This window comes from Enterobacter cloacae complex sp. SHL021 (assembly GCF_049237765.1).
Lineage (GTDB): Bacteria > Pseudomonadota > Gammaproteobacteria > Enterobacterales > Enterobacteriaceae > Enterobacter > Enterobacter cloacae.
In genome coordinates this window covers 1-56,627 of the sequence record NZ_JBMKJG010000007.1, presented here as the reverse complement: position 1 = coordinate 56,627, position 56,627 = coordinate 1, and the positions used below count along the sequence as shown (strand labels likewise).

The window sequence follows — 56,627 nt, the reverse complement described above, 5'->3', positions numbered from 1 at the left end:
AACAGGGGGCCGAGATCTTTCTCGTTACCACCGGCACGCTGGATCTCTACGGGCAGCGCCAGATAGAGCTGGTTGTAGCTCAACAGCCACGAGCTGTAGGCGATGATAAAGGCGACAAAGCGCGGCTGACGGAAGGTTGTCCACCAGGGAACAATATTGAGTGCCTGCTTGCTGTGTTGCGCAGCCGGAAGGCAGAAGTAGAGCACAATCAGCGCGACGACGAAGACCCCCGCCCCCGCCAGCGCCACCTGGCGAAACCCCAGCCCCGTGAGCAACGCCCCGACAACCGGGCCCAGCACCGCGCCGAGTTCACCGCAGACGGCAAACAGCGCAAACCACTCTGCACGGCTGCGTTGACCTTTAGTCTCGCTATGCGTACCCGCCCTGGCCAGCAGCGCTTCGATGGAGGGAGAGAACAACGCGCCGCCAATGCCGGTCAGACAGGCGCCAAGGATGATGGGCCAGAGCGCGTGTCCAAATGCCAGCAGCAGATAACCCGCAACGCGGATGACGCAGCCGCAGAGGATAATGATTTTGGCACCAAAGCGGTCTGAGAGCGCACCGCCGACGATGAACATCCCCTGCTGCGAAAAGGTACGCAGCCCCAGAATCAGCCCGATAAGGCCGCCGGAAAGCAGCATGTCGTCGCGCAAAAAGATCGCCAGGAAGGGGACGACCGCGTAAAAACCGATGTTAAACACAAACTGGCTGCCCAGTAAGACGGGCGGCCAGAGCGTTGTGGCAGGGCGCAGGGGCATCATGTTACGGGCGCTTAAACGATAAAGTGAATGTGCTTTTTGCCATGGAACGGCGAGATCTCGATTTTGGTTTTGACCCGAAAAACGTCCCAGAGCAACGCCTCAGAGAGGATCTCCTGCGGCGTTCCGGTGGCCACGATTTGCCCCTGCTGCATCACAATCAGCGAATCGCAGAACATCGATGCATGGTTGAGATCGTGAATAGCCACAATGCTGGTCACCGGCAGGTCGCTTATCAGGTGCATCAGCTGCATCTGATGGTGAATGTCCAGGTGGTTGGTCGGTTCATCCAGCAAAATTTCTGTAGGCGTCTGCGCCAGCGCCCTGGCGATATGCACGCGCTGGCGCTCCCCGCCGGAGAGGCTCAGCCAGCCCTGATCGCTTTTTTCCAGCATATCCACCCGCTGCAGGGCGGCGGTAACGGTCTCGTCATCCTGCTTGCTCCAGTTCGAGAACGGGGAGTGATGCGGGATGCGACCAAGTTTGACGACATCGCGAACGCGCATATTGGCATCGGTCATGCCGTGCTGTTCAACGAAGGCCACCCGGCGCGCAAGCTGCTTTTTGGCGATGCGGGAAATGTCCTGACCGTCCAGCGTCACACAGCCCGCATCCGGGCGGCGCAGGCCAGCCAGAATGCGCAGAAGCGATGATTTACCGCAACCATTAGGGCCAAGCAGTCCTACCGTTTCACCGCGCGCCACCTTGAGCGACACGTTATTGACGATGACCTTTTTGCCTACCTTCCAGGTAATATTTTCAGCGCAGATACTCATTACTTATTCCTTGAGCGGTAGATGATCACGGCAAAGAACGGCACGCCAACCAGGGCGGTTACCACCCCGACGGGCAGACTTTGCGGGGCAATCAGCATGCGCGAGGCGATATCTGCCAGCACCATCAGGATCGCCCCCGCCAGTGCGCTGGCAATCAGCAGGGTTCGATGCAGAGGACCGAACAAGAAACGCATGACGTGCGGAACCACCAGCCCGACAAAGCCGATTGAGCCCGCCATGCTGACGATGGTTGCGGTGATCAATGCGGTGGTGGTAAAGAGCGCCAGGCGCACCCAGGGGACGGCAATCCCCAGCGAGGCCGCGGCATCGTCACCAAAGGTAAAGGCATCCAGCGCCCGGGAATAGTAGAGGCAAATGGCTAACCCAATCAGCACCACAACCAGTGCCAGATGGAATTCAGGCCAGCGTACACCGCTAAAGCTGCCCAGCAGCCAGAACATCACATCACGCGCCTGCTGCGCGCTGGCAGAGGTGCTGATGGTATAGGCGGTGATGGCGTTGAAGAGCTGAGAGGCGGCTACGCCCGCCAGAATGGTGCGCTCGTTGCCGCCGCGCGCGCCGTTGGTCAGAAAGGCGACAAACGCAAAGGCGGCGAATGCGCCAGCAAACGCGCCCGCAGAGAGCGACACCGCGCCGGTCCCCATCCCCAGCACCACGACGGAAACCGCGCCGGTGGACGCCCCCGCAGAGACGCCGAGCACGTAAGGTTCAGCCAGCGCGTTTTTCAGCAGGCTCTGCAAAACCGCGCCGCAGATAGCCAGCCCCGCGCCGCAGCAGGCCGCCACCAGCGCGCGGCTCAGGCGGAAGTCCCAGATCACGCTCTCATAGATGCGGTTGAGCGGAACCGCGGTCAGCCCCAGCTTATTACCGATAGCATAAAAGACATTGGACAGCGGAATCGACAACTCTCCGACGCTTACACCTAGGGCGATCACCAGAAACAGCAGGACGATAGCCAGCAGGGCGGAAGTGGTCAGGAACAGGCCCTGTCGGGCCTGAAGTACGGCTGCCGTCATCAGTTCAGCCCCAGTTTTCTGAGCTGTTCGCCCACCTGTTCAGCGCCATAAATGGTACGGATTGTCGGGTTCATTGCCTGGCCGTCCATCACCACGATATGGCCTTTTTTGACGGCATCAAGCTGGCTGACGGCCGGATCGCTTTTCAGGAATTTGATTTTCTCTTCCGCGTTATCCAGCGCCCAGCGGTTACGGTCAAGGCTTGAGACCACAATCACGTCCGGGTTAGCGGCAATGATGCTTTCCCAGCCCACGGTTGGCCATTCGGCCTCGGCGGTGATGGCGTTATGGCCACCCAGTACGTCAGCGATAAAGCCTGAGGCGCTGTTTTTACCGCCCACGTAGGCATCTGCAGAAGGGGAGGCGCTTGAGAACCAGAACACAAAGGAGAGGTCTTTTTTGCTTTTGCCAAATTCTTTGCGCAGGTCTGCCTCACGTTTTTTGAAGCTGGCGATAACGGCCTGACCACGGTCTTCAACGTTGAAAATTTTGGCGAAATCTTCAATCTCTTTATAAAGGTATGTCATGTCCCACAGCTTCTGGCGGCTGCCGTACATATCGCCCGAGGCTTTTTTAGTGGCGCACATGCCCGGTGATAAATAGCTGTTCACGCCGACGGTAGCCAGATCCTCACGTTTTGCGACCTTACTTTCTGGCCCGAGCAGCAGCGGCAATTGTGCAGGAACAAAATCGGGGTTTTGCGCAAGGATAGATTCCAGCGTAGGAATTTCGACGGTGAGCGTTTTGATTTTGGCATTCTGTTCCGCCAGCTGCGGCAGCACTTTGGTCGGCCAGAAGGCGCTGGCCTTCACCTTATCTTCCAGGCCCAGCAGAAGCAAAATCTCAACGGTATTTTGACCAAGGGCCACGACGCGTTCCGGCGCTTTGGTGAAGGTCTCTTTATAACCGCAGTTTTCAATGGTCAGAGGATAAGTGGTTGCCAGAGCAGAACTGACCGACGCAACCGCCAGGCCTAACGCGCAGATGACCTTCTTCATTAAACGCTACCCTTCATTAAAGTTATTTTTGATGCAAATGAAACTCATTATTAAGGCGGAATTTTATACAGAGGAAAATATTGTGTGTCAATGAGGGACAATAACGCAGGGTGACAAAAGGCGGTGCCAGAAAGCACCGCCGGAATGCGCCTTAAATCAGGCTCTCTTTATCTATTCCAAGGCGCTTCATGCGCGACAGCAGGGTGGTGCGTTTTAACCCCAGACGCTGGGCTGCCCCTTTCGGCCCGGCCACTACGCCGTTGGTCTCTTTCAGCACGCGGACGATCAATTGATATTCATCTTCCCCGTCCTGGGCCACGTCGGTCGCGGCCGCGGGAGAGTCCGGCAGAGAAACCTCCGGCAGGGAGAGTTGCAGCACATTACCACGCGTCAGCAGCACCGCACGCTCAATGACGTTTTCCAGCTCGCGCACGTTGCCGGGCCACTCCATCGAGGAAAGGGTGCGTAACGTCTCGGCGGGAATGCTGTCGATGTTGCGTCCCATCCGGCGGGCAATTTTGGCGGTAAACGCTTTGACCAGCAGCGGGATATCTTCCGGGCGCTCGCGCAGGGGCGGCAGGCAAATCGGGAACACGTTCAGGCGATAGTAGAGGTCGCTGCGAAACTCGCGGTCGGCGACCATTTTTTTCAGATCGCGGTTGGTGGCGGCAATCAGCCGCACGTCGGTCTGAATCAGCTTATTGCTGCCAAGACGTTCGAACTCCTGTTCCTGCAGCACACGCAGCAGTTTAGGCTGTAGCTCCAGCGGCATATCGCCTACTTCGTCGAGGAACAGCGAGCTTTTATCCGCCAGTTCGAAACGGCCCAGGCGCTGGCTGCTGGCACCGGTAAACGCGCCGCGCTCATGGCCAAAGAGATCGCTTTCCAGCAGACCCGCAGGCATGGCGGCACAGTTCATTTTCACCATCCGGCGGCTGTTGCGGTTGCTGAGATTGTGGATCGCGCGGGCAATCAGCTCCTTACCCGTACCGGTTTCGCCCAGGATCAGCACTGTACTGTCGCTTTGCGCGACCATTTCGACCTGTTTGAGCACGCTGTACATGGCATCGCTGCGTCCGATGATTTCGCCAAACTCGCTGTCGACATTGTTAAGCTGTTCCGTCAGCGCCAGGTTTTCATCCACCAGCCGTTCTTTCAGACGGTGGATCTCCTGATACGCCAGCGCGTTATCCAGCGCGATGGAGATACGCTCGGCAATCTGACGCAGCAGCTTCAGGTTGGCGGTGGTGAACACCCCTTCCTCACACTGCGCCAGCTTCAGAACGCCCAGCATGGTGTTACCGGACATCAACGGCAGCAGGCACAGGGTCTGGATTTTGTTGCCCCAGATGTTAAACAGCATTCGCTCGTAAGGCGCCATCACATCCTGCTCGCTGAGATTGAGCAGCAGGATCTCCTTACTTTTAAACACCCGTTCAGAAAGGGTTCCCGCTTCATCCACCTCGCTCTGCTCATGGGCCGGGTTCGCTTCGTCGAGATAGTGCGTGGAGTAGATGTTGAGCTTGCCCTTGCGATGGCCGCGCAAGGCAATGCTGATGGCGTCAATTTTGAAGTAGTGATGGATCTCCTTCGACACTTCGCTGACCAGCTCATCCATGTCGAGACGGGAGAGCACGGCGTTGGTGATTGCCACCAGAATGCGGAAGTTGTCACGCTCACGGCTCAGCAGGTCGTAATCCACATTATTGCTGACGCGGCTTTGGATCTGCTCGGCGACGACGGCCACTATCTGGGTAAAGGTGTGCAGACGCTCATATTCCGCCTCGCTCCATGGCTGGTCGGTATTACGGATAAACTCGCAGCCACCAAAAATGTGGCCTTCCACCGCCAGCGGCAGCAGGCTGTAATGACCAAACGGCTGATATAAGGCGCTCCGGGCCAGCATCGGCCACGCCTGACGGAACTCCTCAAAATTGCAGTGCAGCGCTTCCGGCCGGGAAAGAATACGGCGTATCGGCCCGTGAGCGAGATACGTTTCGTCTTCGTATTCAAACGCTTTTCCGTTTTCTCGTGTGGAGAAGTAGCTCGCACGATGGCTCCCGCTATGCCAGAGCACAATGGCGGCGCTGTCTGCCAGTGCAGATTGCCTGACCAGGCGCGTCAGGGCATCGCTCAGCGCACCCAGGTCGGGCTGCTGTAAAAGTGTTCGCGTAATGTCGAACAGACCCTGCTGTCCGAGATCGCTCATCGGTGTATACGGCATAGTGCTTTCCAGTAGAAACGGGCAAAAAAATAAATTCCGTGCTGACCGTTTTTCGCGCGGTTCTAGCAAATGCGGGGTAACGGTTCCGCGTGCGGCAGATCCAGCGTGCGCTTCACGCCATACAGTCCGGCCAGGCGCACCCCTTTGCGCTCAACCACCTCACCAATTATCGCGGCCTCTTTTCCTGACGGATGCGCCCGCAACTGTTCAAGTACGGCTTCGGCCGCGGCGCGCTCAACGCCTATCACCAGCTTGCCTTCATTAGCAAAATTGAGCGGATCCAGTCCCAGCAGCTCGCACAGTCCGCGAACCGCAGACTTAACGGGCAGACTGCGCTCAGTAAGTTCAATACCGCAGCCGCAGCAGGCCGCGAACTCATGCACCACGGCATTGACGCCGCCACGGGTGGCATCCCGCAGGGCTTTCACGCCGGGGATCGCCCGCAGCGTCTGGATAAGCGGGGTGAGCACCGCGCAGTCGCTGCGCAGTTCCCCGTCCAGCCCCAGCCCTTCGCGCAGGTTAAGGATGGTCGCCCCGTGACAGCCCAGCGTGCCGCTGACCAGCAGCACGTCGCCCACGGCCAGTTGCTGCGCGCCCCAGTGAATATCGGCAGGGATCGCCCCCATCCCGGCGGTGTTGATAAAGAGCTTATCCGCCGCGCCGCGCTGCACCACCTTGGTATCGCCGGTGACGATAGCAATCCCTGCCTCTCGCGCGGTGTGCGCCATGCTGCTGACCACCGCCGCGAGCGTCTCCATCGGCAAACCTTCTTCAAGGATAAATCCGCAGGAGAGGTAGCGCGGAATGGCACCACTGACGGCGACATCGTTCGCGGTACCGCAGACGGCCAGCTTGCCGATATCGCCGCCGGGGAAGAACAGCGGGTCAATCACATAGCTGTCGGTGGAGAAGGCCAGCCTGTCGCCCTGGGCGGTGAGGGAAGCGAGGTCAATGCGGGCCTGGTCTTCCTGCTCGGCGAGCCAGGGGTTATCAAAGGCCTCCATAAACAGCCGGTTTATCAGCTGCTGCATCGCCAGACCGCCGCTGCCGTGTGCCATTTCAACCGTGTTCATGCTTCACTCTCCTGGTTGCGGTACTGATACCACGCGGCACATGCCCCTTCGGAAGAGACCATCAGCGCGCCAAATGCCGTTTGCGGGTTACAGGTGTTGCCAAATAACGGGCAGTGGTGGGGTTTACATCTTCCGGTAAGGACCTCGCCGCAGCGGGCCTGGGGATCGTCGCAAACCTGTTGTGGCTGTGGGCGGAAATGCGTTTCTGCATCAAACGACCGGTAGGCTGGGGTCAGGCGCACGCCGGATTCAGCAATCAACCCCAGCCCGCGCCACTCGCTGTCGCCCTCAACGCTAAATACGTCAGCTATCGCCTGCTGCGCCCGTTCATTTCCGGCATCCGGCACCACGCGGCGGTACTGATTTTCCACCGCGCTCAGGGCTGCTATTTTCTGCTCAACCAGCATGGTGACGCCTTGCAGTAGATCAAGAGGTTCGAAACCAGCGACGACTAACGGGCGATGGTAATCGTCAGCGATAAAGCCGTAGGCCCGGGTACCGATCACCATGCTGACATGGCCCGGTGCCAGGAACGCGTCAATGCCGTTGTCCGGGGCGTCCAGCAGGCTGCGCAGCGTCGGAATAAGCGTAATGTGCTGACAAAAAAAGAAAAAATTGGTGACGTTGCTGCGTTTTGCCTGCTGCAGCGTGATCGCCGTAGCGGGCATGGTGGTCTCAAAACCCAGCCCGAAAAATACCACCTTTCGGCCAGGGTTATCGGTTGCAAGCTTCAGGGCATCCATCGGCGAGTACACGATGCGCACATCCGCGCCGCACGCTTTGGCCTGCAGCAGCGAGCCCTTTTTCCCCGGCACGCGCATCGCGTCGCCAAAGGTACAGAAAATGACGTCAGGCTGGCTGGCGATCTCGATACAGCTGTCGATGCGCCCCATGGGCAGCACGCAAACCGGGCAGCCCGGGCCGTGGATAAACTCTATGTTGTCCGGCAGCAGCTGATCGAGGCCAAATTTGAAAATGGCATGGGTGTGCCCGCCGCAGACTTCCATGATCCGCAGCGGCTTTTCCGCCGTGTGTTTCAGCAGGGCGGCCCGCGTTTTCAGATGACCGATAAGCTGCATCACCTGCTCAGGTGCGCGGTATTCATCAACGTAACGCATAATTACCGTTCCTCGCCGTACAGCAGCGCGCCGACGTCCGGCTCCACATCGAACATGTTCTGCAGGGCATCCAGCGTGTCGCGCGCTTCCGCTTCATTAATCACGCTCATGGCAAACCCCACGTGTACCAGCACCCACTGACCAAGGCGCGAGACGCCCGTCTCATCGGTGCTGCCCACCAGCGTTAAATCGACGTCACGCAATATGCCGCAGACCTCCACTTTGGCCTGGTTTCCGTCAATGGAATGGATTTGTCCGGGGACGCCTATGCACATCGTTCACTCTCCAGCCAGTTTAGCCAGTGCGCCATGCCGTCGCCGCGTGTGGCGGAGACCAGCAGGATCGCAATGTCCGGGTTCACTTCACGGGCATAAGCCAGGCATTTATCCACGTCGAAATTCAGGTACGGCAGCAGGTCGACTTTGTTTAGCAGCATCAGCGACGCGGCGGCAAACATATGCGGATATTTGAGCGGCTTGTCTTCTCCTTCGGTCACCGAGAGGACCGCCACTTTATGCCGCTCCCCGAGATCGAAGCTGGCCGGGCAGACCAGATTGCCGACGTTTTCGATAAACAGAATGCCGTTATCCGCCAGCGGCAGACGCGGTGTGGCATCGGCAATCATCTGCGCATCCAGATGGCAGCCTTTACCGGTATTGACCTGAATCGCCGGGGTGCCGGTTTCACGAATACGGGCGGCATCGTTGACCGTTTGCTGATCGCCTTCTATCACCGCGCAGGAGACGCGTTCGTTCAGGCGTTTGAGCGTTTCCGTCAGCAGCGTGGTTTTGCCGGAGCCGGGGCTGGAGACGAGGTTGAGCACCAGTTGTTGACGTGCGGCAAACCGGGCGCGGTTGCGGGCGGCGATCTGGTTGTTTTTATCGAGTACGTTGATTTCCACGTTCAGCATCTGGCGCTGGCTCATGCCCGGCGCATGGGTACCCGCCTCGCCGTGGCCGTAATGAAGATCGCCCATATCGGAGCGTTGAGGCGCAAAGCGAATGCCGGTGAGTACCGCTGCCGGACGCGGTGCGGGGGTAAAAGGGGCGGTGCGAAACGCGGAGTGAGGACGGTGTTCATCCCCTTCGATATACAGGTTGCCTTCGGCGCAACCGCAGGTACTACACATACTTTACTCCTTCTCGATTTCAAGGCGTTGGATCTGCATCCCGTCATCCGCCACGATGCGAAGGCCGGTGTGCTGACACTGTGGGCAGCGCTGGACCTTCGACGACAGCAGGGTGACATACTGCTGACACTGCTCGCACCAGCACTCCGCCTGCTGCTCTTCAATATGAAGTTCGCAGCCTTCCGCCAGCGTGCCGCGGCACACCAGCTCAAAACAGAAGGTGAGGGCGCTGGTTTCGACGCAGGAAAAGGCCCCGACCTTCAGCCAGACGCCGGTCACGCGCGTCGCGTGGTTTTGCGCTGCCTGCTGTTCGATGAGTTCCAGTGCCCGCTGGCAGAGGGTGATTTCGTGCATGACGCCTCCTTAATGAATTGCCCCGTTAATGCAATAACAATGCCAGCCTGGTTTTGGTTAGGGGGTGACGATGTCAACGCTGTCGAAATGACACGTCGACACCCTCTTGTTGACAGCCTGTTTTGAATTAAATCCATTAAATATCAAAACATTAAAAACTGGCATGGAATCTGCTTAACAGCCGCTATCTCCATTAACCGGATACCTTCTATGACTATTTGGGAAATTAGCGAAAAAGCGGATTACATCGCGCAGCGTCACCAGCAGTTACAGGACCAGTGGCACCTTTACTGCAACTCACTGGTCCAGGGGATCACCCTCTCCAAAGCCCGTCTTCACCACGCCATGAGCTGTGCGGCGCAGGGGGATATGCGCTTTGTTTTGTTCGGCCATTTCACGATTTACGTCACCCTGGCCGACACCTTCAACAGCCACACCATTGAGTACTACGTCGAGACAAAAGAGGGTGAAAAACAGTGTATTGCGAAGGCGCAACTGATGGCCGACGGCATGGTTGACGGTCACGTCAGCAACCGCGATCGCCAGCAGGTGCTGGAGCACTATCTGGAAAAAATCGCGCCGGTTTATAACGGTCTGTACACCGCCGTTGAACACGATCTCCCGGTCAACCTGAAGCAGCTGATGGATGAACACGCCTCAGCGGACGTGGCCTGATCATCACGTGTCGAAAAGTGTCGACATGACAGTTTTTCGTCAAAAATGACTATCACCAGAGGATGACCCGGTGAACCGTTTTGTAATTGCTGACTCGACGGTCTGTATTGGCTGTCGAACCTGTGAGGCGGCCTGTTCGGAAACGCACCGCCTGCACGGGCTCCAGTCCATGCCGCGCCTGCGCGTCATGCGTAATGAAAAAGAGTCTGCCCCGCAGCTCTGCCACCACTGTGAAGATGCGCCGTGCGCAGGTGTCTGCCCGGTGAATGCCATCACCCGCGTTGACGGCGCGGTACAGCTGAACGAAAGCCTGTGCGTGAGCTGCAAGCTGTGCGGCATAGCCTGCCCGTTCGGTGCGATTGAATTTTCCGGCAGCCGTCCGCTGCATATTCCGGCGAATGCCAATACTCCAAAAGCGCCACCTGCTCCCCCGGCTCCGGCACGTGTCAGTACGCTGCTTGACTGGGTGCCCGGCGTGCGTGCGGTGGCGGTGAAGTGCGACCTGTGCAGCTTTGATGAGCAGGGCCCGGCCTGCGTGCGCACCTGCCCGACCAAAGCGCTGATTCTGGTCAACATTCGCGATATTGCCCGCACCAGCAAACGCAAGCGCGAGCTGACCATTAATACCGACGTCGGCGATCTTTCTCTGCTTCAGGCGCTTAACGAGGGGGCGAAATGAACGCGATATTCATGATTAACAGCGCCGTGGCGTACTTTGCCGCCGCTGCTGTGCTGGCGTGGCTCCTGTCATTCCATAAAACCCTGAGCGGCTGGATCGCCGGTATCGGCGGGGCGGTGGGCAGCCTGATGACGCTGGCAGCAGGTACGGCAGTGTTACTCAGCGGCCAGACCGCCGAAGCAATGATTCCGATCGTCCGTCATACCGTTCAGCTCACGCCGCTGAACGCCATCTGGCTGGTGACTTTTGGCCTGTGCGGGGTGTTTATCAGCCTGTTCAATATTGACTGGCACCGCCATCAGCACACCCGCGCGAATGGTCTGCTGGTTAACCTGCTGCTGGCGTCGGCGGTCTGCACCGTCATTGCCAGCAACCTCGGCGCGCTGGTGGTGATGGCGGAGATCATGGCGCTCTGCGGCGTATTCCTGACGGGATGTAGCGCCTCCGGCAAGCTGTGGTTTGCGCTCGGTCGCCTCGGCACGCTGCTGCTGGCGCTGGCCTGCTGGCTGGTGTGGCAACGTTTCGACACGCTCGACTTCGCAGCGCTTAACGGTCAGCCGCTGGGAAATGACGTCTGGCTGCTGGGCGTGGTGGGCTTTGGCCTGCTGGCCGGGATCATCCCTCTGCACGGCTGGGTGCCGCAGGCGCACGCGAATGCCTCTGCACCCGCCGCCGCGTTGTTTTCCACCGTGGTGATGAAAGTCGGTCTGTTCGGCATTCTGACGATCACCCTGACCGGCGGCCAGCCGCCGCTGTGGTGGGGTGTCGCGCTGCTTATCGCAGGTATGGTTACCGCCTTTGTCGGCGGGCTGTATGCGCTGATGGAGCACAACATTCAGCGTCTGCTGGCGTACCACACCCTGGAAAATATCGGCATTATCCTGCTCGGCATCGGCGCAGGCGTGACCGGCCTGGCACTTAATCAACCGGCGCTGATTGCCACCGGGTTTATCGGGGGGCTGTATCACCTCGTTAACCACAGCCTGTTTAAAAGCACCCTGTTCCTGGGCGCGGGCAGCGTCTGGTTCCGTACCGGTCATCGGGATATCGAAAAACTCGGCGGCATTGGCAAAAAGATGCCGGTGATTTCTCTCGCCATGCTGGTCGGGCTGATGGCGATGGCCGCGTTGCCGCCGCTGAACGGCTTTGCGGGCGAGTGGGTGATCTACCAGGCCTTCTTCGCGCTCGGTCAGAGCGACGCCTTTATCGCCCGACTGCTCGGCCCGCTGCTGGCGGTTGGGCTGGCGATAACCGGGGCGCTGGCGGTGATGTGTATGGCAAAAGTCTACGGCGTCACCTTCCTCGGCGCACCGCGCACGCGGGAAGCGGAAAACGCCTGCTGCGCCCCGGTACTGATGTGTGCCAGCGTGGTCGCGCTGGCGCTGTGCTGCATTGCGGGCGGGGTTGCCGCGCCTTGGCTGCTGCCGCTGCTGGGCCACGCCATTCCGCTGCCGCTGGCGACGGCGCATACCGGCGTCTCCCAGCCGATGATGGCGCTGCTGCTGGTTGCCGCACCGCTGCTGCCGTTTGTCCTGATGCTGTTCTTCAGGCGCGACCGACTCCCCTCCCGCTCGCGCGGCGCGGCCTGGGCCTGCGGCTACGAACACGAACAATCGATGGTCATCACCGCCCACGGTTTTGCCATGCCGGTGAAAGAGAACTTCGCTGCCGTGCTGAAGCTGCGCCACTGGCTGAACCCGGTGGGATGGATGCCGGGCTGGCAGAGCGCCGCTGTACCTGCGCTGTTCCGCCGTCTGGCGCTGATCGAGCTGGCGGTGCTGGTGGTCATTGTGATTTCACGAGGAGCCTGACATGAGTCTGTTACTGGCAATACTTCAGGCGCTGGTGCTGTTCGCCGTTGCGCCACTGCTGTCGGGCATCACGCGCGTGGCGCGCGCCCGGATGCACAACCGTCGCGGGCCTGGCTTGCTCCAGGAGTACCGCGATCTCTTCAAGCTGCTCTCCCGCCAGAGCGTGGCGCCGGATGCCGCAGGCTGGGTCTTCCGCCTGACGCCGTTCGTGATGGTCGGCGTGATGCTGACCATCGCCACCGCGCTGCCGGTGGTGACGGTGGGCTCGCCGCTGCCTGCACTTGGGGATCTGATTACGCTGATTTACCTCTTCGCCATTGCCCGCTTCTTCTTTGCTATTGCGGGCCTGGATACCGGCAGCCCGTTTACCGGTATCGGCGCCAGCCGCGAGGCGATGCTGGGCGTGCTGGTCGAACCGATCCTGCTGCTGGGGCTGTGGGTGGCCGCGCAGGTCGCGGGTTCCACCCATATCAGCTTTATCACCCACACCGTTTACCACTGGCCGGTGTCACGTACCCTCCCGCTGGTGCTGGCCCTTTGCGCCTGCGCGTTCGCCACCTTTATTGAGATGGGCAAATTGCCGTTTGACCTCGCAGAAGCCGAACAGGAGTTGCAGGAAGGGCCGCTCACCGAATACAGCGGCTACGGCTTTGCGGTGCTTAAGTGGGGCATCAGCCTTAAGCAGCTGGTGGTCCTGCAGATGTTTGTTGGCGTCTTCTTCCCGTGGGGGCAGATGACGCACTTCTCCGCTGGGGGGCTGGTATTGGCCGTGGTGGTTGCCGCGCTCAAGCTGCTGGTCGGCGTACTGGTGATTGCCCTGTTTGAAAACAGCATGGCGCGTCTGCGCTTTGTCGCGACCTCGCGCATCACCTGGGCCGGTTTTGGTTTTGCATTTTTAGCGTTCGTCTCCTTGCTGGTGGCGTGATTAAAGAGAGTATTTATGTCTGAAGAAAAGAAAGGTCAGCAGTATCTCGCCGCGTTGCATCAGGCTTTTCCGGGTGTTGTGCTGGATGAAGGATGGCAGACCAAAGACCAGGTAACCGTCACCATTAAGGTGAACTATCTGCCGGAAGTGGTGGAATTTCTTTACTACCAGCAGGGTGGCTGGCTGTCGGTGCTGTTCGGCAATGACGAGCGTCAGCTGTGCGGCAATTACGCGGTGTACTACGTGATGTCGATGGAGCAGGGCGAGAAGTGCTGGCTTACCGTACGCGTGGAAGTCGACCCGAACAAGCCGGAGTACCCGTCCGTCACGCCCCGCGTGCCTGCCGCCGTCTGGGGCGAGCGCGAAGTGCGTGACATGTATGGCCTGGTGCCGGTGGGGCTGCCGGATGAACGCCGCCTGGTGCTGCCGGACGACTGGCCGGACGAACTGTATCCGCTGCGCAAGGACAGCATGGATTACCGCCAGCGTCCGGCCCCAACCACCGACAGCGAAACCTACGAGTTCATTAACGAACTCGGCAACAAAAAGAACAACGTGGTGCCGATTGGCCCGCTGCACGTCACCTCTGATGAACCTGGCCACTTCCGCCTGTTTGTTGATGGCGAAAACATTATCGACGCCGACTACCGCCTGTTCTACGTCCATCGCGGCATGGAGAAGCTGGCGGAAACCCGGATGGGCTATAACGAGGTGACATTCCTCTCGGACCGCGTGTGCGGCATCTGTGGCTTCGCCCACAGCACCGCCTATACCACCTCGGTGGAGAACGGCATGGGGATCGTGGTGCCGGAGCGCGCGCAGATGATCCGCGCCATTTTGCTGGAAGTGGAACGTCTGCACTCGCACCTGCTGAATCTCGGTCTGGCCTGTCACTTTGTCGGTTTCGACTCCGGGTTTATGCAGTTCTTCCGCGTGCGCGAGGCGTCGATGAAGATGGCGGAGATCCTCACCGGGGCGCGTAAAACCTACGGTCTGAACCTGATCGGTGGGATCCGCCGTGACCTGCTTAAAAACGACATGATCCAGACCCGACAGCTGGCACAGCAGATGCGTCGCGACGTGCAGGAGCTGGTGGATATGCTGCTCAGCACGCCCAACATCGAGCAGCGTACCGTGGGGATCGGCCGTCTTGATCCGGAGATCGCCCGCGACTTCAGCAACGTTGGCCCGATGGTGCGCGCCAGCGGCCACGCCCGCGACACCCGCGCCGATCACCCGTTTGTCGGTTACGGCCTGCTGCCAATGACCGTACACAGCGAACAGGGCTGCGACGTCATCTCCCGCCTGAAGGTGCGTATCAACGAGGTCTTCACCGCGCTGAATATGATCGACTTTGGGCTCGATAACCTGCCGGGCGGCCCGCTGATGGTGGAGGGCTTCACCTACATCCCGAACCGCTTTGCCCTCGGCTTTGCCGAAGCGCCGCGCGGGGACGACATCCACTGGAGCATGACCGGCGATAACCAGAAGCTTTACCGCTGGCGCTGCCGTGCGGCCACCTACGCCAACTGGCCAACCCTGCGCTATATGCTGCGCGGCAATACGGTCTCCGACGCGCCGCTGATCATCGGCAGCCTCGACCCGTGCTACTCCTGCACCGACCGCATGACCGTGGTGGACGTGCGCAAGAAGAAAAGCCAGGTGGTGCCGTACAAAGAGCTTGAGCGCTACAGCATCGAGCGTAAGAACTCGCCGCTGAAATAAGGACTCGTCATGTTTACCTTTATCAAAAAAGTGATCAAAACCGGCACGCCCACCAGCCGCTACCCGCTGGAGCCGATGCCGGTGGATAAAAACTTTCGCGGCAAGCCGGAGCACAACCCGCAGCAGTGCATCGGCTGTGCGGCCTGCGTCAACGCCTGTCCGTCGAATGCCCTGACGGTGGAAACGGATCTGAAAACCGGCCAACTGGCCTGGCAGTTTAACCTCGGACGCTGCATCTTCTGCGGCCGCTGCGAAGAGGTTTGCCCGACGGTCGCCATTCGTCTGTCTCAGGAGTACGAGCTGGCGGTGTGGAAGAAAGAAGACTTTTTGCAGCAGTCGCGTTTTGCCCTGTGTAACTGCCGCGTCTGCAAACGTCCGTTCGCCGTACAAAAAGAGATCGACTACGCCATCGCGCTGCTGAAGCACAACGGCGACGCCCGCGCGGAGCATCATCGCGAAAGCTTTGAAACCTGCCCGGAATGCAAACGGCAGAAATGCCTGCTGCCGTCCGACCGCATCGATATCACCCGTCATATGAGAGAGACCAGCTGATGGAAAACTTACTCGGTCCGCGCGACGAGCGGGGCATTCCGGTGCCAATGACGGTGGAGGAGTCCATCGCCAGCATGAAGGCGTCGCTGTTGAAAAAAATCAAACGCTCGGCCTACGTTTACCGCGTGGACTGCGGCGGCTGCAACGGCTGCGAGATTGAGATCTTCGCCACGCTGTCACCGCTGTTTGACGCCGAACGCTTCGGCATCAAAGTGGTGCCGTCTCCGCGTCATGCCGACATTCTGCTGTTCACCGGGGCCGTCACCCGCGCCATGCGCTCGCCCGTGCTGCGCGCCTGGCAGTCTGCGCCCGATCCGAAAATCTGTATCTCCTATGGGGCGTGCGGTAACAGCGGCGGCATCTTCCATGACCTCTACTGCGTGTGGGGCGGCACCGACAAAATCGTGCCGGTGGACGTCTACATTCCGGGCTGTCCGCCGACGCCTGCCGCCACGCTGTACGGCTTTGCCATGGCGCTCGGCCTGCTGGAGCAGAAAATCCATGCCCGTGAACCGGGTGAACCCGACAATCAGCCTGCGATGATCCTGCACCCGGACATGGTGCAGCCGCTGCGGGTGAAGGTCGACCGCACGGCGCGCAGGCTGGCGGGCTATCGCTATGGCCGCCAGATTGCCGACGATTACCTGCGCTTGCTGAGCCAGGGCGAGCACCAGGTGGCGCGCTGGCTGGAGGCGGAAAACGACCCGCGTCTCAATGAGATTGTGGCGAACCTGAACAGCATTGTGGATGAGGCGCGTATCCGATGAGTGAGACGGTGGTGTTCAGTCAGCTGAGCCGTAAATTTATTGATGAGAACGATGCCACGCCGGACGCGGCGCAGCAGGTGGTCTATTACAGCCTGGCGATTGGGCATCACCTCGGGGTGATCGACTGCCTGGAGGCGGCGCTGAGCTGCCCGTGGTCCGACTATCTGGCGTGGATCGCCACGCTGGAAGAGGGCAGTACGGCGCGGCGCAAAATGGAAGGGGTACCGAAGTACGGTGAGATCGTTATCGACGCCAACCATATTGCGATGCTGGCGAACGCGTTTGACGCGGCGCTGAAACGGCAAACCCCCGAACAGCAGGCGTGGAGCAAAACGCTGCTCAGCATGCTGCATGATATTCATCAGGAAAGTGCCATCTACCTGATGGTGAGGAGATTACGTGACTGACGTTTTACTGTGTGTCGGCAACAGCATGATGGGCGACGACGGCGCAGGCCCGCTGCTGGCAGAGATGTGTGCCGCGAACCCGCAGGGCAACTGGGTGGTGATTGACGGCGGCAGCGCGCCGGAAAACGACGTGGTGGCCATCCGCGAGCTGCACCCTGATCGGCTGTTGATTGTCGATGCTACGGATATGGGGCTGAACCCGGGGGACATCCGCCTGATCGACCCGGACGACATTGCCGACATGTTCATGATGACCACGCATAATATGCCGCTTAACTATCTGGTGGATCAGATCAAAGAGGACGTGGGCGAGGTGCTGTTTCTGGGCATTCAGCCGGACATCGTCGGATTTTATTACCCGATGACACCGCCGGTGAAAGCCGCAGTGGAAGTGGTCTATTCACGGCTTGCGGGGTGGGTTGGAAAGGGTGGGTTCCAGCCCCTCACCCTAACCCTCTCCCCATAGGGGACAAAATACACCCTCTCCCCTGTGGGGAGAGGGCCGGGGTGAGGGGGAAGCAACAGGCTACGCCAGATCCCCCCCGTTACTCGCAATCACCTTCTTATACCACCAGAACGATTTCTTGCGTTTGCGCTCCAGCGTGCCGTTTCCGGCATCGTCGCGGTCAACGTAGACAAACCCGTAGCGCTTGCTCATTTCGCCCGTTGAGGCCGCCACCAGGTCAATGCAGCCCCAGGTGGTATAGCCCATCAGCGGCACGCCGTCCTCAATGGCATCGCCCATCGCGCGGATATGCTCGCGCAGATAGCTGATGCGGTAGTCATCGTTAATTTCGCCGTTTTCATCAATGACATCTTTTGCGCCGAGGCCGTTTTCCACCAGGAACAGCGGTTTCTGATAACGGTCGTACATCATGTTCATGGTGATGCGCAGGCCGAGCGGATCGATGCCCCAGCCCCATTCGCTCACCTGAATATGCGGGTTGCGCAGGGATTTGACGATGTTCGCCGCATTGGTATTGTTCGCGTTCATATCGGCCGACGCGCAGCGCGAGGCGTAATAGCTGAACGACACAAAATCGACGGTGTTTTTCAGCATTTCGTCGTCGCCCGGATCTTTCACAATCACCACCCCTTTTTCGCGGAACACGCGGGCGGAGTAGGCCGGATAGCTGCCGCGCGCCTGCACGTCGATAAAGAACAGGTTCTCGCGATCTTTCTCCAGCGCCATCCATACGTCTTCCGGCTTGCAGGAGTAAGGGTAGAAATTCCCGCCCGCCAGCATGCAGCCGACCTGGTTTTCCGGGTTTACCTCGTGGGCGATTTTGGTCGCCAGCGCGCTTGCGACCAGCTCGTGGTGCGCGGCCTGGTATTTCACCTGATCTTCGTTTTCACCTTCTTCGAACACCAGCCCCGCGCCGGAGAACGGGCTGTGCAGCATGATGTTGATCTCGTTGAAGGTGAGCCAGTATTTCACCAGACCGTTAAATTCTTCGAAACAGGTGCGGGCGTAGCGGGCGAAGAAATCCACCATCTTGCGGTTGCGCCAGGAGCCGTACTCCGTCACCAGATGCATCGGCACGTCGAAGTGGCACAGGGTGACCAGCGGCTCAATGTTGTACTTTTTGCACTCTTCAAACACCGCGCGATAGAAGGCAATGCCCTCTTTGTTCGGCAGCGGTTCGTCGCCGTTCGGGTAGAGGCGGCTCCAGGCAATCGAGGTGCGGAACACCGTAAAGCCCATCTCCGCCATCAGGGCGATGTCCTCTTTGTAGCGATGGTAAAAATCGATCGCCTCGTGGCTTGGGTAAAACTCGTCGTCACGCAGCGAAAAACGCTTTTCCTTACCAAGCTTCACCGCCAGGCGGTTTGCGCCGTGAGGGATCATGTCGACCGTGGTCAGCCCTTTGCCGCCTTCACGGTAAGCGCCTTCGCTCTGGTTGGCGGCAAGCGCGCCGCCCCATAAAAATCCTTGTGGAAAAACAGACATTTCTACCTCGTTATACGGTTAAACTTGTGCGGTTTTGGCCTGCACCGGCGCGCTCTGCAGGGCGCGGGCTTTTTCAGCCTCGTCTTCGACCGGGATATCTTCAAAGCCTAATATCAGGGTCAGCACGAAGGAGAGCACGACCGCCAGCGCCATGACGCCGAATACCCAGACAATGGTCATCGGGTTGGCCGGATCGAAGAACTGCACGCTGGTAAACAGCCCCGGCGCCGCCATTGAGTGGCTGGCAAGCCCCGCAATACCGGCCACCGCACCACAGATAAAGCCGCTAATCAGGCTGGCAATCAGCGGGCGTTTCAGGCGAACCGCCACGCCGTACAGCGCCGGTTCAGAGATGCCCGCCATGATGGCGGAAGCCGCCGCGGCCAGCGCCGTCTGACGCAGCTCCGGGTTTTTCGTTTTCCATGCCACCGCCAGGGATGAACCGCCGAGCGACAGGTTGGCACCGATTTCCGACGGCATCACCATCCCCTCTTTACCCGTTTCGGCAATGGTCTGAATGATAGTCGGGGTAAAGACGCGGTGCATCCCGGTCATGACCAGCAGCGGCCAGAGCGCGCCCATGATCGCCACGGAGAGCCAGCCCAGATAGCCGTGGATGGTGTAGACCAGCGCGGAGATGGCGCTGCCGATCCAGATCCCCAGCGGCCCAATCAGCACGATGGCGAGCGGGGCGGCAATCAGCACGATCAGCATCGGCTTGAGGAAGTTTTTCGTCACCGCAGGCGTAATGCGATCCACCCAGCGTTCGATATACGACAGGCACCAGGTCATCACCAGCGCCGGGATCACGGTGTAGGTGTATTTCACCGCCGTCACCGGGATAAACGCGAATTCGACGTGCTCACCCTGCGCGGCTTTCGCCATCAGCTCGATAAAGCTCGGATGCACCAGCACGCCTGCAATGGCGATCGCCAGCGACATGTTGGTTTTGAATTTCACGGCGGCAGATGCTGCCACCATCAGCGGCAGGAAGAAGAACGCCCCGTCGCCGATGACGGTCAAAATGGTGAGCGTCGGCGCGCCTTTCTCCAGCACGCCGGTCATCTCAAGGATCATCGCCAGCAGCTTGACCATCGAGCCGCCGATGATCGCCGGGATCAGCGGTGACATGGTGCCAATCAGCGCGTCGAGGATCCCGGCACCGATGCGGCGCAGGGTCAATTTCTGTGGGCCTTCCGGCACGGCAGGCTGGAGGTCGGTTGGCAGCAGGCTCACCACCTCACGGTACGCCTGAGAAACGGTATTGCCGATAATCACCTGGCACTGGTTGTCGTTACGTACCACGCCCAGTACGCCGCTGATATTTTTCAGGCGTGCGGTATCGGTAGCGGTTTCGTCTTTCAGGACGAAACGCAGTCGCGTCATGCAATGGGTGACGGCGACGATGTTGTCTTTGCCGCCAAGCGCGCTGACAACGTCTTGCGCCAGCGCGGCATAATTTTTGGCCATCGGATGTGATCCTGTTGTCGTTGTGAGAGTATGTAGGAAACCGGTTCCACATAATCATCATGAGTTTCTTTGAATGAAACAAGATCGCATTTTGACCATTTTTTCATTTCGTGATGGCGATCACCAGACGGTTCAAAAAGCGTGAGCGCGTCGTTGCGACAATTGTTTGGCAGTGCAGTACACTGCGTGCCATCAGTATGAAAGGGAATAACAACATGACCACGATGCTTGAAGTGGCGAAGCGGGCAGGCGTTTCGAAAGCGACGGTTTCCCGGGTGCTGTCGGGGAATGGCTATGTCAGCCAGGAGACCAAAGACCGGGTGTTTCAGGCCATCGAAGAGAGCGGCTATCGCCCCAATTTGCTGGCGCGCAACCTGGCGACCAAACGCACCCAGACGCTGGGACTGGTGGTGACCAACACCCTGTATCACGGCGTCTATTTTAGTGAGTTGCTGTTTCACGCCGCCCGCATGACGGAAGAGAAGGGGCGGCAGCTGATCCTGGCGGACGGCAAGCACAGCGCCGATGAAGAGCGCGAAGCCATCCAGTACCTGCTTGATATGCGCTGTGACGCGGTCATTATCTATCCGCGTTTTCTGAGCGTGGAAGAGATGGACGAGATCGTCGAGAAATACGAGCAGCCGATCATGGTACTGAACCGTCGCCTGCGTAAAAACAGCAGCCACAGCGTCTGGTCAGATCATAAAGCCTCCTGTCAGGAAGCGGTGTCACAGCTGATTGAGAAAGGGCACCGTGACATTGCGTTTATCACCGGCTCGCTGGATTCGCCCACGGGCGTGGAGCGTCTCTCCGGCTACAAAGATGCCCTGGCGCAGCACCAGATCCCGCTGCGTCCGACGCTGATCGCCCACGGCAAATGGAACCCGGCCAGCGGCGCGGCGGCCGTGTCTGAGCTGCTCTCGCGCGGCGAAACCTTTACCGCGCTGGTGGCGAGCAACGACGATATGGCGATTGGCGCCATGAAACAGCTTCACGACAGCGGCGTCGCCACGCCTGATGCGGTGTCGGTGGTAGGCTTCGACGATGTGGCGATTGCGCCCTACATCGTGCCCTCGCTCTCCAGCGTGCGTATTCCGGTCACGGAGATGATTAAAGAGACCATCAGCCGCCTGATTTTTATGCTCGACGGCGGCGAGTTTAAATATCAGCAAACCTTCTCGGGTGAGCTTATCCTGCGCGACTCTGTCATCGACGGCCCGCACCGCTGATGTCGACAGCTGTCATCGTCAGAAGTGACGATGACAGCCCCGGTGTCATTTACTAAATCACTATAAATCAACGAGTTAAAAACTGGCACGGTTTATGAATATCTCCGCGCATGACTGTAATGCTGGAGAAGCAGATGAACCGTTTTATTATGGCTGATGCCAGTAAATGCATTGGCTGCCGTACCTGTGAAGTGGCGTGCGTGGTGTCTCATCAGGCGGAGCAGGATTGCGCTTCGCTTACGCCAGAGACCTTTTTGCCGCGGATCCACGTCATCAAAGGCGTGAATATTTCCACCGCCGCTATCTGCCGTCAGTGCGAAGATGCGCCGTGCGCCAACGTCTGCCCTAACGGTGCAATCAAACGTGAAAAAGGCTTTGTGCATGTGATGCAGGCGCGCTGTATCGGCTGTAAAACCTGCGTGGTCGCCTGCCCGTATGGCGCGATGGAGGTGGTGGTTCGTCCGGTGGTCCGCAACAGCGGCATGGGGCTGAACGTGCGGGCGGAAAAAGCCGAAGCCAACAAATGCGATCTTTGCTATCACCGTGACGCCGGTCCGGCCTGTATGGAGGCCTGCCCGACACACGCGCTGGTTTGCGTGGATCGCGATAAGCTCGAGCAGATGAGCGCCGAAAAGCGCCGTCGCGCAGCGTTCGATACCACCTCATCTCTGCTGTTCTGATCCGTCATGGGCGGTAACGGCGTACAGTTGCGGGTGCGTGGCAAGGTGCAGGGCGTGGGCTTTCGGCCCTTCGTCTGGCAACTGGCTCAGGCGCTGCAGTTGACCGGCGATGTCTGCAACGACGGAGAGGGCGTGCTGGTGCGCCTCGCGGGTAATGGGGGGCATTTCACCGCGAGGCTGCGCCAGGACTGCCCGCCGCTGGCGCGCATCGAGAGTATCGACACGCAGCCGTTCCACTGGTCAACGCTGCCGGAGACATTCACCATTCGCCACAGCGCGGGCGGAGCAATGGACACCCAGATTGTACCGGATGCCGCCACCTGTCCCGCGTGCCTTGCGGAGATGAACGACCCGCACGAGCGCCGCTATCGTTACCCGTTTATTAACTGCACCCACTGCGGCCCGCGTTTTACCATTATCCGCGCCATGCCGTATGACCGCCCGGCCACGGCCATGGCGCCATTCCCGCTCTGCTCGCCGTGCGAAACGGAATACCGCAACCCTGCGGACCGACGTTTTCACGCCCAGCCCGTGGCTTGCCCGGACTGCGGGCCTGAGCTTGAGTGGCGTGCGGCCGATCGGGTTGTCACCCGCGAGCTGGCGCTGAACGCGGCGGTGCAGATGCTGAAAAACGGTGGCATCGTGGCTATCAAAGGGCTGGGCGGATTTCATCTGGCCTGCGACGCGCTTAACCCGCAGGCGGTGGCAATGCTGCGGGCACGTAAGCAGCGTCCGGGGAAACCGCTGGCGGTGATGATCCCGAACGCCGACGGCCTTCCGCAGCCGGTGCAAACACGGCTGCGCTCGCCTGCCGCGCCCATCGTGCTGATCCCCAAAGCCTGGCTGCCGACCTTCCCGGACGACATCGCGCCGGGCCTGGATAGCCTCGGTGTGATGCTCCCGGCCAATCCGCTGCACCATTTGCTGATGCAGGAGACGCAACGCCCGCTGGTGATGACCTCCGGCAACCTCAGCGGCAGACCGCCTGCCATCAAAAATCCCCAGGCGCTGGAACAGCTCGCAGAGATTGCTGACGGTTTTCTGCTCCATAACCGCGACATCCTGCAGCGGATGGACGATTCCGTACTGGATCAGGACGGGGCCATGCTGCGTCGGGCGCGCGGTTTCGTGCCGGATGCCATCACGTTACCCGCCGGTTTTAGCTCTGTTCCCTCTATTCTGGCGACCGGTGCCGACATGAAGAATACCTTCTGTCTGGTGCGCGGTAACCAGGCGGTGCTGAGCCAGCATTTTGGCGATCTCAGTGACGACGGTGTCGAGGCCCAGTGGCGTTCAGCACTGTCGTTGATGCAGCAGATCTACGCCTTTCAGCCAGAGCGGCTGGTGTGCGATGCCCATCCTGGCTATCACGCCCGGCACTGGGCACAGGAGCAGGCGCTGCCGGTCGATACCGTACTGCATCATCACGCGCATGCCGCGGCCTGCCTTGCCGAAAACGGCTGGCCGCTCGACGGTGGCGACGCCATCGCCCTGACGCTGGACGGGATCGGCATGGGCGAGCACGGCGCGCTGTGGGGCGGGGAGTGTCTGCGGGTGAACTACCTTGAGTGCGAGCATCTGGGCGGCCTGCCCGCCGTGGCGATGCCGGGCGGCGATCTCGCGGCCATGCAGCCCTGGCGAAATCTGCTGGCACACTGTCTGGCGTTTGTTCCTGACTGGCAACGCTACCCGGAAACCCGTGCCGTACGTTCGCAAAACTGGCCGCTTTTAGCGACCGCCGTTCAGCGCGGCCTTAACGCGCCGCTGGCGTCGTCCTGCGGGCGGTTGTTTGATGCGGTGGCCTGTGCTCTGGGTATTGAAACACAACGCTATGAAGGCGAAGCCGCCTGCAGGCTGGAGGCGCTGGCCGCGCAGTGTCCGGGTGTTGAGCACCCGGTGACGCTTCAGGTTGAAAACCTTGCGCTCTTCTGGCGGCAGTGGCTGGCCTGGCAGGCGCAACCCTGCGAGCGCGCGTGGGCCTTTCACGACGCGCTGGCAAAAGGGCTGGCGGCGTTAGCCCGACACCATGCCCGACGCCTGTCGCTCTCTACCGTCTGTTTCAGCGGCGGCGTGTTGCATAACCGCCTGCTGCGGGCGCGTCTGCGGGTACACCTCTCTGATTTCACGCTTCTTTTTCCCCATCATCTGCCTGCGGGTGACGGGGCTATCTCCTTCGGGCAGGCGGTGGTAGCCGCAGCCCGGTCATGTTCAAAAAGGATGTAAAATGTTACGACGCTTACGCAATGAACCTCGCGCCGCGCTCCTGCTGCTGGCGCTGGTAATAGCTAATCTTCTGGCGTGGGGCTGGGCGTGGAACGCCTTTAGCAGCAGTTCTGCGTTAATGGCCGCAAGCCTGCTTGCCTGGTGCTATGGGTTGCGTCACGCGGTGGATGCTGACCACATCGCGGCCATTGATACCGTGACACGCAAGATGATGCAGCAGGGCAAGCGCCCCTCAGGCGTCGGGGCGTGGTTCTCACTGGGGCACTCCACCATTGTGGTGCTGGCCTCCATCGCCATAGCCGCGACGGCGACCGCGTTTCAGAAAAATATGGCCTGGTTTCATGAAACCGGCAGCCTGATTGGCACGGCCGTCTCCGCGACGTTCCTGCTGGCGATGGCGTTAGTCAATATGGTGATTTTGCGCGGCGTCTGGCGCAATTTTCAGGCGCTGAAAAACGGGCAGGCGGTGCAGGGAGACATCTCCCTCCCGGCGCAGGGCGGAATAATGAACTGGCTGTTTGGCGCGACTTTCCGCCTGGTCAACAAAAGCTGGCAGATGTATCTGGTCGGTTTTCTGTTCGGGCTTGGTTTTGATACCGCCACTGAAATCGGCGTGCTCGGGATCTCTGCCGCCAGCGCCTCAAACGGTATGTCGGTGTGGTCAATCATGATCTTCCCGGCGCTTTTCGCCAGCGGCATGGCGCTGGTGGATACCCTCGACAACCTGCTGATGGTGGGGGCTTACGGTTGGGCATTTAACAAGCCGCAGCGCAAGCTCTACTACAACATGACCATTACCGGTACCTCTGTGGTGGTGGCGGTGTTTATCGGCGGGCTGGAAGCGCTGGGGCTGCTGATGGAAAAATTTGCCCTCAGCGGCGGCATCTGGGATCGCATTGGTGCCGTCAACGATAACCTCGGCAACGCCGGTTTTGTGGTGGTCGGGCTGTTTGTCGCCTGCTGGCTGATCTCCATGATCAACTATCGCTGGCGCGGCTACGACGCGCTGGTCATACATTCCTGAGTGCTGCGCTAAAACCATTGTGTTTGAGGGGTAAAATCGCCATGATGTCGTTCCGGTAAAGCGAAGCAGGGTGCCGTTTTGCTGGAAAAATGGAATGCATATCTTGCTGTTTATGAAGGTTTTCACTCTTTTATATTCAGTCAAATAATAAGTTAAGGACAGATGGCGATGATTTACCTCTTTTGTATTTATCTTGCTAATAAATTACGTAAAAAAAAGCCCCGGGACATCGGGGCTGCGGCTAATAAAATCCCAGGGTTAAGTAAGCGTGGTAAAAGGTTAAGGGTTAAGCGGGCAGCGATTTCAGTAGCGCGAAAGCCTCCTTCATCCGATCTTCGCTAACCACAAAAGCGCGGAGCTGGCCATCGGCGTCAGAGCCGCGCGCGACCATTCCCTGAGCTTCCACAGCGATCTGCCAGTTCAGATCCTGGCGCTGGGTTTCACCTGCCAGATGCAGCGGCAATGCTGGCGTTTTCACCTTCACCAGCATGGCCGGTAATTTCAGCGGCGCGCTGTTGCCGAGCAGGTTTTTTGCCAGATACATGGCGCTAAGCTGGATCGGCTGCAGGAAAGCCAGTACCTGGCCGTTGATTTCCGCGCAGTCCCCCAGGGCGTAAATGTCGGGCTGCGTGGTTTGCAGGTAGCTATTCACCTTCACGCCACGGCCTGTTTCAGCGCCTGCGCGGTGCGCCAGCGCCGTTTCCGGGCGCAACCCCGTCGCGGCAACCACTACATCGACTTCCAGGCTGCGATGGCGGTCAAGCGTCGCGCGAATGCCGCCTTCGGTTTCGGTCAGATGTTGCAGTTGCGATTTTAACAGCAGATGCACGCCCATGTCGGTCAGACGGTGCTGTAAGCGACTGCTTACTTCTGCAGGCATCAAGGCCGACAGAATGCTTGCCGCGTGGTCGACCAGGGTGACGGCTTTACCCGCCCGACAAAAATCCATTGCCAGCTCGGTGCCAATCAAACCGCCGCCAACAATCATTACCCGTTTTGCATCACGAAGCTTCGTTTCGCTGGCCCGATACTCCTGCTGGCTGTTGAGCGTCATCATCAGCTCGCGGCCGGTAACCGGCGGCACGAACGCAGAGGCCCCCGTCGCCAGCACCAGCTTGTCGTACTGCCAGGTTTTATCTTTCGCTTTTACCACGTGGGCATCGGCGTCAATATCGGTAACCCAGGTGTACGGAAACAGACGCAGGTTGAACTGCTCCGCGAACTCCCCCGCCGTCTGGCGGGTGAGATCGTCGGCGCGCTGGTTCAGGCTAATCACATGGCTTAAATCGGGCTTGTTGTACTCGTCCATGCTGTCGGCCGCGATCATCGTCAGCGGCACGTTAGCGTCTTGTTTGCGGATATTTTTCACCAGCTGGCGGGCGGCAAAGCCCGAGCCGATGATGACGATACCGTTGCTCATTTTGCCTCCGTTGCCAGTTCGTCAAAGACGTCTTTTCCGAGGGAACATTCCGGGCAGAGGAAGTTGTCCGGCACCTCACTCCACGGCGTACCTGGAGCCACGTCCTGCAACGGCTCGCCCAGTTCCGGGTCGTAGATCCACTGGCAGACGCTGCACTGCATGCGTGGACCGAGATCGGCGCTGGCTGCCCCGGCACAGGTTTGCGGCTGTTCGGCGGGGAGTGCTGCGGCCCCAGGAAGCGGTGCAAGCGCCCACTGACGAGCAATATCGCGGCCGTGCTGACGACAGACTTCCAGCGCGTCAAGATCCGGGCGCCATTTGGCCTTCAGGCTCATGGACATCTCAAAACCGGCATCCTGCAGGCGGGTGGAGAGACGATCTACCGCGCCGCCGCTCCAGCCGTGGGAGCCAAAGGCGCTGGCACGTTTGTTACGGAAGCGCAGGCCGGTCATCTCTTCCACCAGGCCAGCAATTTTCGGCATCATCACGTTGTTCATGGTGGAGGTGCCCACCAGCACGCCCTTAGAGCGGAAGACGTTGGTGAGGATCTCGTTTTTATCGCTGCGCGCCACGTTGAAGATTTTCACCGCCACGTTTGGGTCCACCTCGTTGATGCCCTGGGCGATGGCGTCTGCCATCATGCGGGTGTTGTTGGACATGGTGTCGTAGAAAATCGTGATGCGGTCTTCCTGATAATCCGCCGCCCATTTCAGGTACAGCTCAACGATCTGGGTGGGGTTTTCACGCCACACCACGCCGTGGGAGGTGGCAATCATATCCACCGGCAGGTTGAAGCCGAGGATCTCGGTGATTTTGGGCGTCACCAGACGGCTGAACGGGGTCAGGATGTTTGCGTAGTAGCGCTGGCACTGTTCAAACAGCTCGGTCTGATCCACTTCATCGTTAAACAGGCGTTCGTCGCAGTAGTGCTGACCAAAGGCGTCATTGCTGAACAGCACCGAATCGCCGGTCAGGTAGGTCATCATGCTGTCCGGCCAGTGCAGCATCGGGGTTTCTACGAAGATCAGCTGTTTACCGTTACCGATATCCAGCGTGTCGCCGGTTTTCACGGTGTGGAAGTTCCACTCCGGATGGTGATGGTGACCGTTGATGGAGTCGATGGCGTTGGTGGTGCAGTAGATTGGGGTATCCGGAATGTGGGACATCAACTCGGTCAACGCCCCGGCGTGATCCTCTTCCGCGTGGTTGATGATGATGTAGTCGATGTCGTTCAGATCGATTTCACTGCGCAGGTTCTGCACGAACTCGCGGCTGAATTTATGATCGACGGTATCGATCAGTACGTTTTTACCTTCACGAATGAGATAGCTGTTATAGCTGCTGCCGCGCAGCGTTTTATATTCCGTTCCGTGAAAATCACGCACTTCCCAGTCACGTTGACCAACCCAATGAATGTTATTTTTAACCAGAATAGACATAGCAACCTCAAATAATACGGCGTGTTGAAAAAGATGTTTTGTCTATATCAACTTGCGTGCCAACTTTTATTTTATTGATTTTTATGAATTAATTTTTTATCCCCCCCCGAATGGGTAGTCATTATGACTATCGTTAAAGATGTCAATATGACACTATGTATTGTCAAAATGACAGCGAGGCAGACATGAGCTTTTCCGTAGACGTGCTGGCGAAAATCGCCATTGAACTGCAAACCGGCATCGGGCATCAGGATCGTTTTCAGCGGCTGATCTCCACGCTGCGCCACGTGCTGGACTGCGATGCTTCGGCGCTGCTGCGCTACGAGGGACGGCAGTTTATTCCGCTGGCCATCGACGGGCTGGCGCAGGACGTGCTCGGGCGACGCTTTACGCTGGAAGGCCACCCGCGGCTGGAGACCATCGCCCGGGCGGGTGACGTGGTGCGTTTTCCGGCAGACAGCGATCTGCCCGACCCGTACGACGGCCTTATACCCGGACAGGAGAGCCTGAAGGTGCACGCCTGTATCGGCCTGCCGCTGTTTGCCGGACAAAACCTGATTGGGGCGCTGACCCTCGACGGCATGTCGCCGGACCAGTTCGATACCTTCAGCGACGAAGAGTTGCGCCTGATTGCGGCCCTGGCGGCCGGGGCGCTGAACAATGCTCTGCTGATTGAACAGCTGGAAAGCCAGAATATTCTTCCCGGCAGCCCGGCGGCGTTTGAACAGGTCGCGCATACGGAGATGATTGGCCTCTCGCCAGGCATGGTGCAGCTCAAAAAAGAGATTGAGATCGTCGCGGCATCCGATTTGAACGTGCTGATCTTCGGTGAGACCGGCACCGGTAAAGAGCTGGTGGCGAAATCCATTCACGAAGCTTCACCGCGTGCGGCCAACCCGCTGGTCTACCTTAACTGCGCCGCACTGCCGGAAAGCGTGGCGGAAAGCGAGCTGTTTGGTCACGTCAAAGGGGCATTTACCGGGGCCATCAGCAACCGCAGCGGCAAGTTTGAAATGGCCGATAACGGCACGCTATTCCTCGATGAAATAGGCGAGCTTTCGCTGTCGCTGCAGGCCAAGCTGCTGCGCGTATTACAGTACGGTGATATTCAGCGCGTGGGAGACGACCGCAGCTTACGGGTCAACGTGCGCGTGCTGGCGGCAACCAACCGCGACCTGCGCGAAGCGGTGCTGAACGGCAATTTCCGCGCCGATCTGTTCCATCGTCTGAGTGTTTTTCCGCTTACCGTGCCGCCGCTGCGCGAGCGTGGGGACGATGTGGTGCTGCTGGCGGGTTTTTTCTGCGAACAGTGTCGGCTCAAAATGGGCTTGTCGCGCGTGGTATTAAGCCCGGGGGCGCGAAGCCATCTGCTGACCTACGGCTGGCCGGGTAATGTACGCGAGCTGGAGCACGCCATCCATCGCGCGGTGGTGCTGGCGCGGGCGACGCGCTCGGGGGATGACATCGTGATTCATGCGCGCCATTTTGCCCTGCATGATGAAAATATACCGTCCGTGAAGCCCGCTGCGCCTGAAAGCGTGAACGAGAATCTGCGTGAAGCGACGGAAGAATTTCAGCGTCAGATGATTACCCGCGCGCTGGAACAGAACAACCGGAGTTGGGCGGCGTGCGCGCGGGCGCTGGAAATGGACGTCGCCAACCTGCACCGGCTGGCGAAGCGTCTGGGACTGAAGGGTTAAATAATGCCTGCCTGGTAGAAATCCTGCAGGTTGATGGCGCCGCACAGACGGCCAGCGTCATCCACCACCGGCGCGGCGGTGATTTTACGTTTCATCAGCACCTCTTTGGCTTCAATGGCGCGGCTGTTGGCATTCAGCGTTAACCCGCCAGAGGTCATCGCTTCTGAGACGCGTGCCTCCAGCTTGCCGCCGCCCACCAGCCAGCGGCGCAGGTCGCCGTCGGTAAAGACGCCTTTCACCTGGCGCGTATCGTCGCAGACGGCGACCAGCCCCAGCCCGGTGCGGCTCAGCTCCAGCATCGCGTCCATCACGCTGGTGTCGAGTTTGACCTGCGGGATGGCATCGCCAGAGCGCATCAGGTGATGAACATTATTCAGCAGCCGTGCGCCGAGCGCCCCGGCAGGGTGTGAACGGGCGAAATCTTCTTCATTGAAACCGCGCGCCTGCATCACCGCCATTGCCAGCGCATCGCCCATCATCAGGGTGTTGACGGTGCTGGAGGTGGGGGCGAGGTGCATCGGGCAGGCTTCGCGCTCCACGGCAATATCCAGCACCGCTTTGGCCGCCAGCGCCAGCGGCGAGCGGGATTTACCGGTCATGGCCAGCAGGGCGATCGATTTTTCCTGCAGGCGCGGGATGATGAGGTCCAGCTCTTTGGCCGAGCCGGAGTAGGAGATAAACAGCATCACGTCACGGCTTTCAATCATCCCCAGATCGCCGTGCAGGGCTTCAGCCGGGTGCACGAAGAACGCCGGTGTCCCGGTGCTCGCCAGCGTTGCGGCAATTTTTTTGCCGATGTGGCCGGACTTGCCGATCCCGGAGACAATCACTTTGCCTTCACACTGGATGATAGTGTTGGCGGCGCGGACAAAATCGTCGCCCAGCCGTTCCGGCAGGCGGCTGGCCTCCTGTAGCTCCAGCATCAGGGTCTGACGGCCTGCGTTTAACAGAAAATCACTCATCTTTTTCTCCCGTTACGATCACATCGATGCCTTTCTCTTCCAGCGCTTTTTTGAACGCCGGATCGATCCCTGCGTCGGTAATCAGCGTATCGACGCTTTCAAGGCTGCAGACAATGTTGGGGCTTTTACGGCCAAACTTCGAGGAGTCCGCCATCAAAATGACTTCCCGGGCGGCGTTGCACATGGCTTTACTGACGCTGAACACCTCGTTGAACGTGGTGACACCGGCGTTCAGATCGATGCCGTCGGTGCCCATAAACAGTTTGTCAAAGCTGAAGTGCTCGAAGGCATTTTCCGCCAGCTGGCCGTGAAAGGACGCCGATTTCTTACGGAAGGTACCGCCGGGCATCAGAATGGTTTGTTCGCTGTCGAACTCTGCCAGGGCGTTGACGATGTGCAGACTGTTGGTCATCACCGTGATGTTGTTAAAGCGGTTGAGCAGCGGGATCATCTGCAGGACGGTGCTGCCCGCATCAAGAATAATGGAGTCACCATCATGGATAAATTTCACGGCGGCTTCGGCAATCAGCGCTTTCTGGTGGGTGTTGATCAGCGTTTTGTGATCGATAGGAGGGTCGGCTTCATCTTTGTTGAGCATTACTCCACCGTAGGTTCGAATGACCGCGCCTGCGTTTTCGAGCAATACCAGGTCCTTGCGTATCGTTGTGCCGGTGGTGTCAAAGTAGTGGGCCAGCTCTTCTACTGAGCATTTTCCCTGCTTTTGCAGATGCTCAAGAATGGCCGCCTGCCGCTGACGAGGTTTCATAGGCGCTTCGTTCCTTACGTTGCGAAATGATAATTTCGCAAGCTTATCGCGTTCACAACGAAATTATCCATGTTTCAATTTAAGCGCTAATGATAGTGCATTCTGACAGAGTGGATCGTGGGGGAAGATCACATCAGGCTGTAATTCCTGCAACGATATGCCGTTAATTGCCTGAATTTTCACCGGGCGGGCAAACACCGTCATTCCGCGCATGATGAGGGAGTCGCATACCCGGTTCTGTTCATCCAGCGCAATTGCAACCACGACGCGCGGTTTAAAGCGCCCCCCGGAGCGCCCGACGCCCACGCGGCCCTTCTGGCACAGGGCGTCAAACGCGCGGTTAAACTGATGGATCTGCCAGCCGCCGAATACCATCTGGCAGATCCAGGCGAGGGCGGCGACGGTGATGAGTGCGGTTACCATATCGGCTCCTTGTTATATTCCCTCTCCCGGTGGGAGAGGGGTAGGGTGAGGGCATCAGCCTGCTCGATCAGAACATCACCTGCCCACCGGTGACGTTAATCGACTGGCCGGTGCAGTACGAGGCTTTCGGACTGGCGTAAAACAGCAGCATGTTCAGCACGTCCTGATAGTCGCACCCGCGCTTCAGCGGCACTTTGTCGATGTAATACTGCTCCACTTCGTCTTCTTTGATGCCAAGCTTGGTGGCGTATTGAGGTAGCAGCGACTGGAACATTGGCGACTTCAGCAGGTTGCCCAGCATCAGCGAGTGAACGGTAATCCCGTATTCGGCCAAATCCAGCGCCAGAGACTGGGTCAGCCCTACGCCGCCAAATTTCGCCGCGCTGTAGCCGGAGTTATGCTTACTGCCCACTTTGCCCGATTTGGAGTTGATCTGAATGATGCGCCCCTGAATGCCGTCGCGGATCATCAGACGGGAAAACTCGCGGGCGCAGAGGAAGTAACCCACCAGATTCACCTGCAGCGAGCGGTCAAAGTCCCCCAGTTCGAAATCGCTGATAAACGCCGCTTTCGCGATCCCTGCGCTGTAGACCAGCAGGTCGGTACGGCCAAAAATCTCGTCTACCCCGCGAGCCAGCGCCATGACGCTCTGCTCGCTGGTAGCATCGGCACCAAACCCGTACGCCATCCCCTCACCAAACTCGGTGTTGATGGTATCCGCCACGCGGGCGGCTTTCTCACTCTGAATATCCACTACCGCCACGCGGTAACCTTCTGCGGCAAGCCCACGGCAGAGAAACTCTCCTAAGGTTTGTCCTCCACCAATGACAACGGCAACCTGACTCATAACGCTCTCCTTAATTACGCAACAAATTTTAATGTGCAGCCTGGGGTAACAGCCTGCGGAACCGGCCCCTCCACGTGAACCGTGCCGGGATACTCTGCCTGCGCCTGGCCATCGAACCGCAGGGTGATGTGGCCCAGCTCGCGCAGGTTTTGCTCGGCCACGTCGCCCACGGCAGTGACGGCATAGCGGGTGTCACCCAGCTCCAGCTGGCTTCCTGCCTTTAACGCTCCGTGCAGCTCGCCGTGGCAGTGGATAAAACAAAACTCTTCGATATCTGCCGGTGCACCTTCACGGAAAGTGATCAGCATCTGGTCGCTGAGCGCATCGGCCGCGCTCTGGCCGATGCGGGTGATGGTGGTCTGATAAATCACGGTCATCGCAGGAACCTCTTATTGATAAATAAAGCCGGAAACGAACCAGGCAATCAGCACCGTCGGTGCGCCCGTCAGGAAACGACTGACCAGCACAGACGGCACGCCCACGCGTACGGTGTCCTGGCGCGCTTCGGCCAGAGACAGGCCAACGGGAATGAAGTCGCAGGCTGCCTGAGCGTTAATGGCAAACAGCGCAGGCAAAGCCAGGTGCGGAGGAATGTTGCCCAGACCAATCTGCACGCCAATCAGGACGCCGATGACCTGAGCAATCACCGCCCCCGGCCCGAGGAACGGCGACAGCAGCGGGAAGGAGCAGATCAGCGCCAGCGTCACCAGACCGAGCGGGTGGCTGGCAAGCGGGGCGAGGCCGTGGGCGATCCAGTCTCCCAGACCGGAGGCCATAATGATGCCGATTAACGCGGAGACGAAGGCCATAAACGGCAGAATGGTTTTTAGCACCGTGTCGATGGTGTCGCGCCCGGACTGGAACAGTACCGCCACGGCGGATCCCATTCCCATGCCGACCTTCGCCAGCAGGCCGTCGCTCTGCTCGGTGATCTTCTTACTGGTGTCGTAATCACGCGGTGCGGCTTTTTGCGGCGCGGAAGTGCCATTCACCAGCGTGATGTTGTCCTCCTTCACGCCTGAGACATAAATGTCTTCGAGGATGTACTGCGCCAGCGGTCCTGATTTTCCGGTGGAGTGAATATTCACCGTCGGAATGCGACGCTTCGGATAGAGGCCGCAGCGCAGGGTGCCACCGCAGTCGATAACCGCCACGCCGATTTCCGCCTCCGGTGGTTCGCCTTCTTTGAAACCGTCGACTGCTTCCCAGCCGGTCAGCTCGCGTAGTTTGTCGACAATCGTCGGGCGTGTGCCTGCGGTGATATAGACGATTTTTTTGCCTTCGGTGGCGTCGAACTCCAGCGGGCCGCCCCAGCCACCCGTACCTTTCTCAATGCGGATCCGGCTCATGCTGTGGCTCCTGACAAATGAACGCGTTGCTCAAGCTGGATGCCCATTTTTTTCTCAAAAATGGTGGTGGTGAGATCGGTCACCCAGCCACGGAAGAAGTTGGTGACCAGGCCGACCAGCAGATAGCTCACCGCCAGTGGGCCGAGCGGCAGGCCAAGCGTGGTCAGGCCGCTGGCAATGCCGAGATAAACAAACAATTCCCCCGGGTTGATATGCGGGAACAGGCCGTTCATGGAGTGACAGCTATATGAGGCGGCGGCGTAATAACTCGGCTTGTATTTTTCTGGCATAAAGCGGCCGAGGCTTAAGGTCATGGGGTTGCAGAAAACGAAGGTTCCAATGCAGGGCAACAGCAGGTAACGGGATAACGGGTTCCCGGCACAGCGTTGGGCGAAGCGTTCAATGCGTTGCTGGCCGATAAAATTAATCAGCGCGTTCATGATCACCAGCAGGCTGATCAGCAGGGGCAGGATCCCGGTCACCATGCCGGTGAAGACTTCTCCGCCTTTCTGAAATAGCCCGATGAACCACTCGGCGCCTTGGGTGATGGTTTCTATCATTCTTCTCTCCTGTGAGGCTTTTCTTGTTTTGTATTACCGGGACTAATAATAATCACTTTGAAAGGTTTTAAAGTGTTAATCAGATCTCACAATGAAAGAAAAATGGATTATTTTGAAAGTTAATGGGCAGGGGAGACGCATTTTGGTTGAAAAAAGCGCAGATTTGCGTTGAGGAGCGTAAAGATTTGGTGGTAAGGCGCGTACCGCTTCCTTGAGGTGTTGCGGATGCTTTACCATACTGGGTTCTTATCGAACCCGTTAAATGGATGTCCCATGTTCAAGCGTCGTTATGCAGCGTTGTTACCTGCGCTTATTTTGCTGTCCGCCTGTAGTAGTAAACCCAAGACTGAAGCCGCTGTGCAGACGGCTGGCGCGCCTTCAGGAGGATTCCTGCTGGAGCCGCAGCACAATATGATGCAGATGGGGGGCGACTTCGCGAATAACCCGGCGGCCGAACAGTTCATCGATAAAATGGTGAGCAAACACGGCTTTGACAGACAGCAACTGCATGAAATCTTGTCGCAGGCGAAACGTCTGGACTACGTGCTGCGCCTGATGGACAGGCAGGCACCGTCAGCGCAGGTGCCAACCGGGCCAAACGGTGCGTGGTTGCGCTATCGCAAACAGTTTATTACCCCGGACAACGTGCAAAATGGCGTGGTGTTCTGGAATCAGTATGAAGATGCCCTCAATCGCGCGTGGCAGGTCTACGGCGTGCCGCCTGAAATCATCGTCGGCATTATTGGTGTGGAAACGCGCTGGGGCCGCGTGATGGGCAAAACGCGCATTCTTGATGCGCTGGCCACGCTCTCGTTTAACTATCCGCGTCGTGCCGAGTACTTCTCTTCCGAGCTGGAAACCTTCCTGCTGATGGCGCGTAACGAACAGGATGACCCGCTCGATCTGAAAGGGTCGTTTGCCGGAGCGATGGGCTACGGCCAGTTTATGCCCTCTTCCTACAAACAGTATGCCGTCGACTTTAACGGAGATGGTCACATCAACCTGTGGGATCCGGTGGACGCCATCGGCAGCGTGGCGAACTACTTCAAGGCACACGGCTGGACGCCGGGTGGGCAGGTTGCCGTGCAGGCTAACGGCGAAGCGTTTGGTCTGGAAAACGGCTTCAAAACCAAATACAGCGTTGCGCAGCTGACGGCGGCAGGTTTAACGCCAACGCAGCCGCTGGGTAATGTCGATCAGGTGAGCCTGTTGCGTCTGGATGTAGGAACCGGGTATCAGTACTGGTACGGTATGCCAAACTTCTACACCATTACCCGCTATAACCACAGCACGCACTATGCGATGGCCGTGTGGCAGCTGGGCCTGGCGGTATCGCAGGCGCGTGTCCCTGCGGCATCGCCGTTTAGTCAGTAAGTCGCTTTATTCCTCCCTCTCCCACGGGAGAGGGGAATTTTGCAGAAACATTTCGCCACACTCCCTTTGCAAACGCGCCATTTACATCTCAATCGCCTTTCATTATTGTTACGTTATAACATTTAATGTGGTATCAACATGTCAACGTCCCTTTTCTCTTTGTCTGCGGCAGTTAGGTTTCTGCTGGCGCTGGTGATTATCGTGTTTATCGGGCTGGCCGTGCGCTGGGCGGTGGCATTGCCATGATTGTCATGAATGAACTGATTGCGGGTTACGACCACATGCCCGTTACGCGCGCCTTGTCGGGCGTGATTGAACGCGGAAGCATGACCGCCATTATCGGGGCCAACGGATGTGGAAAATCCACGCTGCTCAAAACGCTCGCCGGGTTTATTCCGCCGGTGAGCGGCCGTTTTCGCTGGCAGGAGAAACGCCCGGTGATTGGCTGGCTGGCACAGCGTCACGCGCTGGAGGCGCAGTTTCCGCTGACGGTGCAGGATGTGGTGAGTATGGGCTGCTGGCCGCGTGTGTCGCTCTTTTCCGGCTTTCGTCGGGAAACACGCTCGCGCATTGCCAGCGCGCTGGAGCGTGTCGGGCTGGACGCCATGGCGTTATCTACCATCGATGCACTCTCCGGCGGCCAGTTTCAGCGCATGCTGTTTGCGCGGATCCTGGTGCAACAGGCGCCGCTGGTGATGCTGGATGAACCTTTTACCGGCGTCGATGAAGCTACCTGTAACGTGCTGATGGACCTGATGCTCGAGATGTACATGCAGGGCCAGACCCTGCTTGCGGTATTGCATGACAGCGAGCGCGTATCGCGTCATTTTCCGCAAACGCTACGGCTGGATACGGCTATTCCGCACTGGAAAACCGAGCGGGTGAGGGTGGCATGATCTGGCATCTCTTCTTTCAGCCGTTTATCGAATACGGCTTTATGCGTCGCGCGCTGGTGGTGTGCCTGGCGCTGTCCGTCAGCACCACGACACTGGGCGTATTTCTTCAGCTGCGCCGGATGAGCCTGATGGGCGATGCCCTTTCACACGCCATTTTACCCGGCGTTGCGGTGGGCTATCTGCTGAGCGGTATGTCACTGCTGGCGATGAGCATCGGCGGGTTTATCGCCGGGATCGCCGTGGCGCTGGTGGCCGGGCTGGTCAGTCGACGTACGCCGCTCAAAGAGGATGCCAGTTTTGCCGGGTTCTATCTCGGCTCGCTGGCGCTGGGCGTGACGCTGGTGTCGCTGCGTGGTTCGAACGTCGATCTGCTGCACCTGCTGTTTGGCTCCATTCTGGCGGTGGATAACGATGCCGCGCTGTTTGTGGCTGGCGTATGCATCTTCACGCTGGTGACGCTGGCGGTTTTCTATCGTGGACTGGTGACCGAGGCGTTCGATACCGCCTGGCTACAGGTTAACGCCCGCTGGCTGCCAGGCCTGTTGCACGGGCTGTTTCTGGCGCTGCTGGTGCTTAACCTGGTGGCCGGATTTCAGGTTCTCGGCACGCTGATGGCCGTCGGGCTGATGATGTTGCCGGCGGTGGCGGCACGCTGCTGGGTGCGCACCCTGCCAGGGTTGCTCTGCCTGGCGGGCATCAGCGGCGTTTTTTGCGCATGGCTGGGGTTAAGCCTCTCCTGGGCGGTGAGTTTACCCGCCGGGCCGTCCATCGTGCTGACCGCCAGCGCGCTGTTCTTTATTTCTGTTTTATTTGGCACACGAAGCCACCTGGCTGGCAGCCTGCGTGCGCTTTTTTAACGCAAGGGGAAATGATGAAACGTACAGGGTTAATAATGGCGCTCGCGCTCGGGATGTTGTCACAGGGCGTAATGGCGAAAACGCTTAATGTGGTCACCAGTTTTTCCATTCTGGGAGACATCACGCGTGAGGTAGGGGGAGACCGGGTCAATGTGACCACGCTGGTGGGGCCGGACGGCGATCCGCATACCTTTGAACCGTCGCCGAAAGACAGTGCGGCGCTCAGCAAGGCCGATGTAGTGGTGGTGAACGGTCTGGGGCTGGAGGGCTGGCTCGACCGTCTGGTGAAGGCCTCCGGATTTAAGGGCCAGCTGGTGGTGGCTTCGACCGGGGTGAAAACCCACACGCTTGAAGAGGATGGAAAAACTGTGACCGATCCGCATGCCTGGAACAGCGCGGCGAACGGGGCACTGTATGCGCAAAATATCCTTGCCGGTCTGGTAAAAGCCGATCCTGAAGATAAGGCGGCGCTGGAGGCCACCGGTCAACCCTATATCGCGCAGCTTATGCAACTGGACAGCTGGGCCAAAACGCAGTTCAGCCAGATCCCGCAGGTAAAACGTAAAGTCCTCACCAGCCATGACGCCTTCGGCTACTTCAGCCGCGCCTATGGCGTAACCTTTATTGCGCCGCAGGGCTTGTCGTCAGAGAGCGAAGCCAGCGCAGCGCAGGTGGCTGAGATTATCAATCAGATTAAAGCGGACGGGGTGAAAACCTGGTTTATGGAAAACCAGCTCGACCCGCGCCTGGTTAAACAAATTGCCACGGCCACCGGTGCGCAGCCGGGGGGCGAACTTTACCCGGAGGCGCTGTCGGCCAAAGGCGGCGTGGCGGATACCTACGTTAAGGCGTTTCGCCATAACGTAAATACCCTCGCCAGGAGCATGAAGTAACCTTTTCTTAGCCGGTGCCTTCGCATCGGCTTTTTTCTGAACCCCCCTCGTAAAACATGATCCTCATCTCCATATCTGACGAGAAAGTGCTATCTTGTGCTGCACGTTTTTCTGATGCCCGGAGCGAGAATGACTGACCATGAATTGATGCAGCTTAGCGAAGTCGTAGGACTGGCGCTTAAGCAACGTGGCGCGACTATTACGACTGCCGAATCCTGTACCGGCGGCTGGGTTGCTAAAGCCATTACCGATATTGCAGGCAGTTCCGCCTGGTTTGAACGCGGCTTTGTGACCTACAGTAACGAAGCTAAAGCGCAAATGATTGGCGTGCATGAATCCACGCTTGAACAGCATGGCGCGGTCAGCGAACCGGTGGTGATTGAGATGGCGATTGGTGCGCTGAAAGCGGCGCGTGCAGATTATGCCATCTCTATTAGCGGTATCGCCGGCCCGGACGGCGGCAGTGACGTGAAGCCTGTCGGCACCGTCTGGTTTGGTTTTGCCACCTCTAAAGGTGAAGGGATCACGCGTCGCGAGTGCTTTAGCGGCGATCGTGAAAGCGTGCGTCGTCAGGCCACCGTTTATGCGTTAAAAACGCTCTGGCAACAATTTCTACAAAATACTTGATACTGTATGACCATACAGTATAATTGCACCAACAGAACAGAAATCCACGGTGAAGCACAGTCGCTTCTCCCGGCATGACAGGAGTAATAATGGCTATCGACGAAAACAAACAGAAAGCGTTGGCGGCAGCACTGGGCCAGATCGAAAAGCAATTCGGTAAAGGCTCCATCATGCGCCTGGGTGAAGACCGTACCATGGATGTGGAAACGATCTCCACCGGTTCGCTTTCTCTGGATATCGCGCTGGGCGCGGGCGGTCTGCCAATGGGCCGTATCGTAGAGATCTACGGGCCAGAATCCTCCGGTAAAACCACCCTGACGCTGCAGGTGATTGCCGCGGCGCAGCGCGAAGGTAAAACCTGTGCCTTTATCGATGCCGAGCACGCGCTGGACCCTGTTTATGCTCGTAAGCTGGGTGTGGATATCGATAACCTGCTGTGTTCTCAGCCAGATACAGGTGAACAGGCGCTGGAGATTTGTGACGCGCTGGCGCGTTCCGGTGCGGTTGACGTTATCGTGGTCGACTCCGTTGCTGCGCTGACGCCAAAAGCGGAAATCGAAGGCGAAATCGGCGACTCTCACATGGGCCTCGCGGCACGTATGATGAGCCAGGCAATGCGTAAGCTGGCCGGTAACCTGAAGCAGTCCAATACGCTGCTGATCTTCATCAACCAGATCCGTATGAAAATTGGCGTGATGTTCGGTAACCCGGAAACCACTACTGGTGGTAACGCGCTGAAATTCTATGCTTCTGTCCGTCTGGATATCCGCCGTATCGGCGCGGTGAAAGAAGGTGAGAACGTGGTGGGGAGTGAAACCCGCGTGAAGGTCGTGAAGAACAAGATTGCCGCGCCGTTCAAACAGGCTGAATTCCAGATCCTCTACGGTGAAGGTATCAACTTCTTCGGCGAACTGGTTGACCTGGGCGTGAAAGAGAAGCTGATCGAAAAAGCGGGCGCATGGTACAGCTACAACGGCGATAAAATTGGTCAGGGTAAAGCGAATGCGATCTCCTGGCTGAAAGAGAACCCGGCTGCAGCGAAAGAGATCGAGAAGAAAGTGCGTGAGCTTCTGCTGAACAACCAGGACTCTAAACCTGATTTCGTGGTTGATGGTGCGGATGCTGAAGAAACTAACGAAGACTTTTAAGGCTTTCGTTTAAAAATGAAGGGCTGCTGATGCGGCCCTTTTTGCATTTCTGAACCAGCAGGTTTTTTATGAGCGAATTCACAACGCGTCGACCCGCTTATGCGCGATTACTGGACCGCGCGGTGCGGATCCTTGCCGTGCGTGACCACAGTGAACAAGAGCTGCGGCGTAAACTGTCGGCCCCGGTGATGAGTAAAAATGGGCCGGAAGAGATTGATGCCACCGCGGAAGATTATGACCGGGTGATTGCCTGGTGCTACGAGCATCACTATCTGGATGACGACCGTTTTGCTTCCCGGTTCCTGGCCAGCCGTGGCCGCAAGGGATACGGTCCGGCGCGTATCCGTCAGGAGCTGAACCAGAAGGGCGTTGCCCGTGAGTCCATCGAAAAAGCAATGCGCGACTGTGACACCGACTGGTGTGCGCTGGCAAAAGAGCAGGCGATTCGTAAATACGGTGAACCGCTGCCGCGTGAATTTTCAGAAAAAGTCAAAATCCAGCGCTTTTTGCTCTACCGCGGCTTTCTGATGGAAGATATTCAGGATATCTGGCGTAATTTTGCCGATTGAACGCATGCGGGATTTTACTTCCCACCAAAGAAAACTTATCTTATTCCCACTTTTTCCAGTAGCAGGTCTGTCCAGGGGTTTACCGATACCGGCTTGCTACGACATTTCGTTAGCTTGATTTCAGGATAATTATGAGCAAGAGCACCGCTGAGATCCGTCAGGCGTTTCTCGATTTTTTCCATAGTAAGGGACACCAGGTTGTTGCCAGCAGCTCCCTGGTACCGAACAACGACCCAACTCTGCTGTTTACCAACGCCGGGATGAACCAGTTCAAGGATGTGTTCCTTGGTCTCGACAAGCGTAATTATTCCCGCGCCACAACCTCACAGCGTTGCGTGCGTGCGGGCGGTAAACACAACGACCTGGAAAACGTCGGTTACACCGCGCGCCACCATACCTTCTTCGAAATGCTGGGTAACTTCAGCTTCGGCGACTATTTCAAACATGATGCTATTCAATACGCGTGGGAACTGCTGACTGGTGAAAACTGGTTCAACCTGCCGAAAGAGCGTCTGTGGGTTACCGTCTATGAAACCGATGACGAGGCCTACGAAATCTGGGAAAAAGAAGTCGGTATCCCGCGCGAACGTATTATTCGCATCGGTGACAACAAAGGCGCACCGTACGCGTCTGACAACTTCTGGCAGATGGGTGATACCGGCCCTTGCGGTCCATGCACCGAGATCTTCTACGATCACGGCGACCACATCTGGGGTGGCCCTCCAGGCAGCCCGGAAGAAGACGGCGATCGCTACATTGAGATCTGGAACATCGTCTTCATGCAGTTCAACCGTCAGGCCGACGGCACTATGGAGCCGCTGCCGAAGCCGTCCGTTGATACCGGTATGGGCCTGGAGCGTATCGCGGCTGTTCTGCAGCACGTTAACTCCAACTACGAAATTGATCTGTTCAGCACCCTGATCAAAGCCGTTGCAGAAGTGACTGGCGCGACCGATCTGAACAACAAATCATTGCGCGTAATCGCAGACCATATCCGTTCCTGTGCGTTCCTGATTGCTGACGGTGTTATTCCGTCGAATGAAAACCGTGGCTATGTGCTGCGTCGTATCATTCGTCGTGCTATCCGTCACGGCAACATGCTGGGCGCGAAGGACACCTTCTTCTATAAGCTCGTTGGGCCACTGATTGGCGTAATGGGTTCTGCAGGTGACGAGCTGAAACGCCAGCAGGCGCAGGTTGAGCAAGTACTGAAGACTGAAGAAGAGCAGTTTGCCCGTACGCTGGAGCGTGGTCTGGCGCTGCTGGATGAAGAACTCGCTAAGCTTAAGGGCGACACGCTGGATGGCGAAACCGCCTTCCGCCTGTACGACACTTACGGCTTCCCGGTTGACCTGACGGCGGACGTTTGCCGTGAGCGCAACATCAAAGTGGACGAAGCGGGCTTCGAAGCGGCGATGGAAGAGCAGCGTCGTCGTGCGCGTGAGTCCAGCGGTTTTGGCGCAGACTACAACGCGATGATCCGCGTGGATAGCGCGTCTGAATTTAAAGGTTATGAAGCGCTGGAACTGACTGGCAAAGTGACCGCCCTGTTTGTTGACGGCAAAGCCGTAGACAGCATCAGCGCAGGTCAGGATGCAGTTGTCATTCTGGATAAAACCCCGTTCTATGCGGAATCCGGTGGTCAGGTTGGCGATAAAGGCGAACTGAAAGGCAACGGTTTCAGCTTCAGTGTGAACGACACTCAGAAATACGGCCAGGCGATTGGTCATCTGGGTAAACTGGTTTCAGGCTCCCTGAAAGTGGGCGAGGGCGTTCAGGCTAATGTTGACGAAGCGCGCCGCGCACGCATCCGTCTGAACCACTCGGCAACGCACCTGATGCACGCTGCACTGCGTGAGGTTCTGGGAACGCATGTTGCACAGAAAGGTTCTCTGGTTAACGACAAAGTGCTGCGTTTCGACTTCTCGCATTTTGAAGCGATGAAACCGTCTGAAATCCGTGCGGTGGAAGATCTGGTGAACGCGCAAATCCGTCGTAACCTGCCAATCGAAACCCACATTATGGATCTCGACGCGGCGAAGAAAAAAGGTGCGATGGCCCTGTTTGGTGAGAAATATGACGACCGTGTTCGCGTATTGAGCATGGGCGACTTCTCTACCGAGCTGTGCGGTGGTACACACGCATCGCGTACCGGTGATATCGGTCTGTTCCGCATCATTTCTGAATCCGGTACGGCGGCAGGTGTGCGTCGTATTGAAGCGGTGACCGGTGAAGGCGCGATTGCCAGCCTGCATGCGCAGAGTGACCAGCTGCACGATATCGCGCAGCTGTTGAAAGGCGATACCCAGAATCTGGGCGAGAAAGTGCGTGTTGCGCTGGATCGTACTCGCCAGTTGGAAAAAGAGCTGCAGCAGCTGAAAGAGCAGGCTGCGGCGCAGGAGAGTGCAAACCTCTCCAGCAAAGCTGTAGACATTAAGGGCGTCAAACTGCTTGTCAGCGATCTGGCAGGTGTAGAGCCTAAGATGCTGCGTACCATGGTCGACGATCTCAAGAACCAGCTTGGTTCGACGGTTATCGTACTGGCGACGGTAGCAGAAGGTAAGGTTTCTCTGATTGCGGGCGTCTCTAAGGATGTGACCGACCGCGTTAAAGCAGGGGAACTGATTGGCATGGTTGCCCAGCAGGTGGGTGGCAAAGGTGGCGGTCGTCCGGACATGGCGCAAGCCGGTGGTACGGATGCGGCGGCACTTCCTGCGGCATTGGCCAGCGTTGAAAGCTGGGTAAGCGCGAAACTGTAATAACTACAAAGCACAAACAGACGCCATAGCGGTAACGTTATGGCGTCTTGTTCACTGCACTATCGATAACGATAAAGTCAGGTTGAGTTTGTGTATATCGGCTAAACTTACGTTTAACAGAATGTGATGCCGTGACTGCTTACACTTTACGTGTTTGTCATCGCTTACTTTTTGGCGTTATATGATGGATAATGCCGGGATACAAGAGACCCGACTCTTTTAATCTTTCAAGGAGCAAAGAATGCTGATTCTGACTCGTCGAGTTGGTGAGACCCTCATGATTGGGGATGAGGTCACCGTGACAGTTTTAGGGGTAAAGGGTAACCAGGTACGTATTGGTGTTAACGCTCCTAAAGAAGTATCTGTCCACCGTGAAGAGATCTACCAGCGTATCCAGGCTGAAAAATCCCAGCAGTCCAGTTACTGATATTGTCGCGTCTCGCTGTCGGGCGAGACGCAACCCCTCCTGTTATTTTTCCTGCTTAAAGTTACCGTTCGATTTCAATCGCTCTGTTTTTAACCACTCTCGCCAGCTTATCTCGTCCAAACCACACGCTTCTCTTCATAGATTTCTGGGAGGATGCCTGCAAAATCCGCTTATAAAACACTCTCTTTGCGGCTTTTACATGCGAATTGCCTGTGATTTGTGCAAACGATAAAAGCTTTTGGAAAATTGTTTGACTTATAAGTCCCAGAAAGTAATATATGCGCCACGCAGCGACGAGAAGCTCTTAACGAGTGGCTCGAAGCACTCGAAAGAGGCGTTGTGTGGTGAGGTGGCCGAGAGGCTGAAGGCGCTCCCCTGCTAAGGGAGTATGCGGTCAAAAGCTGCATCCGGGGTTCGAATCCCCGCCTCACCGCCATTTTGCATCCGTAGCTCAGCTGGATAGAGTACTCGGCTACGAACCGAGCGGTCGGAGGTTCGAATCCTCCCGGATGCACCATCTATTACTTCATATTGCTTTAGAAGTGATATGAACATCGAGCAGTACAGTAGTAAATCCCGATGCATCCGTAGCTCAGCTGGATAGAGTACTCGGCTACGAACCGAGCGGTCGGAGGTTCGAATCCTCCCGGATGCACCATTTACTATTTCTGAAAGCAGTACCCTGATGCATCCGTAGCTCAGCTGGATAGAGTACTCGGCTACGAACCGAGCGGTCGGAGGTTCGAATCCTCCCGGATGCACCATTTACTGTTTCTAAAAGCATTTCCCCGATGCATCCGTAGCTCAGCTGGATAGAGTACTCGGCTACGAACCGAGCGGTCGGAGGTTCGAATCCTCCCGGATGCACCATCTTCTCTTGGTTTGTTTATTCCTTCGACGTTCCGTCAGCAATCACACTCTCTGTCAGCGACAAAAACGCCCGTTTACGATAAAGTAACCCTTTGTTAATCGGTTAGCGAGAGCACGATGTACGCACAGTATGACGGTTTGATCTTCGATATGGATGGCACGCTTCTGGATACCGAACCCACGCATCGCCAGGCCTGGACGGACGTTCTTGGACGTTACGGTATGCGCTTCGATCTCCAGGCGATGATAGCCCTCAACGGATCACCTACCTGGCGTATCGCACAGGCCGTGATTGAACTTAATCAGGCCGATCTTGATCCGCACCAGCTCGCGCGTGAAAAAACCGATGCAGTCAAAGCTATCCTGCTGGATACCGTGCGTCCTCTGCCGCTTATTGACGTGGTAAAAGAGTGGCACGGACGTCGCCCGATGTCGGTCGGCACGGGCAGCGAAAGCGCTATCGCCGAAGCGCTGCTCAACCATCTTGGCCTGCGCCACTATTTTTCTGCGGTGGTTGCCGCCGACCATGTTAAAAATCACAAACCCGCACCGGACACCTTCCTGCTTTGCGCAGAACGAATGGGTGTGCCGGCGGCAAAATGCGTTGTCTTTGAAGATGCCGACTTTGGCATTCAGGCCGCGCGTGCTGCCGGAATGGATGCGGTGGATGTTCGCTTACTGTGAGTGACGCGCTGTCACTTTTATCATTATTCGCCAGCAGTTTTTTAAGTGCTACGCTCTTACCGGGTAATTCGGAAGTGGTGCTGGTGGCGATGCTGTTGTCTGGCGTGAGTCAGCCCTGGTTGCTTGTGTTAATAGCAACAATGGGTAATAGCCTTGGAGGGCTGACTAACGTTATTCTTGGGCGTTTCTTTCCGCTGCGTGAAAAATCGCGCTGGCAGGAAAAGGCAGTCGGCTGGCTAAAACGCTATGGCGCTGCCACGCTGTTATTAAGCTGGATGCCTGTAATAGGCGATTTACTGTGTCTGCTGGCGGGATGGATGCGCATCTCCTGGGGGCCGGTGCTCTTTTTTTTGTGCCTTGGCAAGGCGTTGCGCTATGTTCTTGTGGCGTGGGCAACACTACAGGGTATGACGTGGTGGCACTAATTGGTGGAATGAATACGCGACCTTCAATCGTCAACCATTACAATTATGCTGAGTAACATTACTTTGACAGGCGGGAGGTCAATTTGATCCCGGACGTATCACAGGCGCTGGCCTGGCTGGAAAACCACCCTCAGGCACTGAAGGGTATTCAGCGTGGCCTTGAGCGTGAAACGCTGCGCGTAAACGCGGATGGTAGCTTAGCGACGACGGGTCACCCGAAGACGTTAGGCTCGGCGCTGACACATAAATGGATCACTACCGATTTCGCTGAAGCACTGCTGGAATTTATCACTCCGGTGGACGGTGATATTGATCATATGCTGACGATATTGCGCGACATCCATCGCTACACCGCCCGAAATATGGGCGATGAGCGTATGTGGCCGCTCAGCATGCCCTGCTATATCGAGCAGGGGCAGGAGATTGAACTGGCGCAATACGGCACGTCGAATATCGGTCGACTGAAAACGCTGTATCGCGAGGGTCTGAAAAACCGCTACGGCGCGTTGATGCAGACGATCTCAGGCGTACATTACAACTTCTCTTTGCCGATGGCTTTCTGGCAGGCGAAATGCGGTGAAACGGATAAGGATGCGATCTCCGCGGGTTACTTCCGCCTGATCCGCAACTATTACCGTTTTGGCTGGGTTATTCCTTACTTGTTTGGTGCGTCTCCGGCTATATGCTCCTCGTTCCTGCAGGGGAAACCGACGACGCTACCGTTCGAGAAGACCGCGTGCGGAATGTACTACCTGCCGTATGCCACCTCGCTGCGTCTGAGCGACCTTGGCTATACCAATAAATCGCAAAGCAATCTCGGTATTACGTTTAACGAATTGCACGAATATGTGGCAGGATTGAAGCGGGCGATCAAAACCCCGTCGGAAGAGTACGAGAAAATCGGCCTCGAAAAAGACGGCAAACGTCTGCAAATCAACAGCAATGTGCTGCAGATTGAAAACGAACTGTACGCACCGATTCGTCCGAAGCGCGTGACGCGCAGCGGTGAAACCCCGTCGGATGCGCTGCAGCGCGGCGGGATCGAATACATTGAAGTGCGCTCACTGGATATCAACCCGTTCTCACCGGTCGGTGTTGATGAGCAGCAGGTTCGCTTCCTGGATCTGTTTATGGTCTGGTGTGTGCTGGCCGATGCGCCGGAAATGAGTTCAGACGAACTGCTCTGTACCCGCACTAACTGGAACCGCGTGATCCTGGAAGGGCGCAAACCGGGCCTGACGTTGGGTATCGGCTGTGAAACGGCGCAGTTCCCACTGCCGAAAGTGGGTAAAGATCTGTTCCGCGACCTGAAGCGCGTTGCCCAGACAATGGACAGCCTTTACGGTGGCGAAGCGTATCAACAGGTCTGCGACCAGTTAGTGGAATGCTTTGATAACCCGGAACTGACATTCTCGGCGCGTATTCTGCGTTCTATGATTGATCAGGGCATCGGCGGAACAGGGCGTGCACTCTCCGCGGAGTACCGTGAAATGCTGATGCAGGAGCCATTAGAGATCCTGAGCGAAGCGGATTTTGCGGCGGAGCGCGATGCGTCTGTCGTACGTCAGAAAGAGATCGAAGCGGCGGATACGGAGTCGTTTGAGGCGTTTCTGGCGAAGCAGGCTTAAGCAGAAAAGAAAAAGGCCACATCGCTGTGGCCAAAATATACATCTCTGAATTCAGGGATGATGATAACAAATGCGCGTCTTTCATATACTCAGACGTGCATTCTGTAGAAGAGTTCAGTTTATTTTAAAAAAAATCACTATCGGAGGTGACGTATGCCGTTATTAGATAGCTTTACTGTCGACCATACCCGTATGGAAGCACCTGCAGTCCGCGTGGCGAAGACCATGAACACCCCGCACGGCGACACGATCACCGTTTTCGATCTGCGCTTCTGCGTGCCGAATAAAGAAGTGATGCCGGAGAAAGGCATTCATACGCTGGAACACCTGTTTGCTGGTTTTATGCGTGACCACCTGAACGGTAACGGCGTGGAGATTATCGATATCTCTCCGATGGGCTGCCGTACCGGTTTTTACATGAGCCTGATCGGCCAGCCTGAAGAGAAGCGTGTTGCTGATGCCTGGAAAGCGGCCATGCAGGACGTGCTGAAGGTAAAAGAGCAGAACCAGATCCCCGAGCTGAACGTCTACCAGTGCGGCACATACCAGATGCACTCTCTGGAAGAAGCCCAGGAGATCGCGCGTCACATCATCGAGCGTGATGTTCGCGTCAACAGCAACGAAGAGCTGGCCCTGCCAAAAGAAAAACTGCAGGAACTGCACATCTAGTGCACCTTTTCCCTCTCCCGACGGGAGAGGGTAGGGTGAGGGTTGTTTAACCCATGACCACAACGTCTACCTTCTCCTTTACCCATCGTCCCCTCGTTCCGTTTGCCCATGATTACGTTCATGGTGACAGCGAGCCGTGGCACCAGCACGACTGTGCCCAGCTGCTGCACACCCTGAGCGGGGTGGTAAGAGTGGATACCGCATCGGGCTGTTGGGTTGTTCCGCCGGGCCGTGGCGTCTGGCTGCCAGCAGGAACGCAACACTCGCTTCGCATCACCGGCAACGTGGCGGCGCGTACGCTGTTTATCGATCCGCTGGCGCGGGCCGATCTCCCTGCAACCTGCCAGATCGTGCAGATCTCGTCGCTGTTACGCGAACTGATCCTCGCTTCCCTGCTGCTTGATGAGTCTTACTCGCCGGGGAGCCGCGACGAGCGGGTGTATGAGCTGATTCTGGATGAGATCCGTTTGATGCCAGTGCTGCCGTTTCATCTGCCGGAGCCGGAAAGCGAGCCGTTACGCCAGCTTTGCCAGCGGATCCGCCAGGCACCCGGTGAAAGCTGGAGCAGTACTGAGGCGGCGAGCTCCGCAGGCATGAGCGAGCGCACACTGAACCGTCATTTTCAACAGCAGACCGGTTTACGCTACGCGGAGTGGTTGAGAAGGGCGCGCCTGCTGGAGGCGTTGCAACGGCTGGCTCAGGGGCAGCCCGTGTTACGCGTGGCGCTGGATCTGGGCTACGGTAGCCACAGCGCCTTTACCGCGATGTTTCGCCGGGTGATGGGGACATCACCCAGCGATTACTTCAAAGACAGCTCACCGCATTAAACAGCGCCTGGAGCGAGGCGCGCGCCACGTCACTGTCAATGCCCACTCCCCAACGGCTGCTGCCGTCCTGGAACAGGCAGCGGATGTAAGCCACCGAGCGGCTGTCGCTGCGCTCCCCCAGCGTATGTTCGTGGTAGTCTTTAATCACAAACGGGGTGTTGAGCCAGCGGCTTAACCCACTGGCGGCCGCGGATAACAGCCCGTTGCCCTGGCCTTCAAGCTGGCGCGTTGCGCCCTGCGTCACGACGCTTGCCGTCAAACGTAACTGACCGTCCTGCTGACTGTCGCTGCGATAAGATTGCAGGGCAAAGTGTGGGTCTGCGACCAGCCCGTAGCGGCTGCGAAACAGCTGCCACAGGGCGTGCTGCGTCATCTCTTTACCATGCCGATCGGTCTCCTGCTGCACATGCTGGCTAAAATCCTGCTGCAACGCGCGGGGCAACTTCAGACCATGATTCTGCTCGATGAGCCAGGCGCTGCCGCTTTTCCCGGACTGACTGTTAACCCTGATCACCGCTTCATACGTGCAGCCGATATCCTGCGGATCGACGGGCAGGTACGGCATCTCCCAGCGCTCGCCCGGTTTGCGGGCATCAAAGCCTTTTTTAATGGCGTCCTGATGCGAGCCCGAGAAGGCAGTATAGGCCAGCCGTCCCGCCCACGGATGGCGCGGGTGTACCGGAAGCTGGTTGCAGGCTTCCACCACTTCTACCACCCGGTTCATATCGCTAAAGTTGAGATTCGGGCTGATCCCCTGGCTGTAGAGATTCATCGCCAGCGTTACCAGGCAGACGTTACCCGTGCGTTCGCCGTTGCCAAACAGACAGCCTTCCACCCGGTCCGCACCCGCCATCACCGCCAGCTCTGCGCTGGCCACGCCGGTGCCGCGGTCATTATGCGGGTGAACGCTGATGCAAACATCGGTGCGACGGCTAAAGTGGCGGCAGAAATACTCGATCTGATCGGCATACACGTTTGGCGTGCTGACCTCCACGGTGGCCGGTAAGTTGATCACCATGGGCCGTTCGGCGCAGGGCTGCCAGATCTCCGCCACCGCTTCACAAATCTCCAGCGCAAACTCCGGCTCGGTAAAGCAGAAGGTCTCCGGGGAGTATTCGTACTGCCAGCGGGTCTCCGGGTTCTCTTCGCACAGCGTGCGGATAAGCCGCGTGGAGCGTGTTGCCAGCTCCACGATTTGCGCTTTCTCCAGGCCGAACACCAGGCGGCGATACAGCGGGGCGGTGGCGTTATACAGATGGACGGTGGCCTGTTTCGCGCCACGTAACGATTCGAAGGTGCGGACGATCAGGTCTTCTCGTGCCTGGGTTAACACCTGAATTGTGACGTCATCCGGGATGCGATTCTCTTCAATCAACTGGCGAACAAAGTTGAAATCCGTCTGCGAGGCAGAAGGAAAGGCAACTTCAATCTCTTTAAACCCGCAGCTTAACAGCAGATCCCAGAACTGCAGCTTGCGCGTGCTGTCCATGGGTTCGGCCAGGGCCTGGTTGCCATCGCGTAAATCGGTTGAGAGCCAGCGCGGGGCATGGGTGATGCGTTGCTCAGGCCAGCGACGGTCGGGAAGAGAAATAACGGGATAAGGCTGGTACTTGTCGGCGGGTGTGTTCAGCATGATGCGCTCCTGTTGTCTTTTCACTATCGTGAATGGATTTCAGGAGCGCTGCTTTATCGGATGTGACAATTGCTGTCGCGTTTTGGACAACAGCGCGGGTTTTGCCGGATGTGCACATATCGTAGGCCCGGTAAGCGAAGCGCCACCGGGCATTTCACGCAGAGGACTAGTGCGCGCCACCCCCTCCACCGCCGGCACCAAACGGCGGTCTGGCAAACCACACCAGCCCCAGCAGGACGATGAAGATCCCCGCGGATATCCAGAAAATCTCGTTAGCCGAGATAATCAGCCCCTGGTTGGTGATCTGCTGGGCAATCCAGCCGGACGCCTGCTGTTCCGTCATGCCCATCCCCTGAAGCTGGCTATACATCTGCTGCGCATTCGGGTTGTACGGATTTACCGCTTCGGTCAGCTGCGCATGGTGCATCGATTCCCGGTTTGTCCACAGCGTGGTGGTGATCGATGTCCCGATGGAGCCCGCTAATGTACGGGTAAAGTTCGACAGGCTCGACGCGGCCGCCAGACGCTCAGGCGGTAAGCCAGACAGCGTGATGGTGGTCAGCGGCATAAAGAAGCACGCTACCGCGAAGCCCTGAATAAACTGCGGCCACGCAGAGGCGCCAAAGTCCATCCCCGGTTCAAAGGTATACGCACGCCAGTAGAAGCACACCGCATACATAATGAAGCTGAAGGTCACCAGCCTGCGCATGTCGAGCTTATGGGCAAAGCGGCCAATGATTGGCGACAGCAGCACCGGGATCACCCCAACAGGCGCAGAGGCCAGACCCGCCCAGGTCGCGGTATAGCCATACACCTCCTGCAGCAGCTGCGGCAGCAGAACAATCGCGCCGAAGTAGAGCATATAGGCGAGGCTGATACACAGACAGCCGATGGTGAAATTTCGCGACTTAAACAGCGAGAGATCGACTATCGGGTTGTCGTCCGTAAGCTCCCAGACAATCAGGAAGCTCAGCGACACCACCGCGACAATGGTCAGGATGATGATCTCCTGCGAGTTGAACCAGTCCAGCTCCTTACCCCGGTCGAGCATGATCTGCAGACTGCCGATACCGAGGATCAGCAGCGCCAGACCAATGCTGTCGATTCGCCGCTGTTCGGTACGGGTCTCACGACCGCGCAGGGATTGCAACGTCATCAGAACCACAACCGCTCCAATCGGAACGTTGATGAAGAAGATCCAACCCCAGTGGTAGTTATCGCTAATGTACCCGCCGAGAATCGGTCCGCAGATAGGCGCGACGATCACGGTCATTGACCACAGCGCCAGCGCGACGGAGCGTTTTGCAGGTGGGTAGTTACTCAGCAGCAAACTTTGCGAAAGGGGGATCAGCGGCCCGGCGACAATCCCCTGGATGACGCGGAAGAAAATCAGCATCGTCAGGCTGCTGGACATCCCGCACGCCCAGGAGGCCAGCACAAACGCCACCGTTGACCACAGGAACAACTTCACCTCACCGACGCGCTTCGCCAGCCAGCCGGTAATCGGAATGGAGATGGCGTTTGCCACCCCGAACGAGGTAATGACCCAGGTTCCCTGGCTCAATGACGAGCCAAGGTTTCCGGCGATCGTCGGGATTGCCACGTTTGCGATGGTGGAGTCCAGCACCTGCATGAATGTCGCCAGCGACAGCGCAATGGTCATTATGACCAGCTGCGCGCCTTCCAGCGGTTTTTGCGGCTTTTGCTGTTGCATAACGCTCACCTTCGGATTAACCGGCGTTTGCCTTCACGATGTCATCGATCAGCTTGTTGACCGGATCGAGGCTAATTTCACGGGCGTTACTTTCATAAGCCGGAGTGCTGCGTACCTGGCTTGCCAGGATCTGGCCGTCGCGGTTAGCGGTATCCACCGTCACCAGCGTGGAGAGGCCAATACGCAGCGGATGGTCTGCCAGCTGCTTAGGATCAAGCTCGATACGCACAGGCAGACGCTGCACCACTTTGATCCAGTTACCGGTGGCGTTTTGCGCAGGCAGCAGCGAGAAGGCGCTGCCGGTACCCATATCCAGACCCACCACTTTACCGGTGTACTTCACGTCGTCGCCGTAAATGTCGCTGATAACAGTTGCGGTCTGGCCGATACGCATATGGGCAAGCTGCGTCTCTTTAAAGTTCGCATCAACCCACAGATTGTCCGCCGGCACGACCGCCATCAGCGGCGTGGTTGGGCTGATCTGCGCGCCTGGCTGTACGGAACGACGGGAGACGTAGCCGGTCATTGGGCTGACGATTTTGGTACGCTGCAGGGCAAGCCACGCGTTACGCACTTCGGTCGCCGCCTGTTGTACCGCAGGCTGGTTTTCAAGGCTGGTACCGAGAATCATCGCCTGGTTAGCGTTGTACTGCTGAATAGCCACATCCAGCTGCGCCTGGGCGCTGGCAACGGCATCGCGGGCGTGCTGCAGCTCTTCACGGCCAATCAGATTGGCGGTACCGAGCGGCACGCGACGGTTCAGGTCGCTCTGTGCCTGGGCGAGTGCGGTTTTCTGCACGTCGATGTTGGCCTGCAGCTGCTTACTGTTGATCATCAGCTGACGGGTCTGACGCACGCTGGAGGCCAGCGCGGTCTGTGCTTTTTCAAACGCCTGTTGAGCGTCGGTCGGATCCAGCGTGACCAGCACATCCCCTTTTTGCACAAAGTCGGTATTGTCAGCCCAGACTTTCGTCACGCTGCCCGACACCTGCGCCATAATTTGTACCTGATTCCCTGCCACGTATGCGTCGTCTGTCTCTTCTGCATGACGCAATACTAAAAACCAATAGATCCCATATGCCACGGCAATAATGATAAAGAGCAAGGTCAACAGAAGAAGGGCGCTCTTACGTTTGCCTTTCTTGTTGGCCGGTTGCTGCGGGGTTGTGTTCTCCGCATTTGCGCTCATTGTTGTTCTCCACGATCTTCTTATTTTCACATCGGCTGAGCCGACCTGTTGTCAGAAAGGCCAGCAGTGTCACGTGCTGGCCTGTCAGTTTTCTTTTATTAAATCTGGATGTTCGAGCGTGTCGTCGCGTTAGCGCAGCGCCTCAAGGATGGCGCCATCTTCATCCATCTGATCCAGACGGGTGAGCAGCTTGCGAGTGATGTGCTCAAGCTGGTCGCGCTCGCTTGTGCTGAGGACAGACCAGAGTTTGTGCAGGCAGTTGTGCTGAGGTGGCAGCACCTCACGCAGGAATTGGTGACCTTTGTCGGTCAGTTGCAGATGCAGGCAACGGCGGTCGTTATCGCTTTCACGGCGTTCAATCCAGCCGCGCTTTTCCAGCTCATCAGCGATACGGGTGGCGTTCGTACGGGACGAACCCAGCGCGCAGCTCAGCTCAGACGGCTGAATACTGTGGTTTTCCTGAGACTCCAGCGTAATCAACGCCATAAATAACGTCTCGTTAATCCCCTGAGCTTTCAGCATCTTATTACGATTATCCAGCAGTTTCCCCTGCATGTGCATGCACAGGCGGGTCAGCAGGATTTCCTGATACGGAAAGTCCTCATGACGACTGGCGCGGAATTTAAGCATTTGTTCAATGGGCGTAAACGAACTATCCATTTGGGCATAACCTCATTAATTACAGCCGATATAGTAACGATAGTGACAAATAATGTAAATGAATTATTTGTGCGGTTAAATCCGCCAAACTAATGTCACTATCAGAAAGCGCCGGGTAAGTCCGTGACCCGGTGAGCACAGAAAGAGAGAGGGATGAACCCGCGGAAGAGAGGATGTGAGGACAGGGGTCTGAACTATTCATGCCGTTTGAAAATATGTCACCCACATTAAAATTTCTGGGATAAATGATTACGTTTACATTAACAGAGTGAGGGGCCCCTTTACACCCTAAGAGGCCCAAAGCTATGTAAAACTTAGTGAATGGCTTCCTGACGATGGTATCCGCGCCACCATACTACCAGGTTTAGCGCGGCGACAACGGCCCCTGTCGCGCACACGCCTGTCCACCCGCCATGCTGCCACGCCGAGGCGGAAATTAACGAGCCCGCAGCACCACCAATGAAGTAGCTGGTCATGTATCCGGCAGTAAGACGGTTTCGCGCGTCTGGCTTCACGCGGTAAATCACGGTCTGGTTAGTGATATGCACGCCCTGTACGGTGAGGTCGAGCACCAGAATGCCGACGATCAGCGCCAGCACGGAGGTATGACCGTACCAGATGGCCGCCCAGGAGAGCAGAAGCAGCACCAGTCCCGCGCTGGTGGTCATGTGAGATTTGCCCTTATCGGCCAGCCCGCCTGCCGGACGCGCGCCGAGCGCCCCCGCCGCACCGGCCAGACCAAACAGACCAATCACCCCTTCGGAATAGTTAAATGGCGGTGCGGCCAGCAGAAAGGCCATCGACGTCCATAGGATGCTGAAGTTGGCGAAGGTGAAACATCCCAGCAGCGCGCGGGTGCGCAGGAGTTTATCCCGGGTAAAGAGGCTGAACACGGAGGCCAGAAGCTGAGGATAGTTCAGGTGATTTTCCTGCTTCACCTTCGGCAAGCCGCGCCAGAGCGCGAGCGCCATCACCACCATCAGCACGCTTGCCACCCAGTAGACGGTACGCCAGCCGCCAAGGCTGGCCAGCAGACCTGCTACGGTACGTGCCAGCAGTATCCCCAGCAGCAGGCCGCTCATGATAGTGCCCACCACTTTGCCGCGCTTTTCCGGTGCGGCGAGGGTGGCGGCCAGTGGAACCAGAATTTGCGCCACCACGGAGAACAGACCCGTCAGCGCGGTGCCGATAATCATCATTGTTAAAGAGTGGCTGCTGGCGGTGATCAGCATGCCGCCTGCGGCCAGCAGGGTCATGGAGACAATCAGCATCCGGCGCTCAAACATGTCGCCGAGCGGCACCAGGAACAGCAACCCGGCGGCATAGCCGAGCTGCGCGGCGGTGACAATAAAGCCTGCCGAGCTGGCAGAAAGGTTAAACGCCCGGGCGATGGTATCGAGCAGAGGTTGAGCGTAGTAGTTACTGGCGACCGCCAGACCCGTTGCCACGGACATTAAAAGAATAAGCGCGGGGCTAAGCCCCTGAGATGTTTTTGTCATGGGTTTCAGAAATCATTAGTTAAGTGATTATTTTTCCGGAAACAATAATAACCAATGATTGTGAAGGATGGGGGATTGTTGGGTGATGGATTGTGCGGTTTAGGGGATGGTGCGGTCTGGTGCCCTCACCCTAACCCTCTCCCACAGGGCTGAGGGTTCCCCAGAAAAATGAAAAGCACGATGAAGTGTGATCTACTGGTTGCGCTAACAAATCAGAAGAGACCTCAT

The 56,627-nt window shown here is 57.8% G+C and carries 54 protein-coding genes and 5 tRNA genes (1 of these 59 running past the window's edge); 33 read left to right on the top strand and 26 right to left on the bottom strand.

Annotation, left to right across the window (positions count from 1 at the left end; all coding sequences use genetic code 11):
* From ACOTZF_RS08800 to hypA, 10 genes are all read right to left on the bottom strand, one after another.
* Positions 1–758, bottom strand: the 5' portion of a protein-coding gene (locus tag ACOTZF_RS08800; protein WP_129253333.1) for an MDR family MFS transporter. 463 nt of this gene lie to the left of the window's left edge; 758 of the gene's 1,221 nt are visible here — the first part of the coding sequence; it begins with the start codon at positions 756–758; its stop codon lies beyond the left edge, outside the window.
* Between the two features lie 14 nt (positions 759–772).
* On the bottom strand, positions 773–1,534 hold the full coding sequence (locus ACOTZF_RS08795; RefSeq protein ID WP_013098479.1) for an ABC transporter ATP-binding protein: 762 nt from the start codon (positions 1,532–1,534) through the stop codon (positions 773–775).
* Positions 1,534–2,571, bottom strand: a complete 1,038-nt coding sequence (locus ACOTZF_RS08790) for a FecCD family ABC transporter permease (protein WP_038420490.1) — start codon at positions 2,569–2,571, stop codon at positions 1,534–1,536. The genes ACOTZF_RS08795 and ACOTZF_RS08790 overlap by 1 nt, the downstream gene beginning before the upstream one ends.
* Entirely contained in the window at positions 2,571–3,569 is a 999-nt protein-coding gene (locus ACOTZF_RS08785) for an ABC transporter substrate-binding protein (RefSeq protein WP_013098477.1), read from the bottom strand. Before ACOTZF_RS08785 ends, ACOTZF_RS08790 begins: the two co-directional genes overlap by 1 nt.
* A 151-nt stretch (positions 3,570–3,720) precedes the next feature.
* Positions 3,721–5,793 carry a formate hydrogenlyase transcriptional activator FlhA gene (gene flhA, locus ACOTZF_RS08780; protein ID WP_029883188.1) on the bottom strand — a complete coding sequence of 691 codons (2,073 nt, stop codon included), beginning with the start codon at positions 5,791–5,793 and terminating at the stop codon, positions 3,721–3,723.
* 62 nt (positions 5,794–5,855) lie between these two features.
* Entirely contained in the window at positions 5,856–6,866 is a 1,011-nt protein-coding gene (hypE, locus tag ACOTZF_RS08775; RefSeq protein ID WP_129253323.1) for a hydrogenase expression/formation protein HypE, read from the bottom strand.
* Positions 6,863–7,984: a hydrogenase formation protein HypD gene (gene hypD / locus ACOTZF_RS08770; RefSeq protein ID WP_129253325.1), complete on the bottom strand. Its 1,122-nt coding sequence runs from the start codon at positions 7,982–7,984 to the stop codon at positions 6,863–6,865. Before hypD ends, hypE begins: the two co-directional genes overlap by 4 nt.
* A 2-nt stretch (positions 7,985–7,986) precedes the next feature.
* Positions 7,987–8,259: a HypC/HybG/HupF family hydrogenase formation chaperone gene (locus tag ACOTZF_RS08765; RefSeq protein ID WP_020689280.1), complete on the bottom strand. Its 273-nt coding sequence runs from the start codon at positions 8,257–8,259 to the stop codon at positions 7,987–7,989.
* On the bottom strand, positions 8,250–9,113 hold the full coding sequence (gene hypB / locus ACOTZF_RS08760; protein WP_129253327.1) for a hydrogenase nickel incorporation protein HypB: 864 nt from the start codon (positions 9,111–9,113) through the stop codon (positions 8,250–8,252). The genes ACOTZF_RS08765 and hypB overlap by 10 nt, the downstream gene beginning before the upstream one ends.
* A gap of 3 nt (positions 9,114–9,116) precedes the next feature.
* Entirely contained in the window at positions 9,117–9,467 is a 351-nt protein-coding gene (gene hypA / locus ACOTZF_RS08755; protein ID WP_014833056.1) for a hydrogenase maturation nickel metallochaperone HypA, read from the bottom strand.
* Positions 9,468–9,677: 210 nt separating this feature from the next.
* Between hypA and hycA the strand changes: the two genes are divergently transcribed.
* The 9 genes from hycA (at position 9,678) to hycI (ending at position 17,474) form a co-directional block, all read left to right on the top strand.
* Positions 9,678–10,142, top strand: a complete 465-nt coding sequence (gene hycA, locus ACOTZF_RS08750; protein ID WP_013098469.1) for a formate hydrogenlyase regulator HycA — start codon at positions 9,678–9,680, stop codon at positions 10,140–10,142.
* A gap of 70 nt (positions 10,143–10,212) precedes the next feature.
* Positions 10,213–10,821 (top strand): 4Fe-4S dicluster domain-containing protein, encoded by a 609-nt coding sequence (locus tag ACOTZF_RS08745; RefSeq protein ID WP_013098468.1) that lies wholly within the window; start codon positions 10,213–10,215, stop codon positions 10,819–10,821.
* Positions 10,818–12,632, top strand: coding sequence for a formate hydrogenlyase subunit 3 (gene hycC, locus ACOTZF_RS08740; RefSeq protein WP_310825013.1), 1,815 nt, complete (start codon positions 10,818–10,820; stop codon positions 12,630–12,632). Before ACOTZF_RS08745 ends, hycC begins: the two co-directional genes overlap by 4 nt.
* A 1-nt stretch (position 12,633) precedes the next feature.
* Positions 12,634–13,557, top strand: a complete 924-nt coding sequence (locus ACOTZF_RS08735; RefSeq protein ID WP_129253259.1) for a respiratory chain complex I subunit 1 family protein — start codon at positions 12,634–12,636, stop codon at positions 13,555–13,557.
* Between the two features lie 15 nt (positions 13,558–13,572).
* Positions 13,573–15,282 (top strand): formate hydrogenlyase subunit HycE, encoded by a 1,710-nt coding sequence (gene hycE / locus ACOTZF_RS08730; RefSeq protein ID WP_029883192.1) that lies wholly within the window; start codon positions 13,573–13,575, stop codon positions 15,280–15,282.
* A 9-nt stretch (positions 15,283–15,291) separates the two neighbouring features.
* The gene (locus ACOTZF_RS08725; RefSeq protein ID WP_129318201.1) at positions 15,292–15,834 is read left to right on the top strand and encodes a formate hydrogenlyase complex iron-sulfur subunit; all 543 of its coding nucleotides are present in this window, start codon (positions 15,292–15,294) and stop codon (positions 15,832–15,834) included.
* Complete coding sequence (locus tag ACOTZF_RS08720) at positions 15,834–16,601, top strand: NADH-quinone oxidoreductase subunit B family protein (protein ID WP_129253257.1); 768 nt, start codon at positions 15,834–15,836, stop codon at positions 16,599–16,601. Before ACOTZF_RS08725 ends, ACOTZF_RS08720 begins: the two co-directional genes overlap by 1 nt.
* Positions 16,598–17,008: a formate hydrogenlyase maturation HycH family protein gene (locus ACOTZF_RS08715; protein WP_014833049.1), complete on the top strand. Its 411-nt coding sequence runs from the start codon at positions 16,598–16,600 to the stop codon at positions 17,006–17,008. Before ACOTZF_RS08720 ends, ACOTZF_RS08715 begins: the two co-directional genes overlap by 4 nt.
* The gene (gene hycI / locus ACOTZF_RS08710; protein WP_013098461.1) at positions 17,001–17,474 is read left to right on the top strand and encodes a hydrogenase maturation peptidase HycI; all 474 of its coding nucleotides are present in this window, start codon (positions 17,001–17,003) and stop codon (positions 17,472–17,474) included. Before ACOTZF_RS08715 ends, hycI begins: the two co-directional genes overlap by 8 nt.
* A gap of 60 nt (positions 17,475–17,534) precedes the next feature.
* Here the strand turns inward: hycI and ACOTZF_RS08705 are convergent, their stop codons facing one another.
* Both ACOTZF_RS08705 and ascF read right to left on the bottom strand, forming a co-directional pair.
* Positions 17,535–18,959, bottom strand: coding sequence for a 6-phospho-beta-glucosidase (locus ACOTZF_RS08705; protein WP_038420482.1), 1,425 nt, complete (start codon positions 18,957–18,959; stop codon positions 17,535–17,537).
* Positions 18,960–18,977: 18 nt separating this feature from the next.
* Positions 18,978–20,429 carry a PTS cellobiose/arbutin/salicin transporter subunit IIBC gene (ascF, locus tag ACOTZF_RS08700; RefSeq protein WP_013098459.1) on the bottom strand — a complete coding sequence of 484 codons (1,452 nt, stop codon included), beginning with the start codon at positions 20,427–20,429 and terminating at the stop codon, positions 18,978–18,980.
* 215 nt (positions 20,430–20,644) lie between these two features.
* Between ascF and ACOTZF_RS08695 the strand changes: the two genes are divergently transcribed.
* From ACOTZF_RS08695 to ACOTZF_RS08680, 4 genes are all read left to right on the top strand, one after another.
* A complete protein-coding gene (locus ACOTZF_RS08695) occupies positions 20,645–21,658 on the top strand; it encodes a LacI family DNA-binding transcriptional regulator (RefSeq protein WP_029883949.1) in 1,014 nt (337 codons plus the stop codon).
* Positions 21,659–21,792: 134 nt separating this feature from the next.
* Positions 21,793–22,338 carry an electron transport protein HydN gene (hydN, locus tag ACOTZF_RS08690; RefSeq protein ID WP_014833044.1) on the top strand — a complete coding sequence of 182 codons (546 nt, stop codon included), beginning with the start codon at positions 21,793–21,795 and terminating at the stop codon, positions 22,336–22,338.
* A 6-nt stretch (positions 22,339–22,344) separates the two neighbouring features.
* The gene (hypF, locus tag ACOTZF_RS08685; RefSeq protein WP_129253255.1) at positions 22,345–24,561 is read left to right on the top strand and encodes a carbamoyltransferase HypF; all 2,217 of its coding nucleotides are present in this window, start codon (positions 22,345–22,347) and stop codon (positions 24,559–24,561) included.
* 1 nt (position 24,562) lies between these two features.
* Positions 24,563–25,585, top strand: coding sequence for a HoxN/HupN/NixA family nickel/cobalt transporter (locus ACOTZF_RS08680; RefSeq protein ID WP_129253253.1), 1,023 nt, complete (start codon positions 24,563–24,565; stop codon positions 25,583–25,585).
* Positions 25,586–25,871: 286 nt separating this feature from the next.
* Here the strand turns inward: ACOTZF_RS08680 and norW are convergent, their stop codons facing one another.
* The gene (gene norW, locus ACOTZF_RS08675; protein ID WP_129318073.1) at positions 25,872–27,005 is read right to left on the bottom strand and encodes an NADH:flavorubredoxin reductase NorW; all 1,134 of its coding nucleotides are present in this window, start codon (positions 27,003–27,005) and stop codon (positions 25,872–25,874) included.
* Positions 27,002–28,444 (bottom strand): anaerobic nitric oxide reductase flavorubredoxin, encoded by a 1,443-nt coding sequence (gene norV, locus ACOTZF_RS08670; protein ID WP_129253251.1) that lies wholly within the window; start codon positions 28,442–28,444, stop codon positions 27,002–27,004. The genes norW and norV overlap by 4 nt, the downstream gene beginning before the upstream one ends.
* Before the next feature lie 185 nt (positions 28,445–28,629).
* Here norV and norR point away from each other — a divergent pair, with 185 nt between their 5' ends.
* On the top strand, positions 28,630–30,144 hold the full coding sequence (gene norR, locus ACOTZF_RS08665) for a nitric oxide reductase transcriptional regulator NorR (protein WP_129253249.1): 1,515 nt from the start codon (positions 28,630–28,632) through the stop codon (positions 30,142–30,144).
* On the opposite strand, the gene gutQ is transcribed toward norR, so the two are convergent.
* The 7 genes from gutQ to srlA all read right to left on the bottom strand — a co-directional run bounded on the left by gutQ (position 30,141) and on the right by srlA (position 35,051).
* Positions 30,141–31,106 (bottom strand): arabinose-5-phosphate isomerase GutQ, encoded by a 966-nt coding sequence (gene gutQ, locus ACOTZF_RS08660; protein ID WP_013098450.1) that lies wholly within the window; start codon positions 31,104–31,106, stop codon positions 30,141–30,143. The two genes, norR and gutQ, sit on opposite strands and share 4 nt — an antisense overlap.
* Complete coding sequence (gene srlR / locus ACOTZF_RS08655) at positions 31,099–31,872, bottom strand: glucitol operon DNA-binding transcriptional repressor SrlR (protein WP_013098449.1); 774 nt, start codon at positions 31,870–31,872, stop codon at positions 31,099–31,101. The genes gutQ and srlR overlap by 8 nt, the downstream gene beginning before the upstream one ends.
* Before the next feature lie 63 nt (positions 31,873–31,935).
* Complete coding sequence (gene gutM, locus ACOTZF_RS08650; protein ID WP_129253247.1) at positions 31,936–32,295, bottom strand: transcriptional regulator GutM; 360 nt, start codon at positions 32,293–32,295, stop codon at positions 31,936–31,938.
* Between the two features lie 67 nt (positions 32,296–32,362).
* Positions 32,363–33,142 (bottom strand): sorbitol-6-phosphate dehydrogenase, encoded by a 780-nt coding sequence (gene srlD / locus ACOTZF_RS08645; protein WP_013098447.1) that lies wholly within the window; start codon positions 33,140–33,142, stop codon positions 32,363–32,365.
* 14 nt (positions 33,143–33,156) lie between these two features.
* A complete protein-coding gene (gene srlB / locus ACOTZF_RS08640) occupies positions 33,157–33,519 on the bottom strand; it encodes a PTS glucitol/sorbitol transporter subunit IIA (RefSeq protein ID WP_045294924.1) in 363 nt (120 codons plus the stop codon).
* Between the two features lie 12 nt (positions 33,520–33,531).
* A complete protein-coding gene (srlE, locus tag ACOTZF_RS08635; protein ID WP_129253246.1) occupies positions 33,532–34,491 on the bottom strand; it encodes a PTS glucitol/sorbitol transporter subunit IIB in 960 nt (319 codons plus the stop codon).
* Positions 34,488–35,051 (bottom strand): PTS glucitol/sorbitol transporter subunit IIC, encoded by a 564-nt coding sequence (gene srlA, locus ACOTZF_RS08630; protein ID WP_095428016.1) that lies wholly within the window; start codon positions 35,049–35,051, stop codon positions 34,488–34,490. The genes srlE and srlA overlap by 4 nt, the downstream gene beginning before the upstream one ends.
* A gap of 273 nt (positions 35,052–35,324) precedes the next feature.
* Between srlA and mltB the strand changes: the two genes are divergently transcribed.
* The 19 genes from mltB (at position 35,325) to ACOTZF_RS08535 (ending at position 49,704) form a co-directional block, all read left to right on the top strand.
* A complete protein-coding gene (mltB, locus tag ACOTZF_RS08625; RefSeq protein WP_023620633.1) occupies positions 35,325–36,425 on the top strand; it encodes a lytic murein transglycosylase B in 1,101 nt (366 codons plus the stop codon).
* Between the two features lie 242 nt (positions 36,426–36,667).
* A complete protein-coding gene (locus tag ACOTZF_RS08620; protein WP_100168035.1) occupies positions 36,668–37,321 on the top strand; it encodes a metal ABC transporter ATP-binding protein in 654 nt (217 codons plus the stop codon).
* Complete coding sequence (locus ACOTZF_RS08615) at positions 37,318–38,178, top strand: metal ABC transporter permease (protein ID WP_062935042.1); 861 nt, start codon at positions 37,318–37,320, stop codon at positions 38,176–38,178. The genes ACOTZF_RS08620 and ACOTZF_RS08615 overlap by 4 nt, the downstream gene beginning before the upstream one ends.
* 14 nt (positions 38,179–38,192) lie before the next feature.
* Complete coding sequence (locus tag ACOTZF_RS08610; RefSeq protein WP_029883886.1) at positions 38,193–39,071, top strand: metal ABC transporter substrate-binding protein; 879 nt, start codon at positions 38,193–38,195, stop codon at positions 39,069–39,071.
* Between the two features lie 129 nt (positions 39,072–39,200).
* The gene (gene pncC, locus ACOTZF_RS08605; RefSeq protein ID WP_013098439.1) at positions 39,201–39,698 is read left to right on the top strand and encodes a nicotinamide-nucleotide amidase; all 498 of its coding nucleotides are present in this window, start codon (positions 39,201–39,203) and stop codon (positions 39,696–39,698) included.
* Between the two features lie 89 nt (positions 39,699–39,787).
* Positions 39,788–40,846 carry a recombinase RecA gene (gene recA, locus ACOTZF_RS08600; RefSeq protein WP_013098438.1) on the top strand — a complete coding sequence of 353 codons (1,059 nt, stop codon included), beginning with the start codon at positions 39,788–39,790 and terminating at the stop codon, positions 40,844–40,846.
* A gap of 68 nt (positions 40,847–40,914) precedes the next feature.
* Positions 40,915–41,415 (top strand): recombination regulator RecX, encoded by a 501-nt coding sequence (gene recX, locus ACOTZF_RS08595; RefSeq protein WP_020689258.1) that lies wholly within the window; start codon positions 40,915–40,917, stop codon positions 41,413–41,415.
* A 131-nt stretch (positions 41,416–41,546) separates the two neighbouring features.
* Entirely contained in the window at positions 41,547–44,174 is a 2,628-nt protein-coding gene (alaS, locus tag ACOTZF_RS08590; protein ID WP_095428019.1) for an alanine--tRNA ligase, read from the top strand.
* Between the two features lie 241 nt (positions 44,175–44,415).
* Positions 44,416–44,601 (top strand): carbon storage regulator CsrA, encoded by a 186-nt coding sequence (gene csrA / locus ACOTZF_RS08585; RefSeq protein ID WP_000906486.1) that lies wholly within the window; start codon positions 44,416–44,418, stop codon positions 44,599–44,601.
* 343 nt (positions 44,602–44,944) lie between these two features.
* A tRNA-Ser gene (locus tag ACOTZF_RS08580) sits at positions 44,945–45,037 on the top strand.
* Positions 45,038–45,041: 4 nt separating this feature from the next.
* A tRNA-Arg gene (locus ACOTZF_RS08575) sits at positions 45,042–45,118 on the top strand.
* Between the two features lie 64 nt (positions 45,119–45,182).
* Positions 45,183–45,259 (top strand) — tRNA-Arg (locus tag ACOTZF_RS08570).
* A gap of 29 nt (positions 45,260–45,288) precedes the next feature.
* Positions 45,289–45,365, top strand: a tRNA-Arg gene (locus ACOTZF_RS08565).
* Positions 45,366–45,394: 29 nt separating this feature from the next.
* Positions 45,395–45,471: transfer RNA gene (locus tag ACOTZF_RS08560), tRNA-Arg, on the top strand.
* A 117-nt stretch (positions 45,472–45,588) separates the two neighbouring features.
* Positions 45,589–46,155 (top strand): fructose-1-phosphate/6-phosphogluconate phosphatase, encoded by a 567-nt coding sequence (gene yqaB / locus ACOTZF_RS08555; protein WP_020686219.1) that lies wholly within the window; start codon positions 45,589–45,591, stop codon positions 46,153–46,155.
* Positions 46,152–46,580, top strand: a complete 429-nt coding sequence (locus tag ACOTZF_RS08550; protein ID WP_014833021.1) for a YqaA family protein — start codon at positions 46,152–46,154, stop codon at positions 46,578–46,580. Before yqaB ends, ACOTZF_RS08550 begins: the two co-directional genes overlap by 4 nt.
* 83 nt (positions 46,581–46,663) lie before the next feature.
* Positions 46,664–48,208 (top strand): glutamate--cysteine ligase, encoded by a 1,545-nt coding sequence (gshA, locus tag ACOTZF_RS08545; protein WP_129318074.1) that lies wholly within the window; start codon positions 46,664–46,666, stop codon positions 48,206–48,208.
* 153 nt (positions 48,209–48,361) lie between these two features.
* Complete coding sequence (gene luxS, locus ACOTZF_RS08540; RefSeq protein WP_013098432.1) at positions 48,362–48,877, top strand: S-ribosylhomocysteine lyase; 516 nt, start codon at positions 48,362–48,364, stop codon at positions 48,875–48,877.
* A gap of 53 nt (positions 48,878–48,930) precedes the next feature.
* Entirely contained in the window at positions 48,931–49,704 is a 774-nt protein-coding gene (locus ACOTZF_RS08535; protein WP_094084772.1) for an AraC family transcriptional regulator, read from the top strand.
* Here ACOTZF_RS08535 and leuA read toward each other — a convergent pair.
* From leuA to ACOTZF_RS08510, 5 genes are all read right to left on the bottom strand, one after another.
* Positions 49,682–51,337 carry a 2-isopropylmalate synthase gene (gene leuA, locus ACOTZF_RS08530; protein ID WP_129318075.1) on the bottom strand — a complete coding sequence of 552 codons (1,656 nt, stop codon included), beginning with the start codon at positions 51,335–51,337 and terminating at the stop codon, positions 49,682–49,684. The genes ACOTZF_RS08535 and leuA overlap by 23 nt on opposite strands.
* A gap of 166 nt (positions 51,338–51,503) precedes the next feature.
* A complete protein-coding gene (gene emrB / locus ACOTZF_RS08525) occupies positions 51,504–53,051 on the bottom strand; it encodes a multidrug efflux MFS transporter permease subunit EmrB (RefSeq protein WP_013098429.1) in 1,548 nt (515 codons plus the stop codon).
* Between the two features lie 16 nt (positions 53,052–53,067).
* Entirely contained in the window at positions 53,068–54,240 is a 1,173-nt protein-coding gene (emrA, locus tag ACOTZF_RS08520) for a multidrug efflux MFS transporter periplasmic adaptor subunit EmrA (RefSeq protein ID WP_013098428.1), read from the bottom strand.
* A 129-nt stretch (positions 54,241–54,369) separates the two neighbouring features.
* Positions 54,370–54,900: a transcriptional repressor MprA gene (gene mprA, locus ACOTZF_RS08515; RefSeq protein ID WP_013098427.1), complete on the bottom strand. Its 531-nt coding sequence runs from the start codon at positions 54,898–54,900 to the stop codon at positions 54,370–54,372.
* A 314-nt stretch (positions 54,901–55,214) separates the two neighbouring features.
* On the bottom strand, positions 55,215–56,399 hold the full coding sequence (locus ACOTZF_RS08510; protein WP_013098426.1) for an MFS transporter: 1,185 nt from the start codon (positions 56,397–56,399) through the stop codon (positions 55,215–55,217).
* Between the last annotated feature and the right edge of the window lie 228 nt (positions 56,400–56,627).

Coding starts and splice junctions, on each gene's coding strand:
- ACOTZF_RS08785 (WP_013098477.1), bottom strand. CDS start 3,569: ATGAAGAAGGTCATCTGCGCGTTAGGCCTGGCGGTTGCGTCGGTCAGT.
- ACOTZF_RS08615 (WP_062935042.1), top strand. CDS start 37,318: ATGATCTGGCATCTCTTCTTTCAGCCGTTTATCGAATACGGCTTTATG.
- ACOTZF_RS08720 (WP_129253257.1), top strand. CDS start 15,834: ATGGAAAACTTACTCGGTCCGCGCGACGAGCGGGGCATTCCGGTGCCA.
- srlA (WP_095428016.1), bottom strand. CDS start 35,051: ATGATAGAAACCATCACCCAAGGCGCCGAGTGGTTCATCGGGCTATTT.
- hypE (WP_129253323.1), bottom strand. CDS start 6,866: ATGAACACGGTTGAAATGGCACACGGCAGCGGCGGTCTGGCGATGCAG.
- ACOTZF_RS08795 (WP_013098479.1), bottom strand. CDS start 1,534: ATGAGTATCTGCGCTGAAAATATTACCTGGAAGGTAGGCAAAAAGGTC.
- norR (WP_129253249.1), top strand. CDS start 28,630: ATGAGCTTTTCCGTAGACGTGCTGGCGAAAATCGCCATTGAACTGCAA.
- ACOTZF_RS08610 (WP_029883886.1), top strand. CDS start 38,193: ATGAAACGTACAGGGTTAATAATGGCGCTCGCGCTCGGGATGTTGTCA.
- recX (WP_020689258.1), top strand. CDS start 40,915: ATGAGCGAATTCACAACGCGTCGACCCGCTTATGCGCGATTACTGGAC.
- leuA (WP_129318075.1), bottom strand. CDS start 51,337: ATGCTGAACACACCCGCCGACAAGTACCAGCCTTATCCCGTTATTTCT.
- ACOTZF_RS08765 (WP_020689280.1), bottom strand. CDS start 8,259: ATGTGCATAGGCGTCCCCGGACAAATCCATTCCATTGACGGAAACCAG.
- norV (WP_129253251.1), bottom strand. CDS start 28,444: ATGTCTATTCTGGTTAAAAATAACATTCATTGGGTTGGTCAACGTGAC.
- emrA (WP_013098428.1), bottom strand. CDS start 54,240: ATGAGCGCAAATGCGGAGAACACAACCCCGCAGCAACCGGCCAACAAG.
- ACOTZF_RS08725 (WP_129318201.1), top strand. CDS start 15,292: ATGTTTACCTTTATCAAAAAAGTGATCAAAACCGGCACGCCCACCAGC.
- ACOTZF_RS08680 (WP_129253253.1), top strand. CDS start 24,563: ATGTTACGACGCTTACGCAATGAACCTCGCGCCGCGCTCCTGCTGCTG.
- srlB (WP_045294924.1), bottom strand. CDS start 33,519: ATGACCGTGATTTATCAGACCACCATCACCCGCATCGGCCAGAGCGCG.
- srlD (WP_013098447.1), bottom strand. CDS start 33,142: ATGAGTCAGGTTGCCGTTGTCATTGGTGGAGGACAAACCTTAGGAGAG.
- ACOTZF_RS08510 (WP_013098426.1), bottom strand. CDS start 56,399: ATGACAAAAACATCTCAGGGGCTTAGCCCCGCGCTTATTCTTTTAATG.
- srlE (WP_129253246.1), bottom strand. CDS start 34,491: ATGAGCCGGATCCGCATTGAGAAAGGTACGGGTGGCTGGGGCGGCCCG.
- ACOTZF_RS08735 (WP_129253259.1), top strand. CDS start 12,634: ATGAGTCTGTTACTGGCAATACTTCAGGCGCTGGTGCTGTTCGCCGTT.
- ascF (WP_013098459.1), bottom strand. CDS start 20,429: ATGGCCAAAAATTATGCCGCGCTGGCGCAAGACGTTGTCAGCGCGCTT.
- flhA (WP_029883188.1), bottom strand. CDS start 5,793: ATGCCGTATACACCGATGAGCGATCTCGGACAGCAGGGTCTGTTCGAC.
- hypA (WP_014833056.1), bottom strand. CDS start 9,467: ATGCACGAAATCACCCTCTGCCAGCGGGCACTGGAACTCATCGAACAG.
- hycE (WP_029883192.1), top strand. CDS start 13,573: ATGTCTGAAGAAAAGAAAGGTCAGCAGTATCTCGCCGCGTTGCATCAG.
- ACOTZF_RS08535 (WP_094084772.1), top strand. CDS start 48,931: ATGACCACAACGTCTACCTTCTCCTTTACCCATCGTCCCCTCGTTCCG.
- hydN (WP_014833044.1), top strand. CDS start 21,793: ATGAACCGTTTTATTATGGCTGATGCCAGTAAATGCATTGGCTGCCGT.
- ACOTZF_RS08715 (WP_014833049.1), top strand. CDS start 16,598: ATGAGTGAGACGGTGGTGTTCAGTCAGCTGAGCCGTAAATTTATTGAT.
- alaS (WP_095428019.1), top strand. CDS start 41,547: ATGAGCAAGAGCACCGCTGAGATCCGTCAGGCGTTTCTCGATTTTTTC.
- hypF (WP_129253255.1), top strand. CDS start 22,345: ATGGGCGGTAACGGCGTACAGTTGCGGGTGCGTGGCAAGGTGCAGGGC.
- mprA (WP_013098427.1), bottom strand. CDS start 54,900: ATGGATAGTTCGTTTACGCCCATTGAACAAATGCTTAAATTCCGCGCC.
- hypB (WP_129253327.1), bottom strand. CDS start 9,113: ATGTGTAGTACCTGCGGTTGCGCCGAAGGCAACCTGTATATCGAAGGG.
- ACOTZF_RS08620 (WP_100168035.1), top strand. CDS start 36,668: ATGATTGTCATGAATGAACTGATTGCGGGTTACGACCACATGCCCGTT.
- emrB (WP_013098429.1), bottom strand. CDS start 53,051: ATGCAACAGCAAAAGCCGCAAAAACCGCTGGAAGGCGCGCAGCTGGTC.
- hycC (WP_310825013.1), top strand. CDS start 10,818: ATGAACGCGATATTCATGATTAACAGCGCCGTGGCGTACTTTGCCGCC.
- luxS (WP_013098432.1), top strand. CDS start 48,362: ATGCCGTTATTAGATAGCTTTACTGTCGACCATACCCGTATGGAAGCA.
- ACOTZF_RS08790 (WP_038420490.1), bottom strand. CDS start 2,571: ATGACGGCAGCCGTACTTCAGGCCCGACAGGGCCTGTTCCTGACCACT.
- mltB (WP_023620633.1), top strand. CDS start 35,325: ATGTTCAAGCGTCGTTATGCAGCGTTGTTACCTGCGCTTATTTTGCTG.
- hycA (WP_013098469.1), top strand. CDS start 9,678: ATGACTATTTGGGAAATTAGCGAAAAAGCGGATTACATCGCGCAGCGT.
- pncC (WP_013098439.1), top strand. CDS start 39,201: ATGACTGACCATGAATTGATGCAGCTTAGCGAAGTCGTAGGACTGGCG.
- ACOTZF_RS08705 (WP_038420482.1), bottom strand. CDS start 18,959: ATGTCTGTTTTTCCACAAGGATTTTTATGGGGCGGCGCGCTTGCCGCC.
- gutM (WP_129253247.1), bottom strand. CDS start 32,295: ATGGTAACCGCACTCATCACCGTCGCCGCCCTCGCCTGGATCTGCCAG.
- gutQ (WP_013098450.1), bottom strand. CDS start 31,106: ATGAGTGATTTTCTGTTAAACGCAGGCCGTCAGACCCTGATGCTGGAG.
- yqaB (WP_020686219.1), top strand. CDS start 45,589: ATGTACGCACAGTATGACGGTTTGATCTTCGATATGGATGGCACGCTT.
- csrA (WP_000906486.1), top strand. CDS start 44,416: ATGCTGATTCTGACTCGTCGAGTTGGTGAGACCCTCATGATTGGGGAT.
- norW (WP_129318073.1), bottom strand. CDS start 27,005: ATGAGCAACGGTATCGTCATCATCGGCTCGGGCTTTGCCGCCCGCCAG.
- hypD (WP_129253325.1), bottom strand. CDS start 7,984: ATGCGTTACGTTGATGAATACCGCGCACCTGAGCAGGTGATGCAGCTT.
- srlR (WP_013098449.1), bottom strand. CDS start 31,872: ATGAAACCTCGTCAGCGGCAGGCGGCCATTCTTGAGCATCTGCAAAAG.
- ACOTZF_RS08695 (WP_029883949.1), top strand. CDS start 20,645: ATGACCACGATGCTTGAAGTGGCGAAGCGGGCAGGCGTTTCGAAAGCG.
- recA (WP_013098438.1), top strand. CDS start 39,788: ATGGCTATCGACGAAAACAAACAGAAAGCGTTGGCGGCAGCACTGGGC.